Source organism: Chromobacterium sp. CCUG 30098 (assembly GCF_059916605.1).
This window is the reverse complement of the sequence record NZ_JAUCGS010000017.1, coordinates 1-57208: the sequence shown is the minus strand read 5'-3', so window position 1 is coordinate 57208 and position 57208 is coordinate 1. Positions and strand designations below refer to the sequence as shown.

Below are 57208 nucleotides of genomic sequence, written 5' to 3'. Positions count from 1 at the left end.
GCCGGGTTGACGAAGCTGGCCAGTTCGATCTGACCGGCGGTTTCCAGCGTGCTGCCGCTGCCGCGGGTATAGCTGACGGTGCCGGTTTCGCTGATGGTCACCGAGGAGGCGTCGGCCGGAATGGTGATGGACGGCTCCAGCGGCAGGCCCTGCGGGGTGACGATGGCGCCCTGGTCGTTGCGCTGCAGCTGGCCGGCGCGGGTGTAGCCGGTTTCGCCGTTGCTCATTTTCACTTGCAAAAAGCCCTGGCCGACGATGGCCAGATCCAAGGACTGATTGGTGGTGGTCAGCGTGCCCGAGGTGAACACTTTCTGGGTTCCCACCAAGCGGGTGCCGTTGCCCAGCTGCACGCCCAGCGGCGCGGTGTTGTCCTGGTCGGTCTTGCCGCCCGGCTGGCGGTCCACTTGGTAGAACAGGTCTTCGAACACCATGCGGTCGCGCTTGAAGCCGACGGTGTTGACGTTGGCGAGGTTGTTGGCGATGGCGGTCAGGCGCGCGTCCTGCGCCTGGATGCCGGTCTTGCTCACCCACATTGCTGGATTCATGTTTCGATTCCCCGATGGTTTGCGCCGTCGGCCTTGGCCGCGGCGCTGTTATTGGAAGGCCGGATCAGGCGCGCACCAGGCGGTTGCCCGCCTCCACCATGTCGCTGGCGGAGTTGAACAAGCGCATCTGCATTTCAAAGTTGCGGTTCAGCGTCATGGTGGCCACCATTTCCTCCACCGCCGACACATTGCTGCGCTCCAGATGCTCGCCCTGCACCTTGACGGTGTCGTCGGCGGCCAGCACGCCGCCCTGACGGCTGATCACCAGGCCGTTGGGGTCCTTGGCGATGTCCTGCGGCAGCGGCTTGACCAGCTTGAGCTTGTCTATCGGCTGCATTTCGCTTTCGCCGGCGGCCAGCACCGAGATCACGCCGTCGCTGCCGATGTGCAGCTTGACGTAGTCCGGCGGCAAGGTGATCTGGCCGCCGTCGCCCAGCACCGGATGGCCGTTGACGCTCAGCTTGCCGTCCACGTCCGCCACCATGGCGCCGGCCCGGGTATAGGCCTCGTTGCCGTCCGGCCCCTGCACCGCGAAAAAGCCCTCGCCCTTCACCGCCACGTCCAGGTCGCGGCCGGTTTCCACCACCGCGCCGCTGCGCACGTCCACCGCGTTGGCGCCGTTCTGGCTCAGGTGGCGCGCGTCGTAGCCGTAGCCGGGCACGGTCTGGCTGGTGCTGACGCCGATGTCGGCGCGAAAGCCGCCGGTTTCGGCGTTGGCGATGTTGTTGGCGTGAATCTGCTGCGCCTTGAGCATGCGGTCGGCGCCGCTCATCGCGGTGTAGATCAGTGCGTCCATTTATCCTTGTCCCGCCTTAGACCGCCTGCATCAGCGCCTGGATGGTCTGGTTCTCGGTGGAAATCACCTTGGTGTTGGCCTGGTAATTACGCTGCGCGGTCATCAGGTCCACCAGTTCGGAGGTCATGTCCACATTGGACTGTTCCAGGGTGAAGGCCAGCAGATTGCCGGACAGGCCGGCGCCGGGGCGCGAGTAGACCGCGGTGCCGGAGCCGGCGGTTTCCACCCAGCTGGTCTGCGAAGTGGCTTGCAGCGCGGATTCATTGGGGAAGTTGGCGATGGCCAAGGTGCCCACCACTTGCTTCTGGCCGTTGCTGTAGGCCGCCACCACATCGCCGTTGTCGTTCAGGCTGGTGCCGGTCATCGAGCCGGACGGGTAACCGTTGCTGGCGTTCAGGGTCTGGCTGCTTTCGCCGGCGAACTGAGTGGTGCCGGTGTAGTCCAGCTTCACCGCCAGCGGGGACGCGCCGGCGGGGGTGCCCAGGTTCAGCGCCACCGGCGCGGTGGGGCTGGTCAGCTTGCCGTCGGTGTCGAAATTCAGGGTGGCGGTGGTGGGCAGGTCGACGCCGTCCAGCGTGTAGTGCACGGTGACGGTGCTGGGACCGGTCTTGCAGAAGTACTGGGTCAGGTTGAGCTTATTGCCCAGGGAGTCGTAAACCGTGGACACCGCCGAGCTGTTGAAGGTGTTCTGCGCCTTGTCGAACGGCACGGTCTGCACGCTCCAGCCCGCCGACATATTGCCGACGTATTGCAGCTTGTCGCTGGCCTTGGCCGGGATGTTGCCGTTGGGGATCTTGATGTCGCCGAAGGCGCCCAGCGCATTGCCGTCCGCCTTGCCGTAGCCTTGCACGCGGCGGTTGAAGCCGTCCACCAGGTAGCCGTCCTTGTCCGCGTTGAAGATGCCGACGCGCGAATAGGCCATGCCGCCGTTCAGATCGCGGCTGACGAAGAAGCCGCGGCCGTCGATGGCGGCGTCCAGCGGACGACCGGTGCGCACGGTATTGCCGTTGCGCGCCATGTTCTGACTGTGGCCGACCACTTCCACCCCCATCGGCTGCGCGCCGGCGTAGGCGGCGGAAAAACTGGTGCGGCTGGACTTGAAGCCGTAAGTGCCGGTGTTGGCGATGTTGTTACTGATATTGCCCAGTTGGTTGTTGACGGCGTTAATGCCGGACAAAGCAATGTCGAAACTCATGGTCGCTCCAAAGTTCGTAGGTGTCTTGAATCGGCGCTTCAGGCCTGGGTCTTGCCCAGCAGGCGGGTAATGGCGGAAGCGGGGAATTCGCCCAGGCCGGCCAGCGTCAGCGTAGGCTCGCCGCCGTTGATGGGCAGGCGCACGCCGGATACGGTGGCCTGCATTTCCAGCCCGGCCTTGGATTTGGACGCGGTGCGCACTTCCAGCTTGTAATCGCCTTCCACCAGGCCGTGCTTGCTCGGGTCCACGTTGAAATCGAACTCGCCGGCCGGGCGCTTGCCCAGATCGATCACGGTTTGTTGTCCGCCGGAGTCGGTCAGCACCAGGGACACCTGCTGCTCTTCGCCGGACAGGGTGACGCGGCCGGACAAGGGGTCCTTGCCGCTCAGATGCGCCTGGTCTGCCTGCACCAGCACTTGGCGTCCCACTTGCGAACCCAGCGACACGCCCTGCAGCTCGCGCAGCATCAAAGCGTTGCCCTGCAACTGCTTGAGCATGTCGGCGGAGCTCTTCATCTGGCTCATCTGCGCCAGCTGGCTGACGAACTGCGAGGCGTCGGTGGGGTCCAGCGGGTTCTGGTTCTGGATCTGAGCCAGCAACAGCTTCATGAACATATCGTCCATGCCCGGGTTTTGTCCGGCGGCCGGGGCCACCGCCGGATTGGCGCCGTTGGAGGCGGCGGACGGGCTCTGCTGCCCGTTTTGCGCGGCGTTCACGCTCATGCGTTGTCTCCCAGTTTCAGCAGGTCCTGCTGCATGCCCTTGACCCGGGCCAGCACTTCCACATTGGTCTGGAACGCGCGCGAGGCCGACAGCATGTCGGTCATCTCCTCCACCGCGTTCACATTGGAATAGAAAACATTGCCCTCGGCGTCGGCCAGCGGATTGCCCGGCTCGTGCGCCTTGCGCACCGGCTCCTGGTTCTGCACCACGTCCAGCACGCCCACGCTGGCGCCGCGCCAGCCGTCGAAGCCGTCGCCGCCCCGGTACTGGGTGGCGAACACCGGCTTGCGGGAGCGGTAGGCCGCCTGTTCGCTGCCGGCGGCGGTGTCGGCGTTGGCCAGATTGCTGGCCACGGTGTTGAGACGCACCGTCTGCGCCGTCATGGCGGAGCCGGCAATGCGGGAAATATCACGGAAGGACATGGCTTACTGACCTGCTATCACTTTGGCCAGCCCGCGGAACTTCATGTTCAGGAAGGCGAGGCTGGTCTGGAATTCGGAAACGTTTTGCGCGAACTCGGCCTGCTCCACGCCCAGCTCCACGGTGTTGCCATCGCGCGCCGGGTGGTTGGGCAGCCGGTATTGCAATTCGCCGGACGGCGAATCCAGCGGAAACGCGGCGTCGTCCGCCGAAGCGGCCAAAGCCGTTTTGAAATCGATGTCCCGCGCCTGATAACCGGGCGTGTTCTCGTTGGCGATGTTGGACGCCAGAATACGGGTGCGCTCCGCCCTCAACTGCAAGGCAGCCGGGTGGACGCTCAATGCTTTATCAAGGTGCAAACCCATTGCCTAGACCCATGCGGTTCTCTACCATATTTAAACATCGGCTATCTAATTCACATTAAATGGCCGGTCGATTGAAAAGCGATACTAATAACCGCACCCCCTCACGTATACGGGATAATTACCAAGTCATCTGTAATGGGAATTTTCACATCCTCTCGGCATCAAACCGCGCCGCTATTGGCTGCGCTGCTCATTCTGCCCTGCGTTCCGGCGCTGGCGGCCCCCTATCCGGCCGCCGCCGCGGTGGAGCAGACCGCGCGTTCTCTGCTGCTGCAAAAACTGGAAAAAGCCGGTCTGGCGGCGGCCCGCGTCAATCTCAAGGCCTTGCCGCCGCGCGGCTTCAACGCCCCGCCCTGCCCGGAGCCGGTGCGCGTCGCCGCGCTGGACGAGCGCTCCCCCAGCCGCATGCGGCTGCAAGCCCGCTGCGACGCCGCCGGCTGGGACGCTGAATTCATCGTCCGCGCCGAAATCAGCGCCCGCGTGGCGGTGGCGGCGCGCGACATTCCGGCGCGCAGCCTGCTGGACGCCGGCGACATCGAATGGCAGGAACGCCCGGTGCTGGACCCGGCCGACATGGTGGGCGCCAAGACCAAGCTGGAAGGCCTGAGCAACCGCACCGCGCTGCGCCAGGGCCAGCCGCTGCGGCTCAAGGCGCTGGAGGCCAGCCTGCTGGTCAAGCGCGGCGAGGAAGTGCGCATCGTCGCGCGCAACAGCGGCATCGAAGTTGTCGCCGCCGGCGAGGCGCTGGGCAACGGCCGCCAAGGCGAAATCATCCGCGTGCGCAACAGCGCCACCGGCAAGGTGATACGCGCCCGCGCCAGCCTGCCGGGCGAGGTCAATCCGGTGGACTAAGAATCTGTTCAAGGTCTGCTGCGCGTCGTGAAATGTGACACGGTGAGTGCAGCTTCGAAATGCTCATGTACCCCTTGTACATTCCGCTTTCTCAGCGGTTTTCGCCTTGTCTCGCCCTAGCTCGCGAGACTTTGAACAGGCTCTAAGCAAATGAAAAGCCCCCGTTTGGGGGCTTTTGCTTGCGCGGGCAAGGCCGCCAGGAACAAGCGGTTTACGATCTCGCCGGAATCGTCAGCCCGCGCTGCACCGCCGGTCGCGCCAAGAAGGCGTCCAAGGCGCGCGTCACCTGCGGGAAGTCCGCAATCGACACCAGTTCGCCGGCCTCGTAAAAACCGATCAGATTGCGCACCCAGGGGAAGATAGCGATGTCGGCGATGCCGTACTCCTCCCCCATCACCCATTGGCGGCCAGTCAGTCTTTGCTCCAGCACCGCCAGCAGGCGGCGCGATTCGTTCACATAACGATCGCGCGGACGTTTGTCCTCGTAGTCCTTGCCGGCGAACTTGTGGAAGAAACCCACCTGACCGAACATCGGGCCGATGCTGCCCATCTGGAACATCAGCCACTGTATGGCCTCGTAGCGTGCGGCGGGATCGGCGGGCAGCAATTGGCCGCTCTTCTCCGCCAGATACAGCAGGATGGCGCCGGACTCGAACAAGGCCAGCGGCTTGCCGCCAGGGCCGGCCGGATCGAGAATGGCGGGAATCTTGTTATTGGGGTTCAGCGACAGGAATTCCGGCGATAGCTGATCGTTGCTGTCGAAGCTGACCAGGTGCGCTTCATACGGCAGGCCGGTTTCTTCCAGCATGATGGACGCCTTGACCCCGTTGGGCGTGGTCAGCGAATACAGCTGAATGCGTTCCGGATATTTCGCAGGCCATTTGCGGGTGATGGGAAAGGCGGATAAATCGCTCATACGCGCTCCATTGAGTTTGGACGGGTGGGTTGCGCGCCCATGATAAGCCCGGCTTTTGCATTTGTCTTAAATCAGCAGCTCGTCAATGGCGAGATGTTATTGACGCAATAGCTGGATACACTGTTAATCCGTGCCTATGGTCAACGCCGCCCACCAATAAGCAATTCATTCAAAAATAAATTTCCCTTCTAAATCATGTGGAATGTATTAGTTTGAAATGAGGTTGGCGTGCTCCAATGGCACTCCTGGATGGCAATTACAATGGAGGCAGCCATGCCCTTTTTTTCCGGAAAACTCAAGGAGCAGCTCAACGAGCTGACCGGCCAACTGGACGGCCTGCGCGGCATGCTGTCCGCCATCGACCGTTCCATGGCGATGATACAATTCACTCCCGACGGCATCGTCACCAACGTCAATGAAAACTTCCTGCGCACCATGGGCTACCGGCGCGAAGAAGTCATCGGCAAGCATCACCGCATCTTCTGCGATAAAAACCATGTTTCCAGCCCCGCCTACGCCGAGTTCTGGCAAAAGCTGAAACGCGGCGAGCCGGTCAACGGCCGCTTCAGCCGCTACGCCAAGAACGGCGAGGAAATCTGGCTGGAAGCCAGCTACACCCCGGTGCTGTCCAGCGACGGCCAAGTGTGCGGCGTGGTCAAAGTGGCGTCCGACATCTCCGACCAAGTGCATCAGGAACAGAACGACCAGGCCATCCGCTTGGCGATCAGCCGCTCCATGGCCCAGATCGAGTTTGATCTGGACGGCAATATCCAGGACGCCAACGAAAATTTCCTCAACACCTTCGGCTATACCTTGGCCGAAATCCGCGGCAAGCATCACCGCATGCTCTGCGACGCCGACTACGCCGCCAGCCCGGACTACGCGGAGTTCTGGCGCCAGCTGCGCCAGGGCAAGTTTTTCCAGGGCCAGTTCAAGCGCCTGAGCAAAAACGGGCAGATCATCTGGCTGGAAGCCACGTACAACCCGGTCTACGACCTCAACGGCAAGCCGGTGCGGGTGGTCAAGTTCGCCCAGGACATCAGCCGCCGGGTGCAGCAATTGCAGGCCCAGGCGGAGAACGCCCAGTCCGCGGTGGAAGTCTCGGTCAATACCGAGCAACTGTCGGTCAAGGGCAGCGCGGTGCTGGAACAAGCCGCCAGCGAAATCACCAAGGTGGCGTCCAGCGTAGAAAGCTCCTCCATCATCATCACCAAGCTGGGCGACAGCTCCGGTCAGATCGGCACCATCATCAGCACCATCAGCGAGATTGCGGACCAGACCAATCTCCTGGCCTTGAACGCGGCGATCGAGGCGGCGCGCGCCGGCGAGATGGGCCGCGGCTTCGCCGTGGTGGCGGACGAGGTGCGCAAGCTGGCCGAGCGCACCAGTCAATCCACCGGCGAGATCTCCGGCATCGTGCGCAGCATCCAGGAGGACTCCAAGTCCGCCATCACCTCCATGCAACAGGTGCGCGGCCTGGCCGACACCAGCTTGCAGCTGTCCGAACAGGCGCGCGACTCCATCGCCGAGATCCGCGCCGGCGCCAAGGAGGTGGTGCAAGTGGTGCGCGACGTGTCGGAGCTGCTGCAGCAGCGCGCCTGAGCCTGGAAGGCAGGCTCGGAAAGCCTTGATCCAAATCATGTCCGCGTCCGCCAGGACGCGGCGATACTGAGGCGCCCACACCTTATCCCGAGCCCGCGATGAAACACCCCCACCCCGCGGCGATGCTGGCCCAGGCGCCGCATCGCGCCGCCTTTCTGCCCGGCATGCTGTTCGCCATCCTGCTGCTGGCCGCCTGGAGCGCCGAGTTGACCAGCCGCCTGCTCGGCGTCCACGCCGCGCTGGCGGTGCCCTCCTCGCTGGCCCACGGCTTCCTGATGCTGTTCGGCTTCTTCCCGCTGTTCATGACCGGCTTTCTGTTCACCGCCGGCCCGCGCTGGCTGGGCGTGGAGCCGCCCGGCCGTCTTATCTTCGTCGGCGTGCCGGCGCTGATGGTGGGCGGGCTGCTGCTGTGGCTGGCCGGGCTGTGGCTGGGCATCTCCTGGACGCTGATCGGCCACGCGCTGTACACCCTGGGCTTCAGCGGTCTCACGCTGACTTTCGCCTGCCTGCTGCTGGCCAGCCCTCAAGCGGACCGCCGCCACGCCTGCGCGGTGCTGGCCGCGCTGTTCTGCGGCGCGCTGGCGCTGCTGGCCGGCGCTTACTGGCTGATCTTCCAGGACGGCCAGGCCTGGCTGTGGATGCGCAATCTGGCCTTGTGGGGCTTTCTGCTGCCGGTGTTTCTGACCGTCTGCCATCGCATGCTGCCCTTCTTCTCCGCCAACGCGCTGCCGGAGTACCAGCCCTGGCGGCCGGGCTGGCTGCTGGCCGCGCTGCTGGCCGGCTCCTTGGGTCATGGCCTGCTGGACGGCTTCGGCCTGCCCGCTTGGCCGCTGGACGCGGCGATGGCCGCGCTGCTGGCTTACGTCAGCTGGCGCTGGCGGCTGGTCGCGGCGTTGCGGGTCCGGCTGCTGGGCATGCTGCACCTGGCTTTCGCCTGGCTGCCGGTCGGCTTCGGGCTATACGCGCTCAATGGCTGGCTGGCTTCGCCACGCCTGGCGCTGGCGGCGCTGCACGCGGTCACCGTCGGCTTTTTCCTGACCATGATGATCGCCTTCGTGTCGCGGGTGACGCTGGGCCACTCCGGCCAGCCGCTGCAGGCCGGCCCCGGCTTGTGGCGGCTCTACCTGGCCGCGCACTGGCTGGCGCTGACCCGGGTAGCCACCGAAATGCTGCCCGGCGTCTGGTCCGGCTGGTTGTACGGCGCGGCGGCCCTGGGCTGGCTATTGACGCTGGCGGCCTGGGGCCGCGCCTTCATGCCCAGCTACTGGCGGCGGCGCGCGGACGGCAAGCCGGGCTGAGAACCTGTTCACGGTCCGCGGGCCGGCTTTGAGCCCTGCGCTCAAGCCTGCCCGCGCCGGCGCAGATAATCGGGCACTTCCTCGGCCGGCATCGGCCAGCCCAGCAGATAGCCCTGCACATAGTCCACGCCCAGCCTCAGCATCAGTTGCAAATCCGCCTCTTCGCCTATGCCTTCGGCCACCACCTGGATATTGCGGTCCTTGGCCAGCCGGATGGTGGATTCCAGAATCTCCCGCGCCACGCTGTCGTCAGCGGCCCCGGCCACCAGCGAGCGGTCTATCTTGATCGCGCTCACCGGCAGTTCGCGCAGATACTCCAGGCCGCTGTAGCCGCAGCCCACATCGTCCAAGGACACGCGGAAACCGGCCATGCGCAGCCGTATCACGTTTTCCAGCGCCTGATAGATGTTTTTCAGCCGCTGGGTTTCGGTCAGCTCCAGCGTCAACAGGGCCGGCGCCATGCCCAGTTCCTCCGCCGCCTCGGCCAGGCTGGACGGCAAATCCGGGTTGCAGAACTGGCTGGCGGTGAGATTGATCGAGACCCTCAGGCCGGACAGCGCCACTTGTCCGCTCCAACGGCGATAGTCCTCCACCGCCGCGCGGAAAATGACGAAGAACAAGTCTTCGTCCAGGCCGTAATGCTCCAGACCGGGCAAGAACGCCGAGGGCTCCAGCAAACCCCGCTCCGGGTGACGCCAGCGCGCCAGCGCCTCCACCCCCGCCACCCTCAGCCGGGCGGAATCGGCCTGCGGCTGATACCAGGGTAGGATTTCGCCGCACCGCAATGCCCGCTCCAGCTCCTGACGGTCGAAATCCGACGACGCCCCGTCCCATGCCGGCCTGCGCGCCACCGTTTCCCACAGCTTGCATAGCTGTTCCATGGACAAGGGCGTGTTCAGGCTGCCTATCACAGGCAGATTGTGAAACGCGGCCACGCGGTAAGCGCCCATCAGCATGTCCTTGGACAGCGAGCTGTTGAACACGATGGGCGGCACCGCCGGCAGGCCGGACAGATGCCGCAACAGCAGGATGCCGTCCATCCCCGGCATATTGAGGTCGCTGATCATCAAGTCGTAGCGATGTCGCTGCAAACGCTCGAGCGCGTCGGCGCCGTCGCGCGCCTCGTCGATGCGGTCGATGCCCACTTGGCGCAAAGCCTGGCTCAGTGCGCAACGCTGCAAATCGTGATCGTCCACGATCAAAACCCGCATCGGCGCCGGGCCGGGTTTGGCGGTTATCAGTTCCATGGCATGTTCTCTGTCCCTTTCAGAGCGCTATTTTCCTTAGCTGGCCCAAGTGTAAGGAATAGGAAGATGCTGAATTTGCCGGTGAATTTCCAGATATGGTTTTTTCCGCTCTTATCAAAATCGCATCAAACTTTGCCGCATGAGACCGCGTTTTTGTTCTATATCACCATTGGAGACCGCCAAGATGAAATCCCATTCCAATCAAGCAAATAGCGCGAAAAACGACGGCCACAGCCCGGATTGACCCAAATTGAATGAGCGCGTCCGGCGCCCGCGTCGTATACCGGCAACGTCAAGCAGGAGGCCCGGCAATGAGAAGCAATCTTCCCGTGGATGGCACCGAGGTGTTTTTGCTGCCCCACCGCCCCATCGTCACCAAGACCAACCTGAAAGGCCAGATCACTTACGCCAACCGCGCCTTCATCGATATCAGCGGTTTCAGCGAAGAAGAATTGATCGGGCAGCCGCACAATATCGTCCGCCATCCGGACATGCCCCAGGCCGCCTTCGACGACCTCTGGAGCACCATCAAGACCGGCCGCCCCTGGAAGGGCCTGGTCAAGAACCGCACCAAGCAAGGACATTTCTATTGGGTGGAGGCCTATGTCACGCCCATCTGCGAGGGCGGCCAGCCGGTGGGTTATATGTCGGTGCGCAGCGCGCCGTCCAAACAGCAGACCGCCGACGCCGAGCAGCTTTACGCCCGCGTCCGCGAACGGAGTCAGGCGTTTCCGGACACCCGCCACGCCGCCCCGCCGACGACGGCCTCGCTGTTACTGTGCGCGCAATTACCCGCCGCGGCGCTGATCCTGGCCGGCGCCGCCGCGGACGGCGCCTTGCGCCTGACGCTGCTGACGCTGGCCGCGGTCTGGGCCTTGGCGGCCTCCTATCTGGCCGGGCGTTGGCTGGCGCGGCCGATAGACGCGGCGCAGCGCGCGCTGATGCGGCTGGCCGAAGGCGATTTCAGCGCCCAGATTCCCCCCTCCGGCCCGCGCGAGCCGCGCGCGGTGCTGGAAGAGATGGAAACCCTGCGCATCCACCTGCGCGCCATCCTGGCCGACGTGGTCGCCGGCGCAGAGGACGTCAGCGAAGCCGCCACCGCCACCCACGCCGAAGCCGAATCGCTGAACGCCCGCGGCGAGTCCACGCTGGAAGGCATCACCCGGGTGGCGGCCGCCTTGCAGCAGCTGTCGGTATCGGTGAACGAGATTTCGCAATCCACCCGCACCGGGGCCGAGTTCGCCGACCAGGCCACCGAACTGGCCAGCCAGGGCGAGGCTCAGATGAGCGACACCCGCCAGGCGGCCCAGGCCGTGGTCAGCGAGGTGTCCTGCACCCGCGACATCATCATCAAGCTGGAGCAATCGGTGGAATCGATCAACACCGTCACCGGCGTGATCAAGGACATCGCCAACCAGACCAATCTATTGGCGCTGAACGCGGCGATAGAAGCCGCGCGCGCCGGCGAACAGGGCCGCGGCTTCGCCGTGGTGGCGGACGAAGTGCGCAAGCTGGCGGAACGCACCGCCGGCAACACGCTGGAGATAGAACAATCGGTGTCCTTCCTGCGCGAACGCTCGCAAGAGGCGCTGGAGGAAGTGAAGGCCGCGGTGAACAAGGTCCATACCGCCGAGGAAACCATACAAGCGGCGGCCGAGGGCCTGGAGGCGATCCGCAACGCCAACGAGAAAGTGGCGGAGTCCTCCTCCAGCGTGGCCAATATGCTGCAGCAGCAATCGTCCGCCTCCACCGAAGTGGCCCAGAGCATGGAAACCATGAGCACGCTGACCGAACAGAACAGCCACAGCATCGCCGCCACCCTGCAAGTGGCGCAGAAGCTGCACACCACCGCCAGCGATCTGCGCCGCCTGGTCAGCCAATTCGAAAAACATATGTGAGCGGCATTCATCCTGCGGCCGTATGGCATGTTTGCGAAAAATATTCATGCAAACGAGTTTTATTACACAAACTGTGAAAAATTACGGAACTACTTGATAACCATTCTTTCATAACCGTTATTCGTCGCGGCTCTACTGCACTGCACCATGACACCGGTCGCGACGAAGACGGCGCAGGCAGGCGGCGCATGCCGCCCGCCCGCGCTCCCGAAACCCTAATCGCAAGCCAAGCTTAAGGAGGTCGCCGTCCAATAACATCGCGCCCAACGCGACGCACCGCCGCTAGAGCGGCGTCGAGTCCGGCGCCGGAATCGCCCGGCCACGCGCCCGGCCTTCCATTCAGAGCCGTGAACATGATCTCGCCCAAGCCGCACGCGGCTCCCGGGCAAGGAATCACGCGGTTCTCAGAGTCCGTTCACAGTCCGTCGAGCAAAGCGAGACAAGGCGAGGATAGTTGAAGATGCGAATGCGCCTACGGCGCGCGGGCATTCTGAACACCCAGTCACCGCGTCCCGCCTTACAAACGCGGACAATTGAATAGGCTCTCAGATGCAGTGTCTCGTTCGGCGAGGCTCCTATGCAAACACAGGTCACTGATCTGACGACGTCGAGAGACGCCCAAGGTTAGGACAGGCTTTATCGGATTAAGGTATAGCCCAAAGTGACTTCCCGCATGCAGTCGGGATACGTTGCATAGTGCCAAAACTTAGACGCGGAGATAGCTTTTCTGCACTCTCTCTTCTGGTTTACGCCCCCATTGTGACAACTGTTTGTGGTTATAAAACAGCTAACGGGGAATACCTCAAAATGTCTTTTGCAAGCATCACCCTGCCTACCGCTCAGGCAAACGAAGTCAATCTGAAAGAAACCGTCGCCTCCTACATGAGCGACTCGCTGATCACCCTCAGCCGCGACATGAAAGTCAGCGAAGCGCGCGAGCACATGCTCAAACAGCTGCGTGACGAAGACATTCCCGCCCAGATTTTCGTCATCGACGGCAGCCGCTTCCTGCACGGTCAACTCTCGGTCAAGCGCCTGCTGACCGAAACCGACCTGACGCTGCCGGTTTCCGCATTGATGGGCCCCACCGCTTTTGTCGTCGAGCCTAACCAACAGCGCCGCGATATCGTGCCGGAGCTGATAGACAAGGGCGTGGACCTCGCGCCCGTGGTCAGCGGCGGCAAGCTGCTGGGCGCTCTGTACGAAAAGGAAATCGCCGCGTTGATCCGCGACGAAGGCACCGACGACGCGCAACGCCAGGGCGCCAGCCTGCCGCTGGAGACCTCCTACCTGGAAAGCTCCCCGTGGAGCTTGTGGAAAAAGCGCCTGCCCTGGCTGCTGCTGCTGTTCTTCGCGGAAGCCTACACCAGCACCATCCTGCAAGTGTTCGAAGAGCAGTTGGAAGCCGCCATCGCCTTGGCCTTCTTCATCCCCCTGCTGATCGGCACCGGCGGCAACAGCGGCACCCAGATCACCTCCACCCTGGTGCGCGCGATGGCGATGGGCGAAGTCAGCCTGCGCAATGTCGGCACGGTGCTGCGCAAAGAGGTGACCACTTCCTTCATGATTGCGCTGGCCATCGGCGTGGTGGCCTGGATACGGGCCTGGATGCTGGGCGTGGGCGACGAAGTGGCCTTGGTGGTGTGTCTGACCCTGATCGCCATCACCATCTGGAGCGCCATCGTGTCCTCCATCATCCCGATGCTGCTGAAGAAAATGCGCATCGACCCGGCCGTGGTGTCGGCGCCGTTCATCGCCACCTTCATCGACGGCACCGGTCTGGTGATTTACTTCAATATCGCCATGCTGGTGATTTCCGACCTAGCCTAAAGCCCGCTCAAGGTCTCGCGGACCTCCGCGAGACCGAACAGCATCGCGCAAACGACTCAAGTCCGGGGACAGCCTACGCCTGTCCCTGCCATCGGCTTGATCGCAAGGCAGAGCGCGCCAAGCCCCATCAAAATCGAGCGGCCATGCCGGCGCCTGCCGGCGCGCCGCCACCGGCAATATTGCAAGGAGTTACCCGATGAAAAACCATACGGTAACGAATCATCAGGATGGCCTCAGCCCCGCCGCCGCTAGCCGCCACACGCTGCTTGGCAACTTGAGCAAGCAGACCGCGCCGAAGCTGAAATCGGACAAGGCGACCCGCCCGGCCGACGAGTGGCAATCCGCCAGCGTGCTTCTGGACCTCCCTCAAACCAATGCCGCTCTATTCCACACGCTGTTGATGGGCATGCTGGCGATGGATGACGCGCAGGCGCTGCAAACCGTGTATCCCTCCCTCAAATGCCTAGGGCCGCAGCCTTGCCCCAGTCCCTCAATGAGCTGTATCAGCCCCATCCAAACCGAACACCCCATGACAGCCGACAAAGACTACCCCTTGGGCTTTGCGGTGCGTGCCCATGACGGTCATGGAGCAGCCATCGCCTATGCCGCGCATGAAATGCGCGACATTCATGGCGGCATGCGCTTGAAATCGACTATCGCGCTGCCTGGAGCCCTTCCCTGTTCGCGGCTGCAAGGACACCTGGATCACTTTGCCGCTGAATTTGGCCATTGGCACGCGGCGGCGATGTCCGGCGGCAGCACCTGGGCGGGTTTGCTCTTATAAGCGCCGATTCACAACACAACCGACGCTGCCTTGCCCGACGCGCCGCGCCGCCTGCGCTGGCACGTCGGCGCGCCTGGCCTTGGGGCAGCCCTCGCCGCGCAAGCCAAAAGCGAAAGAGGCCATGCGCGCGCACGGCGATAGACACTCCGCTTCCCGCCCCATGTTTTCACGAAACGCAAGCACCTTTGAACAGGCGCTAAGGCCAGTCCTCCTCCCTTGGTTTTTATCACATCATCGCCACATTGTTTTTGCCTAGAAGTCATGCTAATGTCCTGATAAATTTAAATAATCAAGACATACGCCGGCACCTCATTTCATCGCAACGCCACTTAAACGGCCTCTTTCATGACCCATTCAAACCGTAAACGCTTCGCCGCCGCGCTGGCGCTGGCCGCGGCGCTGCCGCTGGCGGCCCACGCCGAAACCTTCGACCTGGGCGCCATTCTCAAGGACGGCATCAAGAAGGCGCTGCAAAAAGATCCCGCCGCGGACGGCGCCGCCGCCCCGATGGCTCCCGGCGTCTACGACGGCTCCGACAAACAATTCGAGCGCACGCTGACCATCCGTCCCAACGGCAAGTTCGAACTGGAAGTCATGCAAAAAGGCAAACCCGGCCAACTGCGCTCCGGCTCCGGCAGCGGACAGTTGCAGGCCAACGGCGGACAGTGGCGCTATAGCGAAGGCATCTGCACGATGAACGTCCTGCCCCAGGCCTCCGCGGTGCAAGTACAGGTGGAGCGGTGCGCCAGCGCCTTCGGCGACGTGCCCTTCGACGGCGTTTATCGTCTGAGCAAAGCGGCCGGCGGCGCCCAGGCCGGCGGCGGCAAGAACAAGGCCTTGGCGGCGCAGCTGAGCTGCCACAATCTCAACCTCAGCGAAAACGGCGTCGCCAAACTGCTGGCCGCCGCCGCCGGCACCACGCCCAATCAGGTATGGGAACACGAGCTGGCCTTGCCGGGAGGTTATGACTACGGCGGCCTGCCTATCCGCTCCGTGCAGCTGTCCGAAGTGGACGGCGGTTTCCTGGCGCTATTCGTGGACGGCGACGCCGCCGCCATCAAGAGCGCGATCAAGAAGGCCCAGCGCAAGAGCAGCAGCGCGGCAATGTTGAGCAAGGTGGAGGAAAGCTATCCCTTCCCGGGCAAACCCAACGGCCTGCCCTATGTGCAGTGCCGCAGCAAGGCGGTTCAACACGGGCTGTATTGACGCTTGCCCCAAACGACAATGGCCCCGGCAAACGCCGGGGCCATTGCATTTAGTCGACCCGTTTAAAGCTCAACCGCAAGCGCCGACATGGCCGCAGGCGGTGCAGAACTCGCAGCCGTCTTTCTTGATCAGCGCGTGGTTGCCGCATTCCGGGCAGGGTTTGCCCGGCACCTGTTTCAAGGCGGCGCTGGCTTCCGGGCTGAACAGATCGCTCTGCTCCGGCACCATCACCCCCATCTCCTCCAGCGGCACGCCTTCCTCGGTCAGCACGCCCAGCATCGCGTAGCGGTGGATGATCAGCTGCGCCAGATAGGCGACGGTGGACGGCCAGCTCTGCGATTTTTCCACGCCGGGGATGCGGGCGAAGAAATCGCCCTGCGGCTCGGCGTAGCTCAGCAGCTTGCGCAGCTTGAGGCCGATCCAGGCCGGATCTATCACCCGCATGTCCAGGCTCAGCATTTTGCACAGGCCGTCCAGCTCGCGCGGGTAGGCGCCGGCCAGCCACATCGAATACGGCCGGCGCTGGCCGTTGGGCAGCACCAGTTCCTTGATGAAGAGCACGAAGTCGTCGCCGGTTTGCGGGTTGCTGACGTCCACCGACCAGCTCATGGTGCCGTCGGTGCCGGATTTGGGCTCCTTGCGCGCGAACAGCGCGTCCATCACCGGCGTCGGCTCGTTTTGATCCGCCGGCAACGCCCCTAGTTGTTCGACGCGGTGGCGCACCACCTTGCCCAGGGCCGCCGAAGCCGAGGTGGCGTAGACGGTGCGCTCGCCCAGATCGAACACATAGCGCTTGTCGCCGTTGGTGTGCGACAGCGCGTCCAGCTTGGCCGCCAGCCAACCGTGATCGCGGCAGCGCATGTCCATGGACAGAGTCTTGGCCACCGCGCCCAGGCCGCGCTGTTCTTCCGTGGCGTTGACCCAGCATTCGAACGGCGACACCCGGCCGTTCTCCACATGGCCGACCACCACGGCGAAATCGCCGGCGTCGCCTTCCACCATGAAGGTCCACGACGGGTTGCCTTCCTTCAGCTTGGGCCGGTTCGGCCATTTCAGGCTGGACAGCGCCGGCGTCGGCGCGGTGTTGAGCACCACGCGGCGGTCCGGGTCGCCGTCGCCGCTGCCGGACAGGTCCTGCGGCGTGGCGGCGCTGGGCTTGGCCGGCTCCACCGACAACACCGAACCCAGCACATTATTGGGCCGGTAGGTGGTGATGCCCTTCAGGCCGGCGCGCCAGGCTTCCAGGTAGAGGCTTTCGAAATCGTCGAAGGGGTAATCGCCGGGCACGTTCACCGTCTTGGAAATGGCGGTGTCGATATAGGGCGCCACCGCCGCCACCATGCGCATATGGTCCAGCGCGCTCATTTCCAGCGCGGAAACGAAGTAGTCCGGCAAGGCGTTGGTGTCGCCGCCCTGCATCCGGTAAACGCGGTAGGCGTGGTCTTCCACCAGGTATTCCTGCTGGCTGCCGTCGGCCATGCGCTTCTTGCGGGTGTAGAACCAGGAGAACGGCGGCTCGATGCCGTTGGAGGCGTTGTCGGCGAAGGCCAGCGAAATGGTGCCGGTGGGCGCGATGGACAACAGGTGCGAGTTGCGGATGCCGTGCTTGCGGATGCGCGCCTTGATCGCCTCCGGCAGCCGGCTGGCGCAATGCGGCGCGGCCAGGTAGGCGTCGGCGTCGAACAGCGGGAAACCGCCCTTCTCGATGGCGAGATCCACCGAGGCGTCGTAGGCGGCGTCGCGCATCGCCTCGGAAATGCGGCTGGCGAAGCGGCGGCCCTCCTCGCTGTCATAGCGTATTTTCAGCATGATCAGCGCGTCGCCCAGGCCGGTGAAGCCCAGACCGACGCGGCGCTTGGCCTGCGCCTCGCGCTGCTGTTCTTCCAGCGGCCACACCGTCAGGTCCAGCACATTGTCCAGCATGCGCACCGACATGCGCACCACTTTCTCGAAGCTCTTGAAGTCGAAGCTGGGCTTGTCGCCAAAGGGCTGACGCACGTGGCGGCACAGATTGATGGAGCCCAGGTCGCAGCAGCCGTAATCCGGCAGCGGCTGCTCGCCGCAGGGGTTGGTGGACTCGATCACCTCGCAATAGGACAGATTGTTGTCCTGATTGATGCGGGTCATGAACAGCACGCCCGGCTCCGCGTGGTCGTAGGTGGAGGCCATGATCTGCCGCCACAGCTCGCGCGCCGGCACCGCGCGGTAGACCCACAGGCCGTCCGCGCGCTGATAACTGTCGGGGAAAGCGTTGGACGACGGCTCCACCGCGTGGGTCAGCTCCCAGGCGGCGTCCGCCTCCACCGCGCGCATGAAGTCGTCGGAGACGCCCACCGAGATATTGAAATTGCGCAGATCGCCCTGGTCCTTGGCGTGGATGAAGTCCTCCACGTCCGGGTGGGAAATGTCCAGCACCCCCATCTGCGCGCCGCGGCGCGCGCCGGCGGACTCCACCGTTTCGCAACTGCGGTCGAACACCCGCATATAGGACACCGGGCCGGACGCGCGGCTATTGGTGCCCTTGACCCGCGCGCCCTTGGGACGGATGCGCGAGAAGTTGTAGCCGACGCCGCCGCCGCGGCGCATGGTTTCCGCCGCCTGCAGCAAGGCCTCGTAAATGCCCACCTTGCCGTTTTCGGTTTCGGACACCGAATCGCCCACCGGCTGCACGAAGCAATTGATCAAGGTGGCGCGCAGATCGGTGCCGGCGGCGGAATTGATGCGGCCGCCGGGAATGAAGCCGTTTTCCAGCGCCTGATAGAACAACGGCTCGAAACGAGCCGGCTCGCTTTCCAGCGCCGCCAGCGCCTTGGCCACGCGCAGGCGCACTTCGCTCACGCTGTGTTCGCCGTTCTTGGCGTATTTTTCCAACAGCACCTCGCGGGAGATGTCCTGCTCGGTCATGGCGGCGATGTTTTCCTGCTTCATGGTTCCCGGTTCCTCTTGAATTGCGGCCTGCGGCGGCCAGGGCGGCCCCCTTCCAGCATGCAATGGACCGTGTGGGCCGCAAAAGGTTTCAACACGTCCGATACGCAATATCTGGAAAAGAAAAACGGCGTATTACACTATATGTAGTTACGCCGTTCGTTGACACATATCAAGCGCTATTCCACGCCGCCGCCGCTTTTCCCGCTTGTCATGGGTAAAAACACGACGCGCGGCCGCCGCCTCACGGCGTCTTCAGCTTCACCTCCAGCGGCACCCCGTCGCGGCCGGCGGAGACCTTGACCGGCTCGCCCAGCTGGATGCGCTCCTGCAAGGCCGGATCGGTCTTGAGCATGGCCGCGCGCGCGTTGGCGGCGCGTTGCTTGGCCAGTTGCTGCAGGCTGGCGTCGGTGATGCTCTGCGCGGCGATCAACTCGTCCCGCAGCAGCTTGCCCAGGGCCGCGCCGGACGGCCCGCCCGGCTTCAGCGTGTGGCCCAGCAGCTTGAAGCGGCCGATCTGCTTGCCGTACATCGATTTGACCGCGGACAGGATTTCCTCGTCCTGCATGTCCGGCAGCGGCAGCGGCTCGCCGGCGCCCAGCTGATGGCCGGCGGCGGCGAAGATCGCCAGATCGGTTTGCGCGCGCGCCATTTCCTTGCGGTCCGCGTCGGCGTTGTAACCGCCGCTGATGGACAGCATCAGCTTGGGCCGCTTGACCATCAGCCCGGCCACCTTGACCAGCTTCTCCCGCTCCGGCGGCGTCACATTGGCCTCGCCGGCCACGAAGCGGATATCGTCGAAGCCCTCGCCGCCCAGCAAGGCGCCCAGCGCGCGGAACGGCGCGGTCACCACCTTGGTCACCACGTTGACGATGGCTTTCCAGATGATCTTGCCATAGCTGAACTGCGGATCGTCCAGGCTGCCGGCCACCGGCAAGTCCAGGTCGATGCGCTTGTCGCTGTCCTCCAGAATGGCCACCGCCAGCCGCAGCGGCAGCCGCGGGCCCTTGTATTCGCTGTCCGGCAGCTCGTCGCCCAGTTGCAGAGAATCGATCACCACCCGGTTCTCGCCCTTGAGCTGGCGCTGCTCCAGCAGATAGCGCAGATCCACCGACAAGCGTCCGTCCTTGACCTGCCAGCCGGCGAAGTTCATCGAATACGGGTTCAAGGTGCCCATGGAGATATTGCGGAAGGCCAGGGTGATGTCGGTGTTGTCCGTGGGCGCCAGCGGCGACAGCGCGCCGCGCACCTTGACGTCGCCGAACTGGTCCACGTCGCCGTCCAGCGTGATGTTGCCGCGCTGCTTGGCGCGGGTGGACAGGTTCTGGATGGAGCCGCGCAGATTATGCATGTCGGACGCGAAGTCAGGCTTCATGCCGTGGTCGGCGAACTGCACCCGCCCGCCCTGCACATGGATGGACCGGACCTCCACCAAGGGCAGCGGCGCCGCCTTGGCCGCCGGCGCCGGGGTCGCCGGCTTGCCGCCCTGGCCGGCGAACAGCCGGGTCAAATTGAGCTCGCGCTTTTCGTCCAGCACCAGCCGCGCCGCCGGCCCTTGCAGCCGCACATCGTTGATCGTCGCTTTCAGTGGCATGCCCTGAGCGCTGAGGCCGCGCACTTGCAGATCGCGCCACCCCAGCAAGGGCAGCTTCTCGCCCGGCTCGTACACCGCCAGCCGCGCCACGCCGGCGGAGCCGCCGACGCGCCAGCCGCGCGCGCCGACATCCAGATTCAGATCCGCGGACAACGCGCCGCCGCCGAAACGCAACGAGGTTCCGCTCAAGGCGTACGGCGCCAGCGGCGCCAGCTGCACCCCGTCGGCGCGCAGCCTGCCCTTGAGCGCGCCGGCCGCGGCGTCGATATCGGCTTTGACCGCCAGCTTGCCGCCGTTGAGCCCGCCGGCCAGATCCAGCGCTAATTGCCGGCCGTCGTCCACCTCCACCGTGCCGCCCAGGCCGGACAGCGTCATGCTGGCCGGCTTGGACAGGCTGCGGTCGGTCCAGCGCAGCTGGCTGTCCTGCAAAGCCATTTCCGGGTAATCGAACTTCCAGGCCGGCGCGGCCTCGCCTTGCGCGCGCGCCGGGGCGGCGGCCGGTTTGGAACCGCCGGCCGGCTCGAACAAGCGGGCCAGATTGATCTGGCCGGCGCGGTCGCGCTCCACCTGCGCGTCCAGTCCGCTCAAGCTCAGCTTGCCCGGCTCGATGCGACGGCCTTTTTGCGACAGCTGGCTGGACGCCAACTCGGCGCTGGCCAGGCTCAAGACCGGCGCCGCACCCTGCGCGCCCAGCTTCAGCTCGTCCAGCCGCGCCAGCAGGCCGGTCAGCGCGAAGCCGTTGTCCGGCGACAAGGAGAAACGGCCGGACAGCAAAGGCAGTTTGGCCTCCAGCGCCAAGGGCTGGCGGAAACCCTGATCCGCGTAGCTCACGCGCCAATTGCGCAGCTTGATCGCCTCGATGTTCACCAGCCACGGCAGCGGCGCGGCCGCCGGCTGCGGCTTGGCGGCGGCCGGCGCGGCCGGAATCGCCTTCTGCCAGTCCACCGTTCCGTCGCGGTCGCGCCCGGCCATCGCCAGACCCTGGTCCAGTTCGATGGACTGCACTTTCAGCATTGAACGCGCCAGATCCAGCGCGCCGCCTTCGACGCGGACTTCCGGAATCGTCAGTTCGCTGCGGCCGCCCGGCGCCTTCAGCGCGAAGCGCAGCAGGCTGGCGCGGAACGGCGACACCGTCAGCTCCGGCGTCTTGCCGGACATTTCAAAATGGTAGCGCGCGGACACGGACAGCCGCCCTTCCGGCGCGGCGGTGTTGAAATGCGGCTGCACATAGGGCCAGACCGAGGCCAGCGGCAACTCCGCCATCTGCGCCTCGCCGTCCGACTTCAGCGGTTGCAGATTGATGCTGCCCTTCCAGTTGAAGCGGGTGCCGTCGGTCATGGCCGCCTGCATCGTATAACTGCCGTTTTCCGGCAGCGTGGACAGGTCCAGCAGCGACAGATTCAACGGCACCAGGGTGAAGCGCTCGTCGCCGCCCAGTTGATCGGACAACTGCGCCTGGCCCTTGCGGATGTTCAAGGCCTTGATCATCAGCCGCGGCAGCTTGTCCGAGCCCCCTTCGGGCTTGGCCGGGCCGGCGGCGTCGGCGACGAAGCTGGCCCAGTTCCACTGCCCGGCGCGGTTGCGCGCCAGGGCCAGCCGCGGCTCTTCCAGGGAAAACTCCTGCGCCTGCCAGCGGCCGATCAAGAGCATGGACGGATCCAGGTTCAGATACGCCCGCTTCACCGCGAACAGCGGCCGGCCGTCGCCCTCGCTCAGCTTGAGATCCCTGACCTCCAGCGACATGTCCCAAGGCGTGATCCTCACCTCGCCCATGCTCAGCGTGCGGCCTATGCTCTTTGCCCACTTGGCCGCGGCGTCGCTGATCATGCCCGGCGCCAGCCAGCCCAGGAAGCCCCACAGCAGGGCCAGCAAGACGATGGGAACCGCCAGCCAGCGCAGCCAACGACGGCGCGGTTTAGACGCTGGCGGCTTGGAATCTGAAGCGGGAGTGATCTGTTCGGTATCGTTTTCCATATCGTCTAATTCTAATACTCATAAAGAGGTCTTAACAGTCCCCTGGGCAGATTTCCCTGTTGCCGCAAACCAACAACTGACCAGCATCCAATCAATAATCATTGCGAATGTCCACGCGCCGGGACTAGCATGCATTCGTTCAAAATATTGAACATTTCGAACCAAAAACGATCAATGCTTTCAAAGCGGCATTGTGCCTTATTACCAAATCTGAGAGGAGCACCCGGATTGCCGATCCATCATTGGGCCCGATTCCAGCCCCGTCCCGCCTGCCCGCGCAGCCCCGGCTGCCGCACACTGGACCGTAGATTATTTTTAGTACAAGCGCAGCGGCCGCATACGCTGAGGCACGACGCCCAGCGCGACAGCAGCTCGGGCGCGCACACATGACAACAGAGGCTTTATGAATAACGCAGAACAAATCAACAAATGGCTGGACGACAATCGCATCACCGAAGTGGAATGCCTGATCCCGGACATGACTGGGCTCGCCCGCGGCAAGATCGTGCCGCGCCATAAATACAATCCGGCCGAAGGCCTGCGCCTGCCTGAAGCCGTGCTGTCCATGACCGTGACCGGGGACTACCCGGACCAGGACTTCACCTCCCTCGCCGATCCCGACATGCGGCTGATTCCCGACGCCAGCACCCTGCGTCCGGTGCCGTGGAACCTGGAGCCCACCGCCCAGATCATCCACGACTGCGCCTTTTTCGACGGTCGCCCGGTGGACTTGGCGCCGCGCAATGTGCTAAAGCGCATCCTCAAGCTGTACGAAGACGAAGGCCTCAAGGCCGTGGTGGCGCCGGAAATGGAGTTCTACCTGGTGGAAATCCAGCCGGACGAAGACATCCCGCTGCGCCCGCCGGTTGGCCGCACCAAACGCACCGAAGCCGGCATGCAGAGCTTCTCCATCGACGCCGTCAACGAATACGACGGCATCTTCGACGTGATGTACGACTGGTGCGAAGCCCAGGGCCTGGCGCTGGACACCCTGATCCACGAAATGGGCACCGCCCAGATGGAAATCAATCTGGACCACGGCGACCCGCTGGCGCTGGCGGACCAGGTCTTCCTGTTCAAACGCACCGTGCGCGAAGTGGCGATCCGCAACAATATGTACGCCACCTTCATGGCCAAACCGATGCAGGGCCAGCCCGGCAGCGCCATGCACTTGCATCAGAGCGTGGTGGACAGGGAGAGCGGCAAGAACATCTTCAGCCTGAAGGACGGCCAGCCCTCGCAGAAATTCTTCCATTTCATCGGCGGCCTGCAAAACTATCTGCCGCCGGCGATGCCCTTTTTCGCGCCCTATGTGAATTCCTACCGCCGGCTGAGCCGCTACACCTCGGCGCCGATCAATCTGTCCTGGGGCTACGACAACCGCACCTGCGGCCTGCGCGTGCCGCACTCGGACCCGCAGGCGCGGCGAGTGGAAAACCGCCTGGCCGGCGTGGACGTCAACCCCTATCTGGCCATCGCCGCCAGCCTGGCCTGCGGTTATCTGGGCATGAAACAGGGCCTGATGCCGTCCGAACCGCTAAGCGGCAGCGCCTACGAGCAACCGCACCAGTTGCCCCGCCACCTGGACGACGCCATCGACATGCTGCTCAAGTGCGAACCGCTGACCAATCTCTTCGGCGAACACTTCATCCGCACCTATAGCGCGATCAAGGAAGCCGAGTACCGCGAATACTTCGACGTGATCAGCCCGTGGGAGCGGCGCTTCCTGCTGCTGCACGTTTGATCGGCGCTTAGAGCGTGTTCACCGTTTCGCAAGCCAGGCTGAGACAAGGCGAAAACCGCTGAGAAAGCGGAGCGCGCACACGGTAGACGCGCGTTTCGAAGTGGTACTCGCCGTGCAACGCTTCACAATGCGCTGCGGACTTTGAACCACTTCTTAAGGCGCGGACCGCTCGCCGCCGGCCCCTGTTCCGGACCGGCGGCTTTTCCGCCCCACCGTCATCAAACTGTGCATTGACAATCCCCGGCTCAGAATATTCAATATGCTTAACACTTGCCGCCAGAGCATTCCATGCACCCAAGCCCCCAGCCCGACCCCGTCCGCCCAGCGTCCTGCGCCGGGCTGAGCCTGAGCCAAGTCCTGCGCCAGGTGCAAAGCGACGCCTCCCCGGACAACGACCGCGACTACTGCCGCGCGCTGCACGACTTCGTGCGCGACCGCGTGCGCTTCGGCTTCACCAGCCAGTTTGAAACCGTCACGCCGGAACGCACGCTGGCGCTGGGCCGCGGCCATTGCAACGCCCAGGGCGACCTGCTGCGCGCGCTGCTGACCACCGCCGGCATTCCGGCGCGGCTGCGCTTCGTGCGGCTGGACAAGCGCGTGCTGCGCCACGCGGTGCCGGCCCCGATCTACCTCTGCCTGCCGGAACACCTGTTCCACGGCCTGGTGCAAGCGCGGCTGGACGGCCGCTGGCTGCACTGCGACAGCTATCTGTTCGACCCCGACGGCTTCGAGCGCCAGTACGCGCGCCTGCTCGCCTCCGGCCTGCCCCGCGGCTACGGCCTGCGCCTGGGCGCGGACTGCCGCTGGAGCGCGGACGCCGACAGCTTCTGCCAAGCCGGCGCCGACGACCTCCACGACGAAGACCCGGTCTACGACAACCTGGCCATCGCCCTGCAGGAAAAAGCCGGCAACAACACCTTGCTGGGCCTGCACTTCAACCAATGGCTGAAGCTGGCGCCGTCTCCGCTGCGTCGGCGCGGCGAACGCTATCTGAACAGCCGGCTGCATCCCGCCCGCTGACGCGGCCGGCCGGCTCGGCCGCTATGACGGCAAGCCGCCGGCCCCCGGCTTGCACGCCCAGGTGGCGATGAAGGCCGGCAGATAGCCGTCGATGACAAAGCGCGGCGTCGGCTGCATCTCCTCGTGAAACCCCGCCAGCAAGAAACCGGCCTCCAGCTGGCCGCCTATCTGCTCCGCCAGGCTGTGGCCGAAGACCAGCGCCTCGCCGCCGGCCCGCTTGGCCGCCAAAGCCTCAGGCGCCAGATCCCGCAGATCGGAATACGGCGCCGGATAGCGCGGCCGGATCAGGCCCTGGCGCGCGTATTCCGGATCGCGGTCGCCGATGAAGGCCGCCGGATTGAAAAAGCTGCTGAGCAGGCGGCCACCCGGACGCAGCACCCTGAAGCACTCGCGCCACACCGGACGCACATCCGGCACGTAAAGATTGGAAATCGGGTGGAATACGCAATCGAAGCTGGCGTCGGCGAAACGGGACAGCTCGCGCATATCGCCCAGCTCCGTCGCCAGGCTCAGCCCTTCGCGCCGCGCCACCAGGCGGTCGCGCTCCAACTGCTGCTCGGAGGCGTCCAATACCGTGACCTCGGCGCCGGCCGCCGCCAAGAGCGGACCCTGCTGGCCGCCGCCGCTGGCCAGGCACAGAATGCGCCAGCCGGCCACCTGATCCAGCCAGCCGACCGGCAACGGCCCCGGCGTCAGCCGCGCCCGGTGATCGCCCGCGCGCGCGGCGGCGACGGCGGCGGCGTCCACCGGCTGCGACCACGGGCCGGCCTGCTCGGCCTGGCGGTCCCAGGCGGCCTGATTATGCGAAAAAATATCGAGAGAAACGTGTTCCGACATGGGGAGTCCTGTTCCATTCAGAAAATTGGGGACACCCAGCCAAAACCGCATCCATAGCGAAATGGACAGCCCCCGCGAAGGGGCAAAGACGAAGCGGAAGACCAAACGAAACGGCAATGCGGCAAACGGCCCTGGCTGGGCAAACGAGTGACGGGCATTACAGCTTCATTCCGGCGCGCTCCTATTGGGACAACACTGAAGAGATTCAAACCGCGCAAGCCTGGCGGCGCAGGCGCTCATTCTACGCCAGATCAAATTTAAATGACATAGCAATTCCGTAAACCACGCCATTCAAGCTTTGCGCTCCCCCACCCCTCGGAGACATGATGAAAGCTTGCCTGGCACTGTGCGCCGCGCTGCTGGCCGCCCCCGCCCTCGCCGCCTATCCCGACGACCTCAGGCTGACCACCTGGAACGCGATGCTGCTGCCGCAGTCGCTCTATCCCAATTACGGCCAGGAACAGCGCGCCCGGCTGATCGCCGCCGCCCCCATCCTGCAAAACCAGGATGTGGCGGTGTTTCAGGAACTGCAGGACAACAGCAGCTCCGAAGCGCTGCTGCAAGGCCTGAAAGCCCGCTTCCCGCACCAGACCCCGGTGATAGGCCGCAGCCAGAGCGGCTGGGACAGCACCGATGGCTGGAACGGCGCCAAGCCGGAAGACGGCGGCGTCGCCATCGTCAGCCGCTGGCCGATTGTGGAAAAACGGCAATATCTGTTCCGCACCGCCGGCTGCAGCTGGGAACAATACGCGCTCAAGGGCTTCGCCTACGCCAAGCTGCAAGCGGGCGGCCGCTACTATCACGTGCTGGGCGCCCACCTGCAGTCGGAAGACAGCGGCTGCAAGGACCACGCCGCGGTGCGCCAGGCCCAGCTGCGCGAAATCGCCGACTGGCTGCGCGCGCGGCAACTGCCCAAGGACGAAATGGTGCTGATTGCCGGCGACATGAACGTGGACCGCCGCAAGCCGGCGGAATACCGCGCGATGCTGGACATCCTGCAAGCCAGCGAGCCGCGCTACGCCGGCGTCGCCGACAGCTTCGACACCGCGCGCAACGGCCTGGCGCTGGAGCGCTACGGCGCGCGCGGCGGCGACGTCCCGGAATACCTGGACTACATCCTGACGCTGAAAGCCCACCGCCAGCCGTCCGCCTGGCACAATCTGGTGCTGGACGCGCCGTCCCCGCAGTGGACGGTGCAATCCGTCGGCAAGCACACTTACGCCTACACCGACTACAGCGACCACTACCCGGTGCAGGCCTTCGCCTGGGCCGACGCCGCCACGCCCACGCAATCCTATACCGACCAGGCCGGCAGCTACCGCCAGGTAAGCCTGCAAAACCTGGGCAACGGCCAATGGCTGCAAAGCGCCGCCGCCAACGACGGCTGGCTGAAGACCGGCCCCGGCAACGGCCCCGCCGCCCGCTTCAATCTGTCCAACAACTTCGCCATGCGCGACAACGGCTGCCTGCGCTCAGGCGACTATCTGCGGGTGGAGCGCGCCGACCGCCCCGGCTGGTTCTGGACCTGGTGGGGCGGCCTGGACGCCAATCAATACGCCTACTACACCAAGCAAGACCCGCTCAACGCCTCCACGGAACTGCGGCTGCAGATTCAGGACCGGCCGGACGGCTGCCTGCGGGACGGCGACATCGTCAGTTTCAAGGATTGGGCGCGGCAGAGCGATTACTACCTGACCGCCTGGAACGGCGGCGCTCACGATGGCCAGCTCTATCTATGGCAGCCCGGCGTCGGCCCGCGCGAACGCTTCCGCGTCGGCATCGCGCGCCAGCCGCAGCGGCAGGATTGGAAAGCGCAATTGATTTACGCGCAGAACAAGAAGCGCTAAGAACGTGTTTACGATCTCGCGAGCTAAGGCGAGACAAGGCGAAAACAGCTGAAAAAACGGAGTGCACACACGGTATATGAGCATTTCGAAGCGGTACTCGCCGTGTCACGTCTCACGACGCGCAGCAGATCGTAAACAGATTCCAACGAGAACAGCGGGCGGCTAGCCGCCCGCTTTCAGAAGCGTTACCAGGCGAGGATCAGCAACAAACTGCCCAGCAACAAACACAAGGGAGAATAGAAACGGGTGTCGTTGCGGGCGAAGCGGCTATCGCGCACGCTCTTGAACAAGCCGACGTAGCGGAATTCGCCGATGCCGCGCAGCAGCAACGCCGCCGCCAGCGCCAGCAAGCCCCAGCGCACGGTCTCCATTTGCCAGAAGCGCGTCAGATGGCCATGCAGCGCAACCGCCAGCGCCGACAAGGCCAACACGCCGGCCACGGCGAACGTGCCGCCGCGGGTGGGCTGGAACAAGGGCTTGCCGTCCACTTCGGGCACGGCGGCGCCCATGCCCACGGTGCCGCCCAGCGCCCAATAGCAATGGACCAGACTGATAATCAGAAAAACAGTAATCAAAAACAGGCTCAGCATAAGCAGGTTCCCTTTCTAATTAAGTGTTTATCGGAAGTTCAACCTCGCCTTGATTATAACACAATCCCATCTGCATTGATTTTCGGCAAAAAAACGGCAACGCCGGGCAAACTCGCGCCCATCGCCGCGGATGGCGCGCTGAGTGAATTCTGCAAGCCGCCCTCCGGCTTTTTGACGACAGTAGCGGGGTCGAATCACTCCATGTCTTCCACTTGAAAGCCGACCCCATGCCAAACATCACCGCCCAAGGCGCCACTCGCCCCCTCGCCGCTCCCGCGGCCTTGCCGACTGCCCGCGCCGCCGCCGCTGCTCAGCCACAACTGGGCCTGGGCCGGCAGCTGGCCAGCGCCTCGAATCGCTGCGCCGCCGCGCCGGACCGCCCGCAAACCACGCAAGGACCCGTTCCGCAGCAAGCCCGTTTCCAGTCGCTGTTGTTCCGGGTGGCCAACGGCGAGGTCAACGCCTCCCCTGCGCGTCAGGACCAAGCGGTGGCGCTGTACGGCCTGAGTCACGCGCAAATGCAGCTGTCCCGTTTCGTGCGCGGCGAACTGGACATGCAAAACGTCGCCACCATCGCCAATTACAATAAGCAGCTGAACATCGTCCATTACAGCCGCGACGACGCCATGTATAGCATCTCGCCTCGCAAGCTGATCCAGGAATTCAGCCGCCACATCAGCGACGCCGCCGCCGGCAAGCTGGTCAAGCGCGCGCCGCAGCCGGCCGCCCCCATCCTCCAGGCCTGGGCCGATTACCTGGGCGCCCATCACACGCGGCTGGACCCGTTTGTCCGGCTCAACGCGCTGCTGGCCGACGTGCCGCCGGCGGAGCGCTCCGCCGTGGCCACCCGCTTTGTGCTGAAGAACACCAGCGGCGGCTGCCGCACGGAAACCACGGTCAACACCTTGCTCTATCTGGTGCACGCCTGCGGCTGCAAAAACGCCGACGACGTCGCCGCCGCGCTCGGCAAGCGCACGCTGGAACAGCGCGACCTGCTGGACCTGTCCGAACTGTTCATCAAGCACTTCTTCCGCAACTCCAGCAAACTGGGCCTGGAATTCTTCGCCCAACAAGGCGCGGAAATCGCCTTTGCCTGGAACGACGCCGGCCGCGGCAAGATGGACCTTGAAGCGATACGGCAAAAACCCTGGCAAGAACAGCAGCGCCGCTTCCAGCACAGCTACGAGCCGATCACCTACTCCGAAGTCCGCTCCGTGCTGCGTCAGCCCGAGCTGTTCGACGGCAAGGTCTCCAAAGTGTATTTCGCCGACAACGGCGTGGAACTGGCCGGCTCTCCCGCCTCCGAGCAATGGGTGGCGCTGACGCGCCCCATCGCCGCGCAGCGCCACTAAACAAGGCCGCATAAGACAACAGCCCCCGGCGCTTTCGCACCGGGGGCTGTTTTCAGATCAAGCGCTCTCGCCGCTTACTGCGCGTCCGCCTGGATCGCGGTCAGGGCGATGGTGTAGACGATGTCGTCCACCAGCGCGCCGCGCGACAGATCGTTGACCGGCTTGCGCAGGCCTTGCAGCATCGGGCCCACCGACACCACGCCGGCGGAGCGCTGCACCGCCTTGTAAGTGGTGTTGCCGGTGTTCAGGTCCGGGAACACGAAGACATTGGCGCGGCCGGCCACTTCACTGTCCGGCGCCTTTTGGCGGCCTACGGATTCCACGCTGGCGGCGTCGTACTGCATCGGGCCGTCAATCATCAGATCCGGGCGCTTTTCCTTGGCGATGCGGGTGGCTTCGCGCACTTTCTCCACGTCCGAACCGCTGCCGGAAGTGCCGGTGGAGTAAGAGATCATCGCCACGCGCGGGCTCAGGCCGAAGGCGCTGGCGGAATCCGCGGACTGGATGGCGATGTCCGCCAGTTGCTCCGCGTTCGGGTCCGGGTTCACCGCACAGTCGCCGTACACCAGCACCTGATCCGGCATCAGCATGAAGAAGATGCTGGACACGATGCTCGCGCCCGGCGCGGTCTTGATCAGTTGCAGCGCCGGACGGATGGTGTTGGCGGTGGTGTGCACCGCGCCGGACACCAGGCCGTCCACCTCGTTCAGGGCCAGCATCATGGTGCCGATCACCACGCTGTCCTCCAGCTGTTCCGCCGCCTGCGGCGCGGTCAGGCCCTTGCTCTTGCGCATTTCCATCATCGGCGCCACGTAGCGGCCGGCGGCCTCTTTCGGGGCCAGGATTTCAATATCGGCCGGCAGGGTCACGCCCTGGGCTTCCGCCACCTGGCGGATGCGTTCCGGTTCGCCGATCAGCACGCAGCGGGCAATGCCCTTCTCGTGGCAGATGGCGGCGGCCTGGATGGTGCGCGGCTCGTCGCCTTCCGGCAGCACGATGCGCTTTTGCGAGCGGCGCGCGCTCTCGATCAGACGATGGCGGAAGGCCGGCGGCGGCAGGCGTACTTCGCGCGGCTCGCCGATCTTCTGCACCAGCACCGCGGTGTCGATGCGCTCGGCCACGAAGTCGATCATCGCCTGCATGCGCTCGGCGTCTTCCATCGCCACGTGACGGTCCAGATTGGCCAGCATGGTGCTGGTCTCATAGGTGTCGCGCTCGGTGGACAGAATGGTCAGGCCGGCTTGGCGCGCGGACTGGATCAGCGGCAGGATGCTGCCGGACACCGGTTCGCCGCAGGTCAGCAGCAGGCCGGCCAGCGGCACGCCGCGCAGCATGGCCAGCGAGGTGGCCAACACCACGTCGCTGCGGTCGCCCGGCGTCACCACCAGGGTGCCCGGCAGCAGGCGTTCGGCCATCTTCTCCACGGTGCGGGCCGCCACCACGGTTTCGCGCATGCGCGCTTGCTCGATCTGGCCGGCGTGTTCGATCTTCAAACCCAGCGCGCTGACCACGTCCAGCACGCGCGGCGCGTCCAGCTTGGCGTCGTAAGGCACGCAGCCCAGCAGCGGCGTGGCGCAGCCCTGCTCCGCCAGCTCCGCGCGCAGGCCGGCCAGATTGCCGCACTCCGCGCCGCGGTTCAGCAGCAGACCGGCCAGTTTGCCGTTGCCGTCGGCGCCGAACTGGCGCTGCACCAGCTGCACGCATTCGGCGATGTCGCGCGCGCCGCGGCCGGCGCCGGACAGCACCAGCAACAGTTCCGCGGACAGGCTGCCGGCCATTTCCGCGTTCAGGCGGATGGCGGTTTGCGCGTCGCTGTCCGGCACCAGGCCTTCAACGATCAGCACATCGTGATTGTCCCGCGCCTGTTCCGCCAGGCGCACCACGTCTTCCATCAAGGTGGCCAGCTCGCCTTCGCGCAGCATGGCTTGAGCGCGGGCAAACGGGATGGACGCCGGCGCGTCGATATTGCACAGCTGACGGGCGAAGTGGCTGGACAGCTCTGCGCCCACGCTGGCGGGCTGCGCGATGGGCTTGACGAAGCCCACCTTGATGCCGTCGCGCTCCAGCGCGTGCACCAGGCCCAGGGTCATGGAGGTCAGCCCGGCGTCCGAACCATAGGAAGCCAGGAAAAACACTCGTTTCGGTTGTTGCGATGTCATGAGTTTTACTTTCGACGCGCGCGCCGCCGCAAAGCGGCCCGGCGTTCAGAATCAGGCGGCGGCCGACGGAGCGCCGGCCGCGCGATACGGACGCGGCTTGCGCCGCGAAGTCCTATCAGATACCGGCCAGGTCGGCGGTATCCTTGGCGATCATCCACTCTTCATTGGTGGCCATCACCAGCGCGGTGGTGCTGCCCGGCTGACTGATCACGCCGGTGTTGCCGCGCACGGCGCGCTCGTTGGCGGCCGCGTCCACGGCGAAGCCCAGCACCTTCATGTGGTTCAGGGTCTTCTCGCGCAGCAGGCTGGAGTTCTCGCCGATGCCGCCGGTGAACACCAGCGCGTCGATGCGGTCCAGCGAGGTGGCCAGGCCGCCCAGCAGGCGGGCCAGACGGTGGGCGAACATGTCCAGCGCCAGTTGCGCGTCCACATTGCCTTCCGCCGCCGCTTCTTCCAGAGCGCGACAGTCGCTGGACACGCCGGAAATGCCCAGCAGGCCGCTCTGCTTGTTCAGCAGATTGTCGATGCCGTCCAGATCCAGGCCTTCCTTGCGGGCGATGAAAGTCACCGCGGCCGGGTCGATATCGCCGGAACGGGTGCCCATGATCAGGCCTTCCAGCGGGGTCATGCCCATGGTGGTGTCCATGCACTTGCCGTTTTTCACTGCGGAAGCGGACGCGCCGTTGCCCAGGTGGGCGATCAGGATGCCGTGATTAGCCGGGTCCAGCTTCAGCTCCGCCACGGTTTCGCCGGCGATGAAGCGGTGGCTGGTGCCGTGCATGCCGTAGCGGCGCACGCCGTATTCTTTGTAGAAGCGCTGCGGCACGGCGTACATATAGGCCGGCTTCGGCATGGTCTGATGGAAAGCGGTGTCGAACACCACGACTTGCGGCAGCTTGGGGAAGGCTTTCTGCGCGGCGCGGATGCCCACCAGGTGGCCCGGGTTGTGCAGCGGCGCCAGCGCGCAGCATTCTTCGATGCCGGCCAGCACTTCGTCGGTGATCAGCGCGGAGGCCTGGAAGCGCTCGCCGCCGTGAACGATGCGGTGGCCGATGGCAACCACGCTGTCCAGCCACTCATGCTCGCCCATGAAACGGGTCAGCGCTTCCATCGCCTCGGCGTGGCTGCCGCCGTTCAGCGACTCCGTCTTCTTGCCTTCCGCGGTTTTGAAAATGATGCGCGAATCCGCCAGGCCCAGGCACTCGGCCAGACCGGACAGCAGCGGCTCGCTGGAGCCCTTGGGCAGCAGCGCGAATTTCAGCGAGGAACTGCCGCAGTTGATCACCAGAATTTCAGAAGATGTCGTCATAATATATCAGCGATTCATGATAGATAATTCGATAAACAAGCAGCGCCGCTCCGGGCGACGCTGCCAGCCAAAAACCACCGGCCGGAAGGCGTTCAAGTCACCTTCAAGCCTTTACAGGAAAACAACTCGCGGGCACGTTTGACTTGCTCCGGCGTGGGAATCGGCGTATCCGCCAACTGGTATTCCATGCCCAGCTTCTGCCACTTGTCCATGCCCAACTGATGGAAGGGCAACACCTCCACCCGCTCCACCACACTGCCCAGGCCGGCAACGAAATCCGCCAGCCTGCTGATGTCCTCGTCGCCGTCGGTCAAACCCGGCACCAGCACGTAACGCACCCACATTTTCTTGCCCAGGCGTTGCAGCCGGCGGGCAAAGTCCAGCGTCGGCTGCAAGGGCTGGCCGGTCAGCGCGTGATAGCGCTCCGGGTCCGAATGCTTGATGTCCAGCATCACCAGGTCCACCGCGTCGAACCACTCGTCGCTCACCCGCTCGTGCAAAAAGCCCTGGGTATCCAGCGCCGTGTGCAGGCCGAAGCGGCGCTTGGCCTCGCGGAACAGCGCGCCCACGAAACCGTCCTGCATCAGCGGCTCGCCGCCGGACACCGTCACGCCGCCGGCGAACTTCAAAAAGCGCGCGTACGGCTCCAACTCCGCCATCGCCTGCTCCACCGTGGCCTGGCGGCCGTTGTGCAGCTTCCAGGTATCCGGGTTATGGCAGTATAGGCAGCGGAACTGGCAGCCCGAGGTGAAGAAGACAAAGCGCATGCCAGGCCCATCCACCCCGGCCCCGCTCTCCGTGGAGTGCAGGTAACCCACCACGGATTCGGGAGACATGGCGTGTTCTTGCGGGACCGTGTCCACGGCGGTTTGGGTATCTGGCATGCGTTTGTGCTCCTATGGCCGACAGAGGCCGGCCCTTAACAGGCCGCCTTTTAAAGCATAGTGCGCGGTTCCGAACGGGGGCGAGCCCAAAACGCCAGAGCCGAACACAAATGTTATTTTACGAACACATTTTATATTCTAAAACGAAAATATGTGTTTGATACAGGTCAAAAGCGTACATTGTGATGTGCGCACGCCACATCCTCCCACACCCCCCACCCGGCAAACCCTTGATTTACGTGGAGTTCTAGTTAAAACAGTCGTTAGTTTTACCTTGCACTGCAATATTTCCGCTCGTTCACGAACATCGTCATAACACGCCGGGGGCATAAACCCGGCCCCGCAAGCGCCGGACCGCGGCTGAGCTGGATCAAGGCAAGCCCCGTTTTTGCAAACGTCATGACCGGCGCCTATTATGCCAAAGGGATTCCACACCTTCGGTAAACCGCCATGAACGCACTGCGCCTCGCCCTCAAAAGCGTGATCGAATATCCGCTGCCCGCCTCCAGCCAAACCCATGAAGTGGCCGCCATCGGGGCGGACCTGCTGCTGATTTCCCAGCAACCATCCGGCGCCCTGGTCAAAATGCGCGTGGACCCGCACAGCGGCCAGCCGCGCGCCGCCGTGTCCCACGTCATCGACAACCCGTTTTCCGGCCTGCACGGGCTGACCGTTTCCAAAACCCACCCCGGCTGCCTGTGGGTGACGCTGCAATTCCAGTCCGAGCTGCTGCTGATAGACCCGATAGCGTCTGACCTCACCACGCCGCCAAAAATCCTCAAGCGGGTGCCGCTGCCGCCGCCGGCGCGCGGCCCGCACGTGGTGGCGGAAGACGGCGACATCCTGTGGACCTCCTGCAAGGACAGCCATCACATCGTGCGCATCAACAGCCTCATGCCCGCGGACGCCACCCTCTATCCCTGCCCGCCGCGGCCCATCTTCGTCCAGCTCCACCCGGACAGCGGCGACGTGTACGCCACCCTGGACCAATCCAGCCAGCTCTACCGCATTCCGGCCAACGGCGACGCGCCGGCCGCCATTGAAATCCCCGCCGAACACGGCAACACCCCGGTGGGCATGGTGCCGGGGCCGGACGGCAATCTGTGGTTCGCGCTGCTGGGCAACGCCTCCGGCGGCAACGGCGGCTTCGGCCGCGTGCTGGCCGGCGGCGAGATCGACTGGTTCCAGCTCACCACCGCCCCGGCCGCCGGCGCCGGCTTCATCCACCTGGGCTTTCCGCCCGCCGCCGGCCCGGAGCCGCGGCTGTATCTGCTGGCCTCGTCCATGGCCAGCGCCAACGCCCTCAACGGCGTGGTGCAAGTGAAGATGAGCGCGGACTACAGCCGCGTGGAAGCGCAACAAACCATCGCCTTCCCCTCGCAGCACAGCATGAGCCACCGCGTGCTCAGCACAGTACATGGGCTCTACGCCACCGAACTGGGCGCCTGCTGCCTGGCGCATCTGCGGCCGGCGGAGAATCGTTACGGCGAAGGCGTCAATGAAATGGCCGACCCCTATTCGCTGTGGGGCTGCGGCATACCGGAGGGAGAAGTGCGCTATCCGGGAGCGCACCGGGAGGAATAGCGCCTGACCATGCCCGGTCTGGCGAAGCCTTGACGGCAGGATACGAATGAACGGCTCCGGCCCCGCAAACAACTCTGTCCAGTGACGGGCGCGCCTGCGGGGCCGGAGCCGTTCAGCCATGCGGATCCATACGCTGGCGGCTTAGCCGGAGATATCCCGCCTTACCCGTCGCAAATGCTGCTCGACGTAAAAGGCCGCGGCATCCTCATCGCCGATGATGATGGATTCGTAAATCAGCTGATGTTCCGCAACGTACAAGCCAATACGCTCCTCATCATAGATGCCATCGTCGCGCAAGCGCTGCCAGAGAGGCTGCGCCATGGCTTTGGCCACCTCATCCGCGATGCGCACCATCAGCGCATCGCCGGTCATCACCGCCAGTTGCCGATGGAACAAGCGGTCGCTTTCACTCCAGAGCACTTGCTGCGCCGGAATGTCTATGTTTTTGACCCCCTTCATTTGCGCCAGGTAATACTCCGCCCTTTCATCGCGCTGGCCTTTTCTGGCCGCCATGCGGGCAATGGCCGGCTCTAGTATCAGCCTAACTTCCAGCGTCGATATCGGACTGTCGTCCGCCTGCCCGCGCTCGTTTGCGGGCACGGCTTGCCGCAGCCGTTGCAAGGCATCCTGGCAGACATAGGTGCCCGATCCGCGGCGCGTCATCACCAGTTGCTGATTCTGCAAAGCGCCAATGGCCTCCCGTACGGCGGGCCGGCTCACGCGGTAACGGGCGGCGAGCTCTCTTTCCGAGGGCAGGCGCGACTCAGGAGGAAACTCCCCTCCAACAATGCCGTTGCGGATCTGTTCAGCAAGCTGCTCATAGATGGGAAGCGGCTGAAAGTGGCTCTGTTCCAGAGTACTGGCATCCATTCTGGTTACCCCAAAACCAATTTGTTGTGAATTGGTGACAATTACGACCATGCCCCCGCCGCCGCAGCAGAAGCCCTTGTGACACCACCTCTAAATTGGTAACTTACAAAACAAGTTAACGATATAACAAGGTAATTTTAAGACCAATTTTATGGATTCCGGCAAAAACCCCAAGGGTAAACCGCGGATTTGGTCTGAATTTTGCCACTTATCGATGAGGGAGCACCATGTCCATCCCCGTACTGCCCGCCTCCGCAACCAAGAGCTTGTTGCCGATTGCCGATCTTTGTCAGGCCCTGTCCCTTGCCGCCGCCGAATACACGGCAGGGCGGATCGTCAGCCCGGAGCGGCAGGTGCTGCCCTTGCGGGGCGACGCCGTGCTGCTGTCCATGCCTGCCAGCGCCAGCGATATCGGCATTCACAAACTGGTCAACGTGTGCCCGGACAACCTCAAGCAGGGCCTCCCCACCATCCATGGCATCGTCAGCGTGTACGACGCCCTCACCGGCCAGCCGCTGCTGATTCTTGACGGCCCCACGGTGACCGCCCAGCGCACCGCCGCCATTTCCATGTTGGCGATCAACAGCCTGTACGCCGGCAGGCCGGCCGCCATCGCGCTGATAGGCGCCGGCAAGCAGGCCTCCGGCCATCTGGAAGCCATTGCCGCCCTGTTCCCGGACATCCGCGTGGATGTGCATGGCCGGGAAATGGCGGACAGCGCCGAGTTCTGCCGCCGGCACGCCCCCCTTCCCTTAGCGCTACGGCCATGCCGCGGCCGCGTAGCGGACGATGTCGGCGTGGTGATCACACTGACCACCAGCAAAGCGCCGATCTACCACGAGGACGCCCGCAGCAACCGGCTATTGGTGGGAGTGGGAGCGTTTCGTCCGGACATGGCCGAAATCGGGCCGGCCGCCATCGCCGGCAGCCAGCTGTTCTCTGACGACCCTGTCGGAGCGCGGCATGAGGCCGGAGACCTGATCCAGGCGGGCGTGGACTGGGACGCCGTGCGGCCCTTGGCTGAGGCGATAGCAGGACGCTACGACGCCAAGCGCCCGCGGCTGTTCAAGAGCGTGGGCACCGCGGCCTGGGATTTGGCGGCGGCGCGCTGCGCGCTGGCGCATTGGAAGGCCGGTTAGCCGGGCGGCAACGTCCAGTTAGCCAAGAGCCGCTAACAAAACCGCGCAGCGTACCTGAGCCAAGGCGCGCCGACGCAGGCAGTACAAGCCGTACGACAAGGAGGCGCAACGCTGGATCAGGGGTTTTGTTAGCGGGTCTAAACGAACGGTGCGCCAACGCACCCGACGATAACTAGGAGGAGTGAACACATGAATCCATTGCCTGCGGATTTTGTCATCGAGACCGTGGAAATGCACACCGGCGGCGAGCCGGTGCGCATCGTGCTCAACCTTGGCGACAGGATTCAAGGAGCGGACATCCTGGCCAAACGCCGTTTCATGAGCGAGCGCCTGGACCCCGTGCGCCGCCTGCTCATGCATGAACCACGCGGCCATTACGATATGTATGGCGCGGTGCTGGTGCAGCCCTCCATGCCAAACGCGGACCTCGCCGTGCTGTTCACCCACAACGAAGGCTATAGCACCATGTGCGGGCATGCCGTGATCGCCCTGGCCCGCTTTGCGGTGGACAGCGGCAAAGTGCCCGCCGTGGCGCCGCTGACGCGGGTGGGCATCGAATGCCCATGCGGCCTGGTGGAAGCCTTGGTGGAAATCCAGAACGGCAAGGCCGGCGCCGTGCAATTCGAGAGCGTGCCCGCCTTCGCCTTTGCCCTGGACCTGCCCGTCACCGTGCCGGGCATCGGCGAAGTGGTCGTGGATATCGGCTACGGCGGCGCCTTCTACGCGGTCGTCGCCGCTGAAAAGCTGGGCGTATCGCTGGATGGCCGCCTGCGCGAGCTGGTGGACGCCGCCTCCGCCCTCACCCAAGCGGTGCGCGACGCCATCGCGGTGCGCCACCCCATTGCCGACGACCTGAGCTTCTTGTACGGCAGCATCCTCACCGATGGCCGCGACCGGGCCGCCGATGGCGGCAGCCGCAATGTCTGCGTTTTTGCCGACGCCGAAGTCGACCGCAGCCCCACCGGCTCCGGCGTCACCGCCCGCATGGCCATCCGACACGCCAAGGGGCTGGTCGCGCCTGGGGAAACCTGCGAATTCCAAAGCCTGACCGGAGCGCTGTTCAGCGGCGCAGTGACCCGCCAAGCCCAACTGCCGGGCCATGACGCGGTGACGGTGCGCGTGGCCGGGCGCGCCCACTACAGCGGCAAAGCCAGTTGGTCATTGGAGCCTGACGATTTGATTGGCCGGGGCTTTCTACTGCATTGAACGCTTGCGTGGCGGCCCCCGGCCGCGCAAGGCGATGGCGCGGCCAGCCATCAAAACAGAGCAGCGCAAAGGAGACACGCATGAAACAGCAGCATCCTCGCAGCCTGACCGCCCTATTGGCTCTTGGCGGCACGATGACCCTCTTCGCCCTCAGCCCCGCCCATGCCGACACCGTGGTGAAAATAGGCTTCTCCTCGCCCTTGTCCGGCCCGCAATCCCACTACGGCAAGGACAATGAGAACGGAGCCAGGCTGGCGATCAACGAGCTGAACGCCAAGCCCATCACCCTCGGCGGCCAAAAAGTGAAGTTCGAACTACGGTCCGAAGACGACCAGGCGGACCCGCGAGCCGGCACGCAAGCCGCTCAACGCCTGATGGATGCCGGCGTCAAAGCGGTGATCGGCCACTTCAACTCCGGCGTCACCATTCCCGCCTCGCGCATCTACGCCAAGGCCGGCGTCCCGCAGCTGTCGGTCTCCACCAACCCCGCCTACACCGCCGCCGCCTACAAAACCGCCTTCCGTCTGGTGGGCAGCGACAGCCAGGTGGGCGGCGCGCTGGGCCGCTACGCGGTACAGCAGCTCAAGGCGCAGCGCATCGCGGTCATCGACGATCGCACCGCTTACGGCCAGGGCATTGCCGACGAATTCATCCAATCCATCACCCGCCTGGGCAAGCCGCCGATCAAGCGTGAATACACCCATGACAAGGCCACCGATTTCAGCGCCATCCTGACCGCGCTGAAGGCGCAGAAACCGGACATCGTGTTCTACGGCGGCGCGGACGCCCAAGCCGCGCCGATGGCGCGCCAGATGAAGCGCCTGGGCATGAGCGCCACCTTGATGGGCGGCGACATGCTGAACACCGAGACCTTTATCAAACTGGCCGGCGCCAATGCGCTTGGCCACATCTCCGCCGTACCCGGCGGGCCGCTGGAGGCGCGGCCGGCAGGCAAGGCTTTTCAAGCGCGCTACCAGGCCAGTTACCAACAAAACGTCGTCCTGTTCGCCCCGCACTTCTACGACGCGGTCATGATGGTGGCCGACGCCATGAAGCGCGCCAACTCGCCGGAACCGGCCCAATACCTGCCGCTGCTGGCCCAAACCCGCTACCAGGGCGTCAGCGCCGACTTCAGCTTCGACACAAACGGCAATCTGAAGCAAGCGCCGGTGACGATCTCCGCGGTGGAAGGCAATGCCTGGAAGGTGCGGTCGGTGGTGCAGTAAGAACCGGTTTACGATCTGCTGCGCGTCGGCGATACGGCGTTGAAAACAGCTTCGAAATGCTCATGTACCACGCGTACATTCCGCTTTCTCAGCCGTTTTCGCCTTGTCTCGCCTTAGCTCGCGAGATCGTAAACACGTTCTAAGAACCAGTTCATAATCTGCTGCGCGTCGGCGATACCGCCTTGCCTCAGGTGCTCTGCGGGGTTTTGCCAGCCTTTCTTAGTTCGCCCGCGTCGCGGACGCAAACCCCGGCCAAGCGTCAAAGCTGGCGGGCGGCTTGCCGCCGCCCTCCATGGATCAGCCCTCGATCACCAACAGGTCTTCATAGAAAGCGCCAAACTCGCCGGACGGATCGGCAATCTGGATTTCCAGAATCCACAAACCGGTGTCCGGGCATTGGGTGAAATCGCCCAGGCTGCCGGCCTTGTAAATGGCGTGCGGAAAGTCCGACACCCGGTGGCCCTTGATGTCCAGGTTCAGCCGCCAGCCCATTGCCTCGACGCGCTCCGCCGCGTACTGGTACAAGGCCGGGCCGGCCAGCCGCTCGCGCCGCCACTTGTCCGCCACCTCCTGCCACAGCTGGCGCGCCGCCTCGGCACAGGCCTGCTTGCGCGCGTTGTCGCCGACCACGAAGGTATCTCCGGCGTCGCCCTCGTGGCCGTCCCAGACGATGCCCAGATCAATGAAAAAGATGTCGTCGTCCAGCAGCACATTGTCCGGGTCGATCTGCTGCTTGAAGATCTTCAGCGTACTGCGGCCAAAGCGGATGATGATGCCGTGCCAGATGCGGTCCATGCCCATGCTTTCCAGCTCAGCCTTGGCCAAATCCTTGGCCTGCTGTTCGGTCATGCCGGGGCGGATCTGCGCGGCGATGCGCCGCACCGCCGCCATGGTTTTGTCGCGGGCGACGATCATTTTTTCCAGGGAGAAAGCGCTGCCCACCGCTTCCGGAGGGAGAGAGACTGTGGTCATGAGAAATGCCCTGTCTTAAGAACCTGTTTGCGACCTGCTGCGCTGCATGAGAGGTGACACGGCGAGTACCGCTTTGGAATGCTCATATACCACAAGTACATTCCGCTTCCTCAGCCGGTTTCGCCTTATCTCGCTCTTGCACGCGAGAACGTAAACACGTTCAAAAAATAAAGTGATGAAATGGGCAGTGAAGTATACCGCAACGCAGCAGAATCATGACATTCAAATCACGGACAAATCCTCCTGCCAGCCCCTGCTCTCGCGTCCCCGCTGGCTTGACCCTGCCGGCCCACTCGGTAACAATCGCCGGGTGCTGTTATTCACGGCACCGGGATTGGCGTCCCGTTCGAAACAGGGGGATGAAGGCGCGTCTGCGCCTTCATCCGTACCCGCTCTACGTCTGTACTTCATGCATGGCTGGCGGGTGCGTGGTGGGAGAGCGCCTAGCGCTCACCGATTCCTTGTTTCTCGGTACGCCAATCCTGTCTCGCGCCTGCCTATACCTACCCAACGACTCACAGGCAGGTGGTTTATCTTGTGTCAGCGCAGGAGAAACACCATGTCGAAAACCTTTCCCACTCGCCGCCGCTATCGCCAAGCCTCGCTGGAAGCGCGCGAAACCCTGCTCCCCTTCGTGTCCCGACGCCCAGGACGGCCGCAAGCCGATTACTGGCAGATGCCGGCCGCCCACCCGGACTACGCCGCCGACTGCGCCTACGGCCGCGAATGCGGCGCGCACTTCGTCCAATGGCTGAAGGACAACCCCGGCTATTGCGGCCAAAGCCTGCTGGCGCGTATCACCCGCGACATCGACTTCCGCAAGCCGGAGCAGCGCGGCTACCGAGTGGGCTTCTTCAACTATCTGGAAGCCATGCTCACGCTGGCCGCGCGCAAGGTGGACGTGTTCGAGCATGTTGACGAACTGCACCGCCAGCAACAGGCGCAGATCAAACGCAAGAATATGGAAAACCGCGCAGTGCGGAAGATAGAGAAGAAGTAAGGAAGAACGAACCCCGGCTTTGGCCGGGGTTTGGTTTGGGGGTGGAGCGTTGGAGAATAGTGCGTGATAAGTTTAGACCCAAAGCGGAAGATACCCTCTTGGGAAAGTAAACCTTTAGGAACGCTTAACTATGGGAGACGGCGACTAGCCTGCTAGACAACCTCCTCTCAATGAAAGGGTTAGGCTTCCTCAAGGAGCTCAAAAAGCTTGAAGACAATTTCGTCCGTGACCTTGTTCGCAAGGTCCGCTCCAAAGTCCGCATAGTTTTTGAACAGAATCCCGACTATGTCTTTTGGTATCCCAGGAACCGGAACATCATCAAGGTAGATCGGGATAACTGCCGCATCAGATATTCTTGGAGTGAAGCATTCTCGCTCGAAGGTTGGCCAAATCTTCTCTACGTGGTATTTGTCGAGAAGACAGATGACGAACCTAGACTGCTCCCCAAATACCTCAGTGAAACTCTTGTGCCATGCTTTGCCAAGATAGTTGGCTTCAAAATATTCATCGTAGAAGACAGCACAATCAAAGAGAACAAGTTGATCGGCGATCAGTTTGGCGAGGCTGCGATTTTCCCCTGCAAAGGAAATTGCGAAGTCAAATTGAAACTCCTTGACCCCTACCCTGAACCCGCATGCGGTACGTATAATCTCCCAATCAAGATGCTTCAGGTAGTAGAAGAGAGCAGGGTCTTCAATCGCAAAGACTTTGGTTTCGGGGTTGTAGTAGAAGTATCTATCACAAATTGGCTTCGATTCAATCAAGGTCGCAAGCCGTTTCTCCTTAATGTTATTGATACTTCCGCGGACATCTGGGCTTGCATTTGCTAGTTCGTTGAGATCAACGATAGAACTGTCTTGATCAGCCACACATCGCAGCAACTTTAGATACGGATCGTTTGTTGATCGGAAGCGACGGCCTCGACAGAACTCTTTAACTGTCTCTTGGTATGTGTGCTCCAGGCGCTGAACGACCCTTGCACGAATTTCTGCTGATGTGTAATTTAAGGGAAGAAGGTCTGCTGCTGTCTCTGTCACATTGTTGATCAGGCAAACTGACTGACAAACCAACTGAGTTAGCCAATAGTCGCCCTTCGTCTCGTCGAAAATGGCATTGTAATCACCAAAATTCACACTCAGTCGTTCCTCACCTTTCCGAACCAATTCAGCCGTTGTCTCAAAAGAAGCAGGGACGATCCGATGAATTCCGCATCGCTTTGCAATGTCATGCACCAAGTGAATTAATTCGCTCCCCACTCGGTTGATACCGATGATAACGACCTTGGGGTGACTATCATCGTCATATTCTTCGGCCGCTATCTTTACAATATCTGCGATCTTTAACTGAATTACATTGTCAAGCCGATGAAAGTCATCAACAATGAAATTTCCTTTTGGCGCAGCATTGGCAAGCTCGAGTATTCGAGGCATGTCCTTGCTTCGACGCGCAGAGAGGTACTCGAAGCCTGATGCAGGTAGAGACTCTTCAATAATCTTTTTGACAGCAGTTGTCTTGCCCGTCCCGGACTGACCTTCAACAATGACGGGCTTCCCAGGATTTCGGATGTCTACCAAGAGTTCACCAAAGTTGGGGGGACGTACAAATGTAAATTCTGGAACCCCCTCGGTTCGAAATACTTCTTCAAGTAAGTGCGGCATAGCACCCTCTCGATTAAATTGATAATCAAAAAAAGATTAGGATATCTAACGTGAAGGAGAGACCAAGAGCGCCAAATAATTTGGATATTGTCCAAAAAGCTAGAACACTGATCAGATCTTTTCTCTTGGGCTGAATGGCTTATTCATCCTCTTATACATATTTTCCCGTCATCAGCTGGGAACAAAAATGACTCCACTCCCTATAGCGGACAATTTGTCGACAGTATGCTTCAAATGGCTACTCCTACCCGTCAGCCACCTCCAGCGACGATAAAACCTTTCTCCCTATCCCCACCTCGCCACCTCAAGCCCCGCAATATCAATCTTCACCCTCCCCATCATCGCGTCGAATACCCGTTTGGCGGCGGCGCGGTCCGGATCGGCCAGCGCCTCGGTCAACCCGCGCGGCGTGATTTGCCAGCTCAGGCCCCATTGATCCTTGCACCAGCCGCAGGCGCTGGCCTGACCGCCATTGCCGACGATGGCCTGCCACAGACGGTCGGTTTCGGCCTGGTCTTCGGTGGCCACCCGACCAGAAGTAATGACGTATAAATTAGACCACTTTATAGCACATGAGCATTTATTGCGGCATTGATCCAAAACAGCCGCGCATAAAAAACCCCCTCAGCCGCGACACTGGCTTCCGCAGGCAGCAGCGGTGCAGCGACCAGGCGGGCTTCTTCAAGCATCTGCAAGCCATGCTCACGCAGGCCGCGCGCAAGATGGACGTGTTTGAGGACGTTGACGAATGGCATCGCCAGCAGCGGGCGCTGCTCAAACGCAAGAGTATGGAAAACCGCTCAGTGCGGCGGATAGAGAAGAAGTAAGGAAGAACGAACCCCGGCTTTGGCCGGGGCTTGGTTTGGGGCGTGACGCTTTCTGAAATAATAATTGCTTAGCTTGCGGCCTCTTACGCCCCCTAGCTGTCCCTCGTGGAGGGCCGCAAGCGGCCAGTCTGCCCATCAAATGGAACTGTCCCCAACCGTACACTGGGAAGTTCGTTTCAGTGGTTCAACTTGAACATATTGACGTGAACGCAGGAGGGGACGGCATAGTAGGTCATCAGGTGCTTCTCCAGTTCCGTCGCTGCCGTGGCGAGGTTCGTCAAAGTGTGAACGCCCGAATTGGGATCGAAGAAATAGAGATCGCTACCGTCATAGGCAAGCGCCACAGAGTGGGGCGTCGCGCTTTGCATGGCGATCAGGGCCGCGCCGCGCCCGCTGCTCACCAATAGTTCGATGGTGTGCGTCAGCAACTGGACGAAGCCTCCCTCGAAGAAGGAAGACAAGGTTCCAATCGACTTGCAGCCCAGGGTCTGCGCCTCCTGTGAGTACAGGTTATGAAACGCCTGGATGGCCTTGCCCTGGTTGCGAATACCAGGAAGGTTGCCTCCTCTGGGGTCGCTGATCGGCTGGTTGTCAATATCGGTTTCATAGGCGCCGGATGTCATGAGGCCATCACAGATCTGGTCCTGCAGAGCCATGATGCGCTCAACCTTCCGACTGATATTCCGCTGTTCCAACATGTCGGCAAGTCCCGGCACCGGACCCAAGTCGAGCGCGCGCATGCAGAAATAAAAGGAAATGCCTTCGCAGGAGCCACTATGCCGTGCGTTGAAGTCACTTTGTTTGCAAGCCAAAACGAGGGTGATAGCCACAACATGCTCCTTGCTTATTCTCGGTTTTCATAACCAGCTTCGACTGACCGAGCCGGATATTCGAAGTGAGTCCTGCTCGAAGAACGATCGGCGAAAGGCATGCAACTGCAATCTGGCCCCTTTAAATTTCCTGTAGCAGGCGCCTGACGCTTCTAAGAACCTGTTTACGATTTGCTGCGCTGCGTGGGGCGTTACACGATGAGTACGCCTTCGAAATGCTCATGTACCACTTGTACATTCCGCTTTCTCAGCCGTTTTCGCCTTGTCTCGCTCTTGCTCGCAAGAGCGTAAACACGTTCTACGCAATTGAAACAAGAAAAGCATTGGGCTCAGGGGTGAGCCGATGGCGTGTTGCTGCCCGAAATCAGCCTCTTTTGGCCATCAACAGCCACCTGAAAAATAACAACTATCCCCTCCTCGCCTTCTCAATCCCGGCAATATCAATCTTCACCATCTCCATCATCGCGTCGAACACCCGCTTGGCGGCGGCGCGGTCTGGATCGGCCAGCGCCTCGGTCAACACGCGCGGGGTGATTTGCCAGCTTAGGCCCCATTTATCCTTGCACCAGCCGCAGGCGCTGGCCTGGCCGCCGTTGCCGACGATGGCCTGCCACAGGCGGTCGGTTTCCGCCTGGTCTTCGGTGGCCACTTGGAAGGAGAAGGCTTCGCTGTGTTTGAAGGCTGGGCCGCCGTTGATACCCAGACAGGGGATGCCCAGCACGGTGAATGCCACGGTGAGCGCATCGCCTTCCTTGCCGGCCGGGTAGTCGCCGGGCGCGCGCAGCACCGCGCCGACGCGGCTGTCCGGGAAGGTGGCGGCGTAGAAGCGCGCGGCGTCTTCGGCGTCGCGGTCGTACCACAGGCAGATGGTGTTTTTGTCCACTCCCCATCCCTTTGCTGGCTCATATCGCTCAAAGACAGGCCATTGCCATGCGCAAGAATAAGCAATGGCCGCATGCCCAAAACATACATTTGTCATGGTAGACAATTTTGGCGATCTCGCCGCGCGCATAAAAAAAGCCTCCCCTAAGGGAGGCTTGGCGCTGTGCCGGCTGGCCGTCGCGGTGGCCAGCGGCGTTGGACTTACATGCTGCCGTGGAAGGTGCGGTTGATCACGTCCAGCTGTTGCTCGCGCGTCAGCTTGACGAAGTTCACCGCATAGCCGGACACGCGGATGGTCAGTTGCGGGTACAGCTCCGGGTGTTCCATCGCGTCCATCAGGGTTTCGCGCTTGAACACGTTGACGTTGACGTGGAAACCGCCGGCGTCGGAGAAACCGTCCAGGCAGTTGGCCAGGTTGGCTACGCGTTCTTCTTCGCTATGGCCCAATGCGTCCGGGGTGGCGGAGGCGGTCCAGCTGATGCCGTCCAGCGCGGCTTCATACGGCAGCTTGGCTACCGATGCGCCCGCGGCGACAAAGCCTTTCACGTCGCGGCCGTTCATCGGGTTGGCGCCCGGGGCGAACGGTTCGCCGGCGCGGCGGCCGCACGGGGTGTTGCCGGTTTTCTTGCCGTACACCACGTTGGAGGTGATGGTGAGCACGGACTGAGTCGGCATCGCGTTGCGGTAGAAGTGCGGCTGGGCCTTGATCTTGTCCATGAAGGTTTCGGTCAGCCATACCGCGATGCTGTCGGCGCGGTCGTCGTTGTTGCCGTAAGCCGGGTAGTCGCCTTCGATCTTGTAGTCCACCGCCAGGCCCGCTTCGTTGCGGATGATGTGCACTTTGGCGTGCTTGATGGCGGACAGGGAGTCGGCGGCCACGGACAGGCCGGCGATGCCGCAAGCCATGGTGCGCAGGATGTCGCGGTCGTGCAGCGCCATTTCAATGCGTTCGTAGGCGTACTTGTCGTGCATGTAGTGGATGCAGTTCAGCGCCTTGACGTAAGTCGCGGCCAGCCAGTCCATCAGCAGGTCGAACTTGGGCATCAGTTCGTCGTAAGTCAGCACGTCGCTCTTGATCGGCTCGAAGCCCTTGGCCACTTGCACGCCGGATTTTTCATCCACGCCGCCGTTGATGGCGTAGAGCATGGCTTTGGCCAGGTTGGCGCGGGCGCCGAAGAACTGCATTTGCTTGCCGATGCGCATCGCGGACACGCAGCAGGCGATGCCGTAGTCGTCGCCCCAGTGCGGACGCATCAGGTCGTCGTTTTCGTACTGGATGGAGCTGGTGTCGATGGACACTTTGGCGCAGAAGTCTTTGAAGCCGCGCGGCAGCTGGGTGGACCACAGCACGGTCAGGTTGGGTTCCGGCGCCGGGCCCAGGTTGTACAGGGTGTTGAGGAAGCGGAAGCTGCTCTTGCTCACCAGGGTGCGGCCGTCTTCGCCCATGCCGCCGATGGATTCGGTCACCCAGGTCGGGTCGCCGGAGAACAGTTGGTCGTATTCCGGGGTGCGCAGGAAGCGCACGATGCGCAGCTTGATCACCAGGTCGTCGATCATTTCCTGGGCTTGTTCTTCAGTCAGCGCGCCGGAGGCCAGATCGCGCTCGATGTAGACGTCCAGGAAGGTGGCGACGCGGCCGAAGGACATGGCGGCGCCGTTTTGTTCTTTCACGGCGGCCAGGTAGGCGAAGTAGGTCCACTGCACCGCTTCGCGGGCGTTGACGGCCGGGCGGCTGATGTCGAAGCCGTACTTGGCGGCCATCTGCTTCAGTTCGTCCAGCGCGCGGAATTGTTCGGACAGTTCTTCGCGCAGGCGCAGCACGTCTTCGTTGAAAACGGCGTCGTCCAGCTCATGGAATACTTTTTGGCGTTCGGCGCGCAGGAAGTCGGTGCCGTACAGGGCCACGCGGCGGTAGTCGCCGATGATGCGGCCGCGGCCGTAGGCGTCCGGCAGGCCGGTGATCACGCCGGATTTACGCGCGGCCATGATGTCCGGGGTGTAGGTGTCGAACACCCCCTGGTTGTGGCTCTTGCGATAGTGGGTCCACACGTCCTTGATGACCGGGTCCAGCTTGAAGCCGAAGGCTTCCAGGCCGTTCTCAACCATGCGCAGGCCGCCGTTGGGCATGATGGCGCGCTTGAGCGGCGCATCGGTTTGCAGGCCGACGATGACTTCGCTGGCTTGGTCGATGTAGCCGGCGTCATGCGCGGTGATGGAGCTGCCGCGGTCAGCGGCTACGTCCAGCACGCCACGGGCGCGTTCTTCTTTCAGCAACTCGCTCAGGGTGTCCCACAGCTTTTGGGTGCGCGCGGTAGCGGGTGCCAGGAAGCTGGCGTCGCCTTCAAACGGCTTGTAGTTCAGCTGGATGAAGTTGCGGACATCCACCTTGCTTTGCCATTCACCGCCGGTGAAATCGCGCCAGGGGTTGGCTTGAGTCGCGTCACGATTCAGAGCATCCATGTGTGCCTCCTAGTAACTATCAGTAAATGTTGAGTACTGAACATATTGTACATTCGGTTTCGAAAAAAATCGTTTGATAAAGATCAACTGCCACAGACTAAAACGCGCGTGCGGCCCCGCCCGAGTTGGCGGCAAAGTCTCTTAAAAAACGCTTTATTTTCAATAACCTGAAAAACCACATCAACACGCCGTCATTGTAGCCGGCGCATTACATTCGAAAACGAACATCAAACACTCGTTCCAAGCGCCGCCGCGGCCGGTTTTGCGGCTTCGCGCCGCGCCGGCAGGGTGTGGCGCTCCAGCAGGTAAACCACCAGGCCCACGCCCAGCGCGCCGCCGGCGATATTGCCCAGGGTGGCCGGAATCATATTGTGCAGGATGGCGGCGGCGTCCAGGCCTTGCATGCCGTGCAGCAGCGCCAGCGAGAAGAAGGCCATATTGGCGATGCTGTGCTCAAAGCCGGAGAAGAAGAACACGAAGACCAGCAGCAGGATCATCAGCATCTTGGCGGCGTCGCCGGCCATGCGCAGCGGCACCCATACCGCCAGACAGATCACCCAGTTGCACAGCGCGCCCTTCCAGAAGACTTCCCAGCCGCCGGCGTGCACTTTGTGCGCGGCCACATTGAACAGCAGGTGGTCGGCCGGCAGGCTGCCCATGCCGCCGGCGCCGGCGAACACGGCGGTAAACAGCAACACGCCCAGCAGATTGCCCAGGTAGACCATGGTCCAGCTGCGCAGCAGGTTGCAGACGCGGCAGTCGCCGCTGAGCACGCCCACGCTGAAGTACATCACATTGCTGGTGAACAGTTCCAGCTTGCAGACGATGATGCTGACCAGGGCCACGCCGAAGAAGCCGGCCACGGCGATGTAGTAGCCGGGGGAGCCGACGGCGAAGAAGACCTGGCCCAGCTTGAGGCTGACGCTGAGCACCACGGCGATCAGCGCGCCGGCCATGCCGGCGCTCAATAGATAGCGGCCGGGGTGCTGACGCAGCACGGTCTGTTTGGCGGCGGCTTCTGCCGCGACGTAGGCGAGTGTGGAGGCGTGATTCATGTTTTTCATTTCGCGAGCTTGGGCAACGCCGCCAGCCGCGGGTCCATCTTGATGCAATGCCTATCAACTGCTGATGCCGTTTTCAGGTTTTGCCGGATTTCGCCCGGCCCGGCCTGCTTCCGGCATTGGCTTGGTTGGCTGTCATCCTTGATTGGTTCCCGCGTCTGCGCTTGCCCTGATTGTTGATTCACGAAAATTTTATGTTCGTATTGCATCATTGTTGTTTGATAACTATCAAACGCAAGCCTTTCCTTGGCACGCTTTCGCTCAAGCCTTTCTTTTTACAACATGCCCGGCAATGGATTTGCCGTCTCCGCCGCGGTTCAGCCGCCGGCTCTCCTTAGATCCGGTTCAAAGCCTGCCGCGCTTTACAAGACGTGGCGCGGCGAGCGCCGCTTCGAAATGCGGACGCACCGCGCGCGCATCCCGCTTTCTCAGCGGTTTCCGCCCCGCCTCGCTCCGGCTCGCGAGACGTTGACAGCCTATTGCGCAGCCATTGAAGAGCCGCCGCGCCAGACGGGACGCGGCGCAGCAATCGCGGTTTCGAGGATGCGCATGCGTCCCTGGCGCATTCCGCCCTTGAGACCGCCGCGCCTGGCCTTGCCCCTAATCGCGCGGTCTTGAACCGCTAGCGCGGCCAAGCAACCCCGATGCCGCGTGCGCCGACTTGAGCGATTCCCATAGCGCCGGCGTTGGCGCGCCTTGCTTCAGCCGCATAACCTGAGCGTGTTTGCCGCTCTTAAGAGGCGGTTCACCGCCTGCCGCGTGTCAGCGGGATGGTCAGAGCGAGGCCTTGAAACCGGCTTCAGAGCGCCCATGCGCCCCTTGCGCATTCCGCTTCTTCGGCGGCAAGGCCTTGCCTGGTGCTTGCTCGAGAGACTTTGAACAGGCTCTTAGGCGGATGGCAAGCGCGATAACAAACAATGAAAAACATCATATAAATCACATGGATAATAGAAAAACGATCGTTTGAACGCTAGCGACATGTTGGAAACCAACCAAATAATGTTCGTTTTGAAATATTTTTGTTCGTTTTCGAAAACAATCTGACTGCTCAGATTTCATATTATGATACTCCACCGCCCGCCCTCGGCTCTGCTGATATAGCAAATGTCTTGACGCAAGCGGCGGCGCCCAGCGCCTCTCCCCCATCCCCGCCCCCAGACGTCAAAACAGAATTAATTCATTTTATTCATCAAGTTATCCAGAAAAAACCGGATGGACAAACCACTCGCCGCAGCCAAGCACCCGTGCCGTCGCGCCAGCGGCAAGCATGCCATTGGCGTGTTCCTTCCCGCTACAACTGCCTCGAACTATTGCGCAAAGTCGATGCGCTTTTTCAAGCAAGCGCTCGATTTCACTCAGCAACAATCAGCAAAGCAACAAGAAAACAAAGCAATCCGAAAATTGGAAGATTCTCAAAAAATGCGCGCTTTCTAGCCATTTTTTCAATAAACATAGATATTTTGTAGTTTTTTAAACCAAAACAAAGCAATCGTCATGATATTGATAAGACATCTACAGCAAATAGCAATTGTTCGGATGTTCGTTTTGCTTCAAAATAAAGTTGATTAGAATCAACTGATGTTCTGAAAGGTGTAACCCTCGCAGTACAACTGCCTATACCATGCACATCAATGAAGCCGTGAATCACTAATCAGCGGTTCCAGCTACTGACCAAAAGTCTAGCAAGAGATGAAAACGGCGCGCCGCCGGGCGGCACGCCAGAACGATTACCCCATTTGTCTTTAATGAAGGCCAATATCATGTCTCAAGCCGTTTCCACCCCCCTGCCCAAATCAGGCGCTTCGTCCTCCTGGACCAAGCAAGATACCGTCTGGATGTTGGGTCTGTACGGCACCGCCATTGGCGCCGGCACCTTGTTCCTGCCCATCAACGCAGGCATTGGCGGTCTGTGGCCGCTGATCGTCATGGCGCTGCTGGCCCTGCCGCTGACTTTCTTCGCTCACCGCGGCCTCACCCGTTTCGTACTGTCCAGCTCCAAGCCGGGCGCCGACATCACCGAGGTGGTGGAAGAGCACTTTGGCGTGGGCGCGGGCAAGCTGATCACCCTGCTCTACTTCTTCGCCATCTACCCCATTCTGTTGGTGTATAGCGTTGCCATCACCAATACCGTGCAATCCTTCATGGTCAACCAGCTGGGCGTGTCCGCTCCGCCGCGCGCCATCCTGTCGCTGATCCTGATCCTGGGTCTGATGGCCATCGTGCGCCTGGGCGAGAAGATGATCGTCAAGGCCATGAGCGTGTTGGTTTACCCCTTTGTCGCCTGCCTGATGCTGCTGGCGCTGTACCTGGTTCCGGAATGGAACAGCTCGGCCATCCAGCAAGCCGGCAGCCTGGGCGACGCCCTGTCCCACGGCGCGTTCTACAAAACGCTGTGGCTGGCCATCCCGGTCATGGTGTTCTCCTTCAACCACTCGCCCATCATTTCGTCCTTCTCGGTTGACCAGCAGAAGCTGCATGGCGACGCCGCGGAGCCGGCCGCCGGCCGCGTGCTGATCCGCGCTCACATCATGATGGTGCTGTCGGTGATGTTCTTCGTGTTCAGCTGCGTGTTCAGCCTGTCCCCGGCGGACCTGGCCGCCGCCAAGGCGCAGAACATTTCCATCCTGTCCTACCTCGCCAACCACTTCCGCAACCCGGTGATTGAATGGGTGGCTCCGCTGATCGCCATCGTCGCCATCAGCAAGTCCTTCCTGGGTCACTACCTGGGCGCCAAAGAAGGCTTCAACGGCCTGATCATCAAGCAACTGCGCCAGAGCGGCAAATCCATCGAGACCGCCAAACTGGACCGCTTCACCGCCGTGTTCATGATCATCACCACCTGGGCCGTGGCCACCTTCAACCCCAGCATCCTGGGCATGATCGAAACCCTGGGCGGCCCGGTGATCGCGATGCTGCTGTTCCTGATGCCGATGTACGCCATCGCCAAAGTACCGGCCATGAAGAAATACTCCGGCGCCGCCAGCAACATCTTCGTGGTTCTGATCGGCCTGATCGCCATCTCCGCCATCTTCTACGATCTGTTCGCCTGATCGCCCTTCTCTGACAGCCCGGCCGGTCACGGCCGGCCGGGCTCCTCAGTATCAAGCCAAGAGGTAAGCAATCATGTTCAGCATGACTGATATCTACAAAATCGGCGTCGGCCCCTCCAGTTCCCACACCGTCGGTCCGATGAAGGCCGGCCACCAGTTCCTGGGCTCGCTCAAGGAAACCGGCCGTTTCAACCAAGTCACCCATGTTCACGTCGACTGCTACGGCTCGCTGGCCCTGACCGGCAAGGGGCATTGCACCGACCACGCCATCATCCTGGGCCTGGCCGGCAATCTGCCGGACACCGTGGACCCGGAACAAACGCCGGCCCTGATCGCCGATGTGGAAAAAACCCGCCAGCTGACGCTGGGCCGCACGCATCAGCGCGTGGGCTTCGACATGGATTTCCACACCGCCAACCTGCCGATGCACGAAAACGGCATGCAGATCCACGCCTTTGTCGGCGACGAGTGCGTGCTGACCAAGACGTATTATTCGATCGGCGGCGGCTTCATCGTGGACGAGGAGCATTTCAATCAAAGCTCCTGCAGCGACACCCCGGTGCCTTACCACTTCCTCAGCGCGCAGCAGATGATGGATATGTGCGAGGAAACCGGCCTGTCCATTTCCGCGCTGGTGATGGAAAACGAAAAAGCCTTCCATGAGGTCAAGGACGTTCAGCAGCATTTCGCCAAAGTGTGGGATGTGATGAAGACCAGCATTGACCGCGGCATGCGCACCGAGGGCAATCTGCCCGGCCCGATGCGGATTCCGCGCCGCGCGCCGGCCCTGCACCGGATGCTGACCAGCTCCTTGCAAGTGGCCAAGGACCCGATGAGCGTGATGGACTGGGTCAATATGTACGCGATGGCGATGTCGGAAGAAAACGCGGCCGGCGGCCGCGTGGTCACCGCGCCCACCAACGGCGCCTGCGGCATCGTGCCGGCGGTGCTGGCCTACTACAACCACTTCATCCAGCCGCTGGACGAGGACAGCTGCCTGCGCTTCTTCCTGTCTTCCGGCGCCATTGGTTGCCTGTTCAAGCTGAACGCGTCGATCTCCGGCGCCGAGGTGGGCTGTCAGGGCGAGGTGGGCGTGGCTTGTTCCATGGCCGCGGCCGGCCTGACCGAGTTGATGGGCGGCAGCCCGTCCCAGGTGTGCATGGCGGCGGAAATCGCCATGGAGCACAACCTGGGCCTGACTTGCGACCCGGTGGGCGGCCAGGTGCAGATTCCCTGCATCGAGCGCAACGCCATCGCCGCGGTCAAGGCCATCAACGCCGCGCGCATGGCCATGCACCGCGTCAGCAGCCCCAAGGTGTCGCTGGACAAGGTGATCGCCGCCATGTACGAAACCGGCAAGGACATGGACGCCAAGTACCGTGAAACCTCCTGCGGCGGCCTGGCCCTGCAGATCGTGACCGAGAGCAAGGTGGCGCCGACCCAGGCCATCCGCTGGGTGAACGACGCGGCCTGAGCTTAGGCCAGCCGTCAAAAGACAACGCCGCCGGGGCAAACCCGGCGGCGTTTTTTTTGCCCGCGGCTCAGGAGGTCCGCAACTGGCCGTGCGCCGCCTCCGCCAACCGCCCCAGCTCATCCCGCGACAGGCCGGCCGACAAGGCGTAGGCGAAGCGGCCGTCCCACCAATAAAACACGTTGACCGGCCCCTGGCTGGCGAAGCGGAAGCCCGCGTCCCGCCGAGGCGCGGCGGTGGTGGCCACGTACAAGGTCATGCGCTGGCCGGCGGCGTTGTGATACATGAACTGGGCCACCGGCCCTTGTTCGCCCGGCAACAGCCGGCCGCCAATCAACTCATAGCCTTGCGCGCTCAACAGCGGCGGCTTGACCCGGCTTTGCAGCCGTTTGGACAGCCAGGCCACCAACTGGTCCTGATGCTCGGCGTCGATTTCCACCGGCCGCTTCACGTCCGGGCTGTACACCACATGCGCCATCGCCGCCAAGCGCGGCAAAGGCTCCTGGCCTTCCGCCGCCGCCGCCCACTGCGCAGCCGGCGCTTGCAGCTGACCGCGCAACAACCAGCCGCCGCCGCCGCCCAGGGCCAACATCAGCACGGATGCGGCCGCGCCCTGCCACCACGGCGCCCGCCACCCTCGCCGCAACGGAGCCGGCGGCGGCAGCGCGGCGGCCAGCAGGCGCGGCGGGACGGGCTCTCGCAAGGCCGGCTCGAACAAGGCGCCGATATCGTCCTGCAAGCTGCGGTAAGCCCGCAGCCGTTCCCGCGCCTCCGGATGGTTGTCCAGATAGGCTTCCACCGCCGCGCGCCGCTCCAGCGGCAAGGCGTCGTCCAGATAAGCCTGCAATTCCTGTTCCGTGACCGTTTCCATCAAACTCCTCCTCCGGCGGCCGGCGCGGCGCCCGCCTCCATCAAACCGCGCAAGCGTTCGCGCCCCCGGCTCAGCCGCGACATCACCGTGCCCAGCGGAATATCCAAGGTCGCTGCAATCTGCTGATAGCTCATGTCTTCCAGCGCCAGCAGCAGCAACACGGCGCGCTGCTCCTCCGGCAGCCGGGCCAGATTGGCCGCCAGTTCGCGCAGCGCCAGGCCGCGCTCCTGCGGCGCGTCCACCGTCAGCTCGGCCATATCCTCCGACAGCGGCTGCCGCCTGGCGCCGTAACGGCGAAAGTCATCGATATGCTGCCGGTGCATGATGCCGAACAGCCAGGGGCGCAAGTCGCGGTCTTCCCGCCATTGCCGCCACTTGCGCCAGGCTTGCTCCAGCGTGTCCTGCACCAGATCGTCCGCCGCGCCCTGATCGAACACCAGGGCGCGGGCATAACGCCTCAGGCGCGGAATGCAATCCACCAGCAGACGGTGGAAGCGCTGTTGGGCGGCCTCGCTCATCCAGCGCCGGGGGCCAGCACCCGGACAATGGCCTTACGCGTCAAATCCACCTCCGCAATGCCCAGATCTTCGTTCAACACCCAGGCCTTGCCGCTGTCCCGGCTGAAGCTGATGGCCTGGCGCGGCCCGCTGAAGCCGGTGATTTCCCCCACCGCTTCGAACGCCGGCAAGGACACCACGGTCAGCGAGTGGCTCTTGAGGTTGCCGGAATACAGGAAGCGCCCGTCCGGCCGCAAGGCCGCGCCGTAAGGTTCTTGCCCCACTTTCACCGTCTTGATCACGGTCCGGCTGGGCACATCCACCCAGGACAGCGTATCCGCGCCACTATTGGCGGCGAACACGCTGCGGCCGTCGCCGCTGACGGAGATGGCGCGCAGCTTGTCGAAACCGCCCACCTCGGCGCGGGTCTCCAGCTTGGCCGCGTCCACCAGGGTGATCTTGTCGCCCAGAAAGTTGGTGACGAACACGGTGCCGCCGTCCGGCGATAGCTTGATGCCCTGGCGCGGCTGGGCGAAACCGGTCAGCACTTTTTCCACCTTCCATTGCGGCAGATTGACCACGGTCAGGCTGCCGGCGGCCTGATTATTGACGTAGAGCCGGCTGCCGTCCCGGTTCAGCGCGGTGCCGAAAGCCCCCGGCCCGATGGCCAGGCTGGCTTCCCGCGTCCAACTGCCCGCGTGCCAGCGCTCCACCACCCCCTTGCTGCTGTCGGAGACGTAGAAACGTTCCCCGTCCGGGGAAAACACGATATTGCGCGGCGTGACAAAGCCCGGCAGTTCGCGCAGCAGCTTGCCGGCGCGCAGATCGTAGGCCAGCAGCGTGCCGCGGGAACTGTTGCCGGCCAGGGCCAGCGTTTCCGCCGGATTGACCGCCAGGGTGTTGTTGCGGATTTGCGGATCGAAAGCCGCCGGCTCCTGCGCCCAGGCCAAGGGTGTCGACAACGCCGCCAACAGCAGCGCCGCCCTCGCTTTAACGCGCCACATGCCATACCTCCTTGAAGCCGTCGCCGGCGCGCTCGCCCGGCTTGCCGTCTTTGGCGAAACGGTACAAGGGCTTGCCTTGATACGCCCACTGCGTCTGGCCGTCGTCGCGGCGGATTCGGCTGAAACCCTCCGGCGCGCTGTCCTCGGCCGCCGCCAGCAAGGGCGGCCACAGCGCCGCGCAAGCCTGATTGCACGCGCTGCGGCCGCTGCCGGCCGCATCCTTGTCGAAGACGTACAGCGTCATGCCTTGCGCGTCCACCAGCGCGCCGTCGCGCCGCGACGCCGCCTCCCCGGCCAACGCGCCCATGCTCAGCGCCGTCAGCGCCACCGCCATCCATGCTTTCATCGCAGACTCCTCCCGTTGTAGAACACGCGGCCACTGCCGGCCCTCATTTCAAGGCCTGCGCGCCGCGGCGCTCCATCTTGACGAAACCGCCGACCATTCGGCGTTCAGTACGGGGTATACGGACGGACGGCGCGCTTTATTCCCACCGCGACGCGTTTTTTTCGGTTCTTGCCGCCAAAGCATGAAAAAACCGCCGGTTTCCCGGCGGTTTTGTGCGAATGGCCGTCAGCGCTCAAGCCGGCGCCATGCCCACCCAGCCTTGCGGGATGGACTCCAACAGCTTGCGGGTATAGCTCTGCCGCGGTTCGCGGTAGATCTGGTCCGCGTCCGCCTGCTCCACCAC

At 63.1% G+C, this 57208-nt stretch carries 49 protein-coding genes and 1 riboswitch (1 of these 50 cut by a window edge); of the genes, 20 read left to right on the top strand and 29 right to left on the bottom strand.

Annotation, left to right across the window (positions count from 1 at the left end):
• From flgG to flgB, 6 genes are all read right to left on the bottom strand, one after another.
• On the bottom strand, positions 1-545 hold the 5' portion of the coding sequence (gene flgG, locus QUG03_RS22585) for a flagellar basal-body rod protein FlgG (protein ID WP_082159140.1). It extends 244 nt beyond the left edge of the window; the window shows 545 of its 789 coding nt (coding positions 1-545); it begins with the start codon at positions 543-545; its stop codon lies off the left edge, out of view.
• A 64-nt stretch (positions 546-609) separates the two neighbouring features.
• Complete coding sequence (locus tag QUG03_RS22580) at positions 610-1341, bottom strand: flagellar basal body rod protein FlgF (RefSeq protein WP_048415605.1); 732 nt, start codon at positions 1339-1341, stop codon at positions 610-612.
• A 16-nt stretch (positions 1342-1357) separates the two neighbouring features.
• Positions 1358-2536: a flagellar hook protein FlgE gene (locus QUG03_RS22575; protein ID WP_227107813.1), complete on the bottom strand. Its 1179-nt coding sequence runs from the start codon at positions 2534-2536 to the stop codon at positions 1358-1360.
• A gap of 38 nt (positions 2537-2574) precedes the next feature.
• Positions 2575-3258, bottom strand: coding sequence for a flagellar hook capping FlgD N-terminal domain-containing protein (locus QUG03_RS22570; RefSeq protein WP_107800157.1), 684 nt, complete (start codon positions 3256-3258; stop codon positions 2575-2577).
• On the bottom strand, positions 3255-3680 hold the full coding sequence (flgC, locus tag QUG03_RS22565; protein ID WP_107800156.1) for a flagellar basal body rod protein FlgC: 426 nt from the start codon (positions 3678-3680) through the stop codon (positions 3255-3257). The genes QUG03_RS22570 and flgC overlap by 4 nt, the downstream gene beginning before the upstream one ends.
• Before the next feature lie 3 nt (positions 3681-3683).
• Positions 3684-4043, bottom strand: a complete 360-nt coding sequence (gene flgB, locus QUG03_RS22560) for a flagellar basal body rod protein FlgB (protein WP_039755772.1) — start codon at positions 4041-4043, stop codon at positions 3684-3686.
• A gap of 177 nt (positions 4044-4220) precedes the next feature.
• Here flgB and flgA point away from each other — a divergent pair, with 177 nt between their 5' ends.
• Entirely contained in the window at positions 4221-4895 is a 675-nt protein-coding gene (flgA, locus tag QUG03_RS22555; protein WP_253314382.1) for a flagellar basal body P-ring formation chaperone FlgA, read from the top strand.
• 211 nt (positions 4896-5106) lie between these two features.
• Here the strand turns inward: flgA and QUG03_RS22550 are convergent, their stop codons facing one another.
• Complete coding sequence (locus tag QUG03_RS22550; RefSeq protein ID WP_500821055.1) at positions 5107-5811, bottom strand: glutathione S-transferase N-terminal domain-containing protein; 705 nt, start codon at positions 5809-5811, stop codon at positions 5107-5109.
• 273 nt (positions 5812-6084) lie between these two features.
• Between QUG03_RS22550 and QUG03_RS22545 the strand changes: the two genes are divergently transcribed.
• Together QUG03_RS22545 and QUG03_RS22540 are read left to right on the top strand one after the other, a co-directional pair.
• A complete protein-coding gene (locus QUG03_RS22545) occupies positions 6085-7413 on the top strand; it encodes a methyl-accepting chemotaxis protein (RefSeq protein ID WP_486635401.1) in 1329 nt (442 codons plus the stop codon).
• A gap of 98 nt (positions 7414-7511) precedes the next feature.
• Positions 7512-8711: an NnrS family protein gene (locus QUG03_RS22540; RefSeq protein ID WP_235087943.1), complete on the top strand. Its 1200-nt coding sequence runs from the start codon at positions 7512-7514 to the stop codon at positions 8709-8711.
• A 41-nt stretch (positions 8712-8752) separates the two neighbouring features.
• On the opposite strand, the gene QUG03_RS22535 is transcribed toward QUG03_RS22540, so the two are convergent.
• On the bottom strand, positions 8753-9958 hold the full coding sequence (locus QUG03_RS22535) for an EAL domain-containing response regulator (RefSeq protein WP_500821053.1): 1206 nt from the start codon (positions 9956-9958) through the stop codon (positions 8753-8755).
• 311 nt (positions 9959-10269) lie between these two features.
• On the opposite strand from QUG03_RS22535, the gene QUG03_RS22530 reads away from it, so the two are divergent.
• The 4 genes from QUG03_RS22530 to QUG03_RS22515 all read left to right on the top strand — a co-directional run bounded on the left by QUG03_RS22530 (position 10270) and on the right by QUG03_RS22515 (position 15676).
• A complete protein-coding gene (locus tag QUG03_RS22530; protein ID WP_500821052.1) occupies positions 10270-11856 on the top strand; it encodes a methyl-accepting chemotaxis protein in 1587 nt (528 codons plus the stop codon).
• Between the two features lie 551 nt (positions 11857-12407).
• Positions 12408-12581: riboswitch (M-box (ykoK) riboswitch) on the top strand.
• A gap of 82 nt (positions 12582-12663) precedes the next feature.
• On the top strand, positions 12664-13686 hold the full coding sequence (locus QUG03_RS22525; protein WP_107800150.1) for a magnesium transporter: 1023 nt from the start codon (positions 12664-12666) through the stop codon (positions 13684-13686).
• 196 nt (positions 13687-13882) lie between these two features.
• On the top strand, positions 13883-14470 hold the full coding sequence (locus QUG03_RS22520) for a hypothetical protein (RefSeq protein ID WP_500821050.1): 588 nt from the start codon (positions 13883-13885) through the stop codon (positions 14468-14470).
• A 345-nt stretch (positions 14471-14815) separates the two neighbouring features.
• On the top strand, positions 14816-15676 hold the full coding sequence (locus QUG03_RS22515) for a hypothetical protein (RefSeq protein ID WP_500821049.1): 861 nt from the start codon (positions 14816-14818) through the stop codon (positions 15674-15676).
• Between the two features lie 69 nt (positions 15677-15745).
• Here QUG03_RS22515 and QUG03_RS22510 read toward each other — a convergent pair whose 3' ends face one another.
• Both QUG03_RS22510 and QUG03_RS22505 read right to left on the bottom strand, forming a co-directional pair.
• On the bottom strand, positions 15746-18604 hold the full coding sequence (locus QUG03_RS22510; protein WP_500821048.1) for an adenosylcobalamin-dependent ribonucleoside-diphosphate reductase: 2859 nt from the start codon (positions 18602-18604) through the stop codon (positions 15746-15748).
• A gap of 241 nt (positions 18605-18845) precedes the next feature.
• Complete coding sequence (locus QUG03_RS22505; RefSeq protein ID WP_500821047.1) at positions 18846-22169, bottom strand: DUF748 domain-containing protein; 3324 nt, start codon at positions 22167-22169, stop codon at positions 18846-18848.
• A gap of 403 nt (positions 22170-22572) precedes the next feature.
• On the opposite strand from QUG03_RS22505, the gene QUG03_RS22500 reads away from it, so the two are divergent.
• Together QUG03_RS22500 and QUG03_RS22495 are read left to right on the top strand one after the other, a co-directional pair.
• Entirely contained in the window at positions 22573-23913 is a 1341-nt protein-coding gene (locus tag QUG03_RS22500; RefSeq protein ID WP_107800145.1) for a glutamine synthetase family protein, read from the top strand.
• A 288-nt stretch (positions 23914-24201) separates the two neighbouring features.
• Positions 24202-24933, top strand: a complete 732-nt coding sequence (locus QUG03_RS22495; protein ID WP_500821046.1) for a transglutaminase-like domain-containing protein — start codon at positions 24202-24204, stop codon at positions 24931-24933.
• A 21-nt stretch (positions 24934-24954) separates the two neighbouring features.
• On the opposite strand, the gene QUG03_RS22490 is transcribed toward QUG03_RS22495, so the two are convergent.
• A complete protein-coding gene (locus tag QUG03_RS22490; RefSeq protein WP_500821045.1) occupies positions 24955-25770 on the bottom strand; it encodes a class I SAM-dependent methyltransferase in 816 nt (271 codons plus the stop codon).
• A 326-nt stretch (positions 25771-26096) separates the two neighbouring features.
• Here QUG03_RS22490 and sph point away from each other — a divergent pair, with 326 nt between their 5' ends.
• Positions 26097-27617 carry a sphingomyelin phosphodiesterase gene (gene sph / locus QUG03_RS22485; RefSeq protein WP_500821043.1) on the top strand — a complete coding sequence of 507 codons (1521 nt, stop codon included), beginning with the start codon at positions 26097-26099 and terminating at the stop codon, positions 27615-27617.
• Positions 27618-27802: 185 nt separating this feature from the next.
• Here sph and QUG03_RS22480 read toward each other — a convergent pair whose 3' ends face one another.
• A complete protein-coding gene (locus QUG03_RS22480) occupies positions 27803-28207 on the bottom strand; it encodes a DUF3995 domain-containing protein (RefSeq protein ID WP_107800141.1) in 405 nt (134 codons plus the stop codon).
• Between the two features lie 227 nt (positions 28208-28434).
• Here QUG03_RS22480 and QUG03_RS22475 point away from each other — a divergent pair, with 227 nt between their 5' ends.
• Positions 28435-29559, top strand: a complete 1125-nt coding sequence (locus QUG03_RS22475; protein WP_500821042.1) for a hypothetical protein — start codon at positions 28435-28437, stop codon at positions 29557-29559.
• A 74-nt stretch (positions 29560-29633) separates the two neighbouring features.
• Here QUG03_RS22475 and pta read toward each other — a convergent pair whose 3' ends face one another.
• From pta to pflA, 3 genes are all read right to left on the bottom strand, one after another.
• On the bottom strand, positions 29634-31718 hold the full coding sequence (gene pta, locus QUG03_RS22470) for a phosphate acetyltransferase (RefSeq protein ID WP_107800140.1): 2085 nt from the start codon (positions 31716-31718) through the stop codon (positions 29634-29636).
• Between the two features lie 115 nt (positions 31719-31833).
• Positions 31834-33027 (bottom strand): acetate/propionate family kinase, encoded by a 1194-nt coding sequence (locus QUG03_RS22465; protein WP_043594375.1) that lies wholly within the window; start codon positions 33025-33027, stop codon positions 31834-31836.
• Between the two features lie 92 nt (positions 33028-33119).
• On the bottom strand, positions 33120-33911 hold the full coding sequence (gene pflA / locus QUG03_RS22460) for a pyruvate formate-lyase-activating protein (protein WP_107800139.1): 792 nt from the start codon (positions 33909-33911) through the stop codon (positions 33120-33122).
• 450 nt (positions 33912-34361) lie between these two features.
• On the opposite strand from pflA, the gene QUG03_RS22455 reads away from it, so the two are divergent.
• Entirely contained in the window at positions 34362-35495 is a 1134-nt protein-coding gene (locus tag QUG03_RS22455; protein ID WP_500821041.1) for a Vgb family protein, read from the top strand.
• Positions 35496-35636: 141 nt separating this feature from the next.
• Here QUG03_RS22455 and QUG03_RS22450 read toward each other — a convergent pair whose 3' ends face one another.
• The gene (locus QUG03_RS22450; protein ID WP_235087920.1) at positions 35637-36416 is read right to left on the bottom strand and encodes a FadR/GntR family transcriptional regulator; all 780 of its coding nucleotides are present in this window, start codon (positions 36414-36416) and stop codon (positions 35637-35639) included.
• A 176-nt stretch (positions 36417-36592) separates the two neighbouring features.
• On the opposite strand from QUG03_RS22450, the gene lhpI reads away from it, so the two are divergent.
• From lhpI to QUG03_RS22435, 3 genes are all read left to right on the top strand, one after another.
• On the top strand, positions 36593-37504 hold the full coding sequence (gene lhpI / locus QUG03_RS22445) for a bifunctional Delta(1)-pyrroline-2-carboxylate/Delta(1)-piperideine-2-carboxylate reductase (RefSeq protein ID WP_500821040.1): 912 nt from the start codon (positions 36593-36595) through the stop codon (positions 37502-37504).
• Positions 37505-37693: 189 nt separating this feature from the next.
• On the top strand, positions 37694-38710 hold the full coding sequence (locus QUG03_RS22440; protein ID WP_500821039.1) for a proline racemase family protein: 1017 nt from the start codon (positions 37694-37696) through the stop codon (positions 38708-38710).
• Positions 38711-38790: 80 nt separating this feature from the next.
• Positions 38791-39936 carry a branched-chain amino acid ABC transporter substrate-binding protein gene (locus QUG03_RS22435; protein WP_500821038.1) on the top strand — a complete coding sequence of 382 codons (1146 nt, stop codon included), beginning with the start codon at positions 38791-38793 and terminating at the stop codon, positions 39934-39936.
• 297 nt (positions 39937-40233) lie between these two features.
• On the opposite strand, the gene QUG03_RS22430 is transcribed toward QUG03_RS22435, so the two are convergent.
• Positions 40234-40908 carry a M24 family metallopeptidase gene (locus QUG03_RS22430; RefSeq protein ID WP_500821037.1) on the bottom strand — a complete coding sequence of 225 codons (675 nt, stop codon included), beginning with the start codon at positions 40906-40908 and terminating at the stop codon, positions 40234-40236.
• A 559-nt stretch (positions 40909-41467) separates the two neighbouring features.
• Here QUG03_RS22430 and QUG03_RS22425 point away from each other — a divergent pair.
• Positions 41468-41908: a hypothetical protein gene (locus tag QUG03_RS22425; protein ID WP_107800132.1), complete on the top strand. Its 441-nt coding sequence runs from the start codon at positions 41468-41470 to the stop codon at positions 41906-41908.
• 179 nt (positions 41909-42087) lie between these two features.
• Here QUG03_RS22425 and QUG03_RS22420 read toward each other — a convergent pair whose 3' ends face one another.
• Together QUG03_RS22420 and QUG03_RS22415 are read right to left on the bottom strand one after the other, a co-directional pair.
• Positions 42088-43566 (bottom strand): hypothetical protein, encoded by a 1479-nt coding sequence (locus QUG03_RS22420; RefSeq protein WP_500821036.1) that lies wholly within the window; start codon positions 43564-43566, stop codon positions 42088-42090.
• A 285-nt stretch (positions 43567-43851) separates the two neighbouring features.
• Positions 43852-44094: a VOC family protein gene (locus QUG03_RS22415; protein ID WP_500821035.1), complete on the bottom strand. Its 243-nt coding sequence runs from the start codon at positions 44092-44094 to the stop codon at positions 43852-43854.
• Positions 44095-44138: 44 nt separating this feature from the next.
• On the opposite strand from QUG03_RS22415, the gene QUG03_RS22410 reads away from it, so the two are divergent.
• On the top strand, positions 44139-44393 hold the full coding sequence (locus QUG03_RS22410; RefSeq protein WP_500821034.1) for a hypothetical protein: 255 nt from the start codon (positions 44139-44141) through the stop codon (positions 44391-44393).
• A 176-nt stretch (positions 44394-44569) separates the two neighbouring features.
• Here QUG03_RS22410 and QUG03_RS22405 read toward each other — a convergent pair whose 3' ends face one another.
• The 5 genes from QUG03_RS22405 to QUG03_RS22385 all read right to left on the bottom strand — a co-directional run bounded on the left by QUG03_RS22405 (position 44570) and on the right by QUG03_RS22385 (position 49838).
• On the bottom strand, positions 44570-45223 hold the full coding sequence (locus QUG03_RS22405) for a hypothetical protein (RefSeq protein ID WP_500821033.1): 654 nt from the start codon (positions 45221-45223) through the stop codon (positions 44570-44572).
• A 406-nt stretch (positions 45224-45629) separates the two neighbouring features.
• The gene (locus tag QUG03_RS22400) at positions 45630-46106 is read right to left on the bottom strand and encodes a VOC family protein (protein ID WP_500821032.1); all 477 of its coding nucleotides are present in this window, start codon (positions 46104-46106) and stop codon (positions 45630-45632) included.
• 200 nt (positions 46107-46306) lie between these two features.
• Complete coding sequence (gene pflB / locus QUG03_RS22395; RefSeq protein ID WP_107800127.1) at positions 46307-48565, bottom strand: formate C-acetyltransferase; 2259 nt, start codon at positions 48563-48565, stop codon at positions 46307-46309.
• A 227-nt stretch (positions 48566-48792) separates the two neighbouring features.
• The gene (locus QUG03_RS22390) at positions 48793-49620 is read right to left on the bottom strand and encodes a formate/nitrite transporter family protein (protein WP_500821031.1); all 828 of its coding nucleotides are present in this window, start codon (positions 49618-49620) and stop codon (positions 48793-48795) included.
• Positions 49621-49625: 5 nt separating this feature from the next.
• Positions 49626-49838: a hypothetical protein gene (locus tag QUG03_RS22385; RefSeq protein ID WP_500821030.1), complete on the bottom strand. Its 213-nt coding sequence runs from the start codon at positions 49836-49838 to the stop codon at positions 49626-49628.
• A 1000-nt stretch (positions 49839-50838) separates the two neighbouring features.
• Here QUG03_RS22385 and QUG03_RS22380 point away from each other — a divergent pair.
• From QUG03_RS22380 to QUG03_RS22370, 3 genes are all read left to right on the top strand, one after another.
• Positions 50839-51060, top strand: a complete 222-nt coding sequence (locus QUG03_RS22380) for a hypothetical protein (RefSeq protein ID WP_500821029.1) — start codon at positions 50839-50841, stop codon at positions 51058-51060.
• A gap of 326 nt (positions 51061-51386) precedes the next feature.
• Positions 51387-52676 carry an HAAAP family serine/threonine permease gene (locus QUG03_RS22375; protein ID WP_107801908.1) on the top strand — a complete coding sequence of 430 codons (1290 nt, stop codon included), beginning with the start codon at positions 51387-51389 and terminating at the stop codon, positions 52674-52676.
• Positions 52677-52749: 73 nt separating this feature from the next.
• A complete protein-coding gene (locus tag QUG03_RS22370; protein ID WP_107800124.1) occupies positions 52750-54150 on the top strand; it encodes an L-serine ammonia-lyase in 1401 nt (466 codons plus the stop codon).
• Between the two features lie 67 nt (positions 54151-54217).
• Here the strand turns inward: QUG03_RS22370 and QUG03_RS22365 are convergent, their stop codons facing one another.
• The 5 genes from QUG03_RS22365 to QUG03_RS22345 all read right to left on the bottom strand — a co-directional run bounded on the left by QUG03_RS22365 (position 54218) and on the right by QUG03_RS22345 (position 57205).
• Positions 54218-55018: an anti-sigma factor family protein gene (locus QUG03_RS22365; RefSeq protein WP_500821028.1), complete on the bottom strand. Its 801-nt coding sequence runs from the start codon at positions 55016-55018 to the stop codon at positions 54218-54220.
• Positions 55018-55536 (bottom strand): RNA polymerase sigma factor, encoded by a 519-nt coding sequence (locus QUG03_RS22360; RefSeq protein ID WP_107800122.1) that lies wholly within the window; start codon positions 55534-55536, stop codon positions 55018-55020. Before QUG03_RS22360 ends, QUG03_RS22365 begins: the two co-directional genes overlap by 1 nt.
• Positions 55533-56519: a YncE family protein gene (locus QUG03_RS22355; RefSeq protein ID WP_500821027.1), complete on the bottom strand. Its 987-nt coding sequence runs from the start codon at positions 56517-56519 to the stop codon at positions 55533-55535. The genes QUG03_RS22360 and QUG03_RS22355 overlap by 4 nt, the downstream gene beginning before the upstream one ends.
• The gene (locus tag QUG03_RS22350; RefSeq protein ID WP_166453132.1) at positions 56506-56865 is read right to left on the bottom strand and encodes a COG4315 family predicted lipoprotein; all 360 of its coding nucleotides are present in this window, start codon (positions 56863-56865) and stop codon (positions 56506-56508) included. Before QUG03_RS22350 ends, QUG03_RS22355 begins: the two co-directional genes overlap by 14 nt.
• Positions 56866-57097: 232 nt before the next feature.
• Positions 57098-57205 carry an ABC transporter ATP-binding protein gene (locus QUG03_RS22345; protein WP_500821059.1) on the bottom strand — a complete coding sequence of 36 codons (108 nt, stop codon included), beginning with the start codon at positions 57203-57205 and terminating at the stop codon, positions 57098-57100.
• Positions 57206-57208 lie beyond the last annotated feature (3 nt).

Coding starts and splice junctions, on each gene's coding strand:
- QUG03_RS22580 (WP_048415605.1), bottom strand. CDS start 1,341: ATGGACGCACTGATCTACACCGCGATGAGCGGCGCCGACCGCATGCTC.
- QUG03_RS22575 (WP_227107813.1), bottom strand. CDS start 2,536: ATGAGTTTCGACATTGCTTTGTCCGGCATTAACGCCGTCAACAACCAA.
- QUG03_RS22570 (WP_107800157.1), bottom strand. CDS start 3,258: ATGAGCGTGAACGCCGCGCAAAACGGGCAGCAGAGCCCGTCCGCCGCC.
- flgC (WP_107800156.1), bottom strand. CDS start 3,680: ATGTCCTTCCGTGATATTTCCCGCATTGCCGGCTCCGCCATGACGGCG.
- flgB (WP_039755772.1), bottom strand. CDS start 4,043: ATGGGTTTGCACCTTGATAAAGCATTGAGCGTCCACCCGGCTGCCTTG.
- QUG03_RS22550 (WP_500821055.1), bottom strand. CDS start 5,811: ATGAGCGATTTATCCGCCTTTCCCATCACCCGCAAATGGCCTGCGAAA.
- QUG03_RS22545 (WP_486635401.1), top strand. CDS start 6,085: ATGCCCTTTTTTTCCGGAAAACTCAAGGAGCAGCTCAACGAGCTGACC.
- QUG03_RS22540 (WP_235087943.1), top strand. CDS start 7,512: ATGAAACACCCCCACCCCGCGGCGATGCTGGCCCAGGCGCCGCATCGC.
- QUG03_RS22535 (WP_500821053.1), bottom strand. CDS start 9,958: ATGGAACTGATAACCGCCAAACCCGGCCCGGCGCCGATGCGGGTTTTG.
- QUG03_RS22530 (WP_500821052.1), top strand. CDS start 10,270: ATGAGAAGCAATCTTCCCGTGGATGGCACCGAGGTGTTTTTGCTGCCC.
- QUG03_RS22525 (WP_107800150.1), top strand. CDS start 12,664: ATGTCTTTTGCAAGCATCACCCTGCCTACCGCTCAGGCAAACGAAGTC.
- QUG03_RS22520 (WP_500821050.1), top strand. CDS start 13,883: ATGAAAAACCATACGGTAACGAATCATCAGGATGGCCTCAGCCCCGCC.
- QUG03_RS22515 (WP_500821049.1), top strand. CDS start 14,816: ATGACCCATTCAAACCGTAAACGCTTCGCCGCCGCGCTGGCGCTGGCC.
- QUG03_RS22510 (WP_500821048.1), bottom strand. CDS start 18,604: ATGAAGCAGGAAAACATCGCCGCCATGACCGAGCAGGACATCTCCCGC.
- QUG03_RS22505 (WP_500821047.1), bottom strand. CDS start 22,169: ATGGAAAACGATACCGAACAGATCACTCCCGCTTCAGATTCCAAGCCG.
- QUG03_RS22500 (WP_107800145.1), top strand. CDS start 22,573: ATGAATAACGCAGAACAAATCAACAAATGGCTGGACGACAATCGCATC.
- QUG03_RS22495 (WP_500821046.1), top strand. CDS start 24,202: ATGCACCCAAGCCCCCAGCCCGACCCCGTCCGCCCAGCGTCCTGCGCC.
- QUG03_RS22490 (WP_500821045.1), bottom strand. CDS start 25,770: ATGTCGGAACACGTTTCTCTCGATATTTTTTCGCATAATCAGGCCGCC.
- sph (WP_500821043.1), top strand. CDS start 26,097: ATGAAAGCTTGCCTGGCACTGTGCGCCGCGCTGCTGGCCGCCCCCGCC.
- QUG03_RS22480 (WP_107800141.1), bottom strand. CDS start 28,207: ATGCTGAGCCTGTTTTTGATTACTGTTTTTCTGATTATCAGTCTGGTC.
- QUG03_RS22475 (WP_500821042.1), top strand. CDS start 28,435: ATGCCAAACATCACCGCCCAAGGCGCCACTCGCCCCCTCGCCGCTCCC.
- pta (WP_107800140.1), bottom strand. CDS start 31,718: ATGACATCGCAACAACCGAAACGAGTGTTTTTCCTGGCTTCCTATGGT.
- QUG03_RS22465 (WP_043594375.1), bottom strand. CDS start 33,027: ATGACGACATCTTCTGAAATTCTGGTGATCAACTGCGGCAGTTCCTCG.
- pflA (WP_107800139.1), bottom strand. CDS start 33,911: ATGCCAGATACCCAAACCGCCGTGGACACGGTCCCGCAAGAACACGCC.
- QUG03_RS22455 (WP_500821041.1), top strand. CDS start 34,362: ATGAACGCACTGCGCCTCGCCCTCAAAAGCGTGATCGAATATCCGCTG.
- QUG03_RS22450 (WP_235087920.1), bottom strand. CDS start 36,416: ATGGTCGTAATTGTCACCAATTCACAACAAATTGGTTTTGGGGTAACC.
- lhpI (WP_500821040.1), top strand. CDS start 36,593: ATGTCCATCCCCGTACTGCCCGCCTCCGCAACCAAGAGCTTGTTGCCG.
- QUG03_RS22440 (WP_500821039.1), top strand. CDS start 37,694: ATGAATCCATTGCCTGCGGATTTTGTCATCGAGACCGTGGAAATGCAC.
- QUG03_RS22435 (WP_500821038.1), top strand. CDS start 38,791: ATGAAACAGCAGCATCCTCGCAGCCTGACCGCCCTATTGGCTCTTGGC.
- QUG03_RS22430 (WP_500821037.1), bottom strand. CDS start 40,908: ATGACCACAGTCTCTCTCCCTCCGGAAGCGGTGGGCAGCGCTTTCTCC.
- QUG03_RS22425 (WP_107800132.1), top strand. CDS start 41,468: ATGTCGAAAACCTTTCCCACTCGCCGCCGCTATCGCCAAGCCTCGCTG.
- QUG03_RS22420 (WP_500821036.1), bottom strand. CDS start 43,566: ATGCCGCACTTACTTGAAGAAGTATTTCGAACCGAGGGGGTTCCAGAA.
- QUG03_RS22410 (WP_500821034.1), top strand. CDS start 44,139: ATGAGCATTTATTGCGGCATTGATCCAAAACAGCCGCGCATAAAAAAC.
- pflB (WP_107800127.1), bottom strand. CDS start 48,565: ATGGATGCTCTGAATCGTGACGCGACTCAAGCCAACCCCTGGCGCGAT.
- QUG03_RS22390 (WP_500821031.1), bottom strand. CDS start 49,620: ATGAATCACGCCTCCACACTCGCCTACGTCGCGGCAGAAGCCGCCGCC.
- QUG03_RS22385 (WP_500821030.1), bottom strand. CDS start 49,838: ATGATGCAATACGAACATAAAATTTTCGTGAATCAACAATCAGGGCAA.
- QUG03_RS22380 (WP_500821029.1), top strand. CDS start 50,839: ATGGACAAACCACTCGCCGCAGCCAAGCACCCGTGCCGTCGCGCCAGC.
- QUG03_RS22375 (WP_107801908.1), top strand. CDS start 51,387: ATGTCTCAAGCCGTTTCCACCCCCCTGCCCAAATCAGGCGCTTCGTCC.
- QUG03_RS22370 (WP_107800124.1), top strand. CDS start 52,750: ATGTTCAGCATGACTGATATCTACAAAATCGGCGTCGGCCCCTCCAGT.
- QUG03_RS22365 (WP_500821028.1), bottom strand. CDS start 55,018: ATGGAAACGGTCACGGAACAGGAATTGCAGGCTTATCTGGACGACGCC.
- QUG03_RS22360 (WP_107800122.1), bottom strand. CDS start 55,536: ATGAGCGAGGCCGCCCAACAGCGCTTCCACCGTCTGCTGGTGGATTGC.
- QUG03_RS22355 (WP_500821027.1), bottom strand. CDS start 56,519: ATGTGGCGCGTTAAAGCGAGGGCGGCGCTGCTGTTGGCGGCGTTGTCG.
- QUG03_RS22350 (WP_166453132.1), bottom strand. CDS start 56,865: ATGAAAGCATGGATGGCGGTGGCGCTGACGGCGCTGAGCATGGGCGCG.